This window comes from Streptomyces sp. NPDC015139, from assembly GCF_043079785.1.
In the GTDB taxonomy this organism is placed as follows: domain Bacteria; phylum Actinomycetota; class Actinomycetes; order Streptomycetales; family Streptomycetaceae; genus Streptomyces; species Streptomyces albidocamelliae.
Map to the genome: position 1 here is coordinate 1 of NZ_JBIBUW010000031.1, position 42,513 is coordinate 42,513.

Here is a 42,513-nt window from a genome sequence, read left to right on the forward strand (position 1 = left end):
TCAGCCACGTGATCATTCTGAATGTCTGGGGCCCGCCGGCGCAGCAACTGGGCGACACATCACGACAGGGCGAACGTTGCTTGATGCGGCACTAGCCATGGCCAACGCCGGCCCCGGCACCAACGGCTCCCAGTTCTTCATCACCCTCGCACCCACCGCCTGGCTCACCGGCAAGCACACCATCTTCGGCGAGGTAGCCGACACTGCCAGCCAGCAGGTCGTCGACACCATCGCCACCACGCAGACCAACCCCCGCAACGACCGCCCCGTACAGGACGTCGTCATCGAGAAGGCCATCATCGAAACCCGCTGAGGAGCGCCGCAGTCGGCGCTGCCCTGCCGTGAAACTTCAGTCGTGGGCTCGGGAACCCTCTGACCGCGGCCTCGGCCGTCGGCCGTTACGTCTCTGACGAGTAGGCGCGTAGCAGCCGGGGCCCGGTGGATGGACCGGGCCCCGGCTTCACGCGTGGGAAGTACGCCCCGGGCAGCTGCCGGCGTTTCCCGCGCTGTACGGGGGGTCCTACAGGTTGGACCTGACGTAGCCGAGTGCCGAGCGTGCGTCACGTTCGATCGCCGGCCGAGGCCGTGGGCATCCTCATGGGCTCACGCCGCCTCACCGAGCAGCAGTCGTCGACGTGCCGCGCCGCTACTCGCAGGAGAAGAACATCAAAGCCCAACGAGGGGCCCTGTGCGGACAGGGCGGCCTGTAGACGCCGCGGCGGGGCGGTCCCCCGGCACTCCCGGCACTGCCGGCTTTGAGGGGCCCTGGCCAGGAGGAGCACCACGGCGAGTGGCGCCGAGCCGGCCATAAGGCCAGTGGCGCCGCTCGCCGCCGACGACGGGCCGGAGGCGATGCTCTTGTGGAGGTGGCGGGCGGGGGCTGGGGCGATTCGGTGCCATTCGGGAGCAGTGGCCAGAGCTTGAGAGACTGGCCGGATGGATATCGTCCGCAGGAACAACGTCACTGTCGCCGGCAACCCGCAGGGGCGCCCGGTGGTGCTGGCCCATGGGTTTGGCTGTGACCAGAACATGTGGCGGTTGACGGTGCCTGCGCTGGCCGACGACTGCCGGGTAGTGCTGTTCGACTACGTGGGGGCCGGTCGCTCGGATGTGTCCGCGTTCTCACCCGATCGTTACGCCTCCCTGGACGGCTATGCCCGGGATGTGGTGGAGGTGTGCGAGGCACTCGACCTGCAGGATGCGGTTTTCGTCGGGCATTCGGTGAGCGCCATGATCGGCGTGCTCGCGGCCGAGGTCGCTCCCGAGCGGATCGGTGCGCTGGTGATGCTCGCGCCGTCGCCGCGGTACATCAACGACGACGGCTACCGGGGCGGGTTCACCGCCGAGGACATCGATGAACTGCTGGCTTCATTGGAGTCGAACTACCTGGGCTGGTCGGCGGCCATGGCCCCAGTGATCATGGGAAACGCCGAGCGGCCCGAGCTCGGTGAGGAACTGAAGAACAGCTTCTGTGCCACCGACCCGGACATGGCGCGCGTTTTCGCCCGGACCACCTTCCTGTCGGATTCCCGGGACGATCTGAAGCGGGTGACGGTGCCGACGCTGGTCCTGGAATGCACCCAGGACGTCATCGCCCCCCGCGAGGTGGGCGCCTTCGTCCACCAGGCGATCCCCGACTCCCAGCTGGTCACTCTTGATGCGACCGGGCACTGCCCGCACCTGTCCGCCCCCGAAGCCACCAACCAAGCGATCACAGCGTTCCTGGCGGACCTGCCGTAATGTGCCGCACCAGCCAGCAGCCCGAACCCCACGACGCCGGCGACCAAAAGAACCCCGGTGCGGCATTCGCCGCACTGCTGGAGGACAGCGCCGAGGACCTGTACGAGCGCGCGCCGTGCGGATACCTGTCCACGCTGATGGACGGCACTATCGCAAAGATCAACACCACGCTGCTGGACTGGCTCGGGCTGGAGCGCGCCGAGGTCGTGGGCCGAATACGATTCCCCGACCTGCTGACCGTCGGCGGCAAGCTGTACCACGAAACGCACTTCGCGCCGCTGCTGCGCATGCAGGGCGAGATCAACGGGGTCGCCCTGGAGATCAAGCAAGCGGGCGGTGGCCGCGTCCCGGTGCTGGTTTCCTCGGTGGTCAAGCACGGCAGCACCGGCGAGTCCCTGCTGATCCGGACCACCGTCTTCGACGCCCGGGAGCGCCGCGCCTACGAGGAGGAACTCCTGCGCGGCCGCAAAGCGGCCGAGGAGGCACGCAGACAGGCCGAGGCCGAGCGTGCCCGCCTGCAGGACGCCCTCGCTGTGCTGCAGCAGTCCCTGCTGCCTGACATCCTGCCGCCGGTCCCGGGCGTAGAGACGGCCTCCTACTACCACGCCGCCTCCCCCGACCGGCTCGGCGGCGACTTCTACGACGTCTTCCCCATCGACGGCAAACGCTTCGCGTTCTTCCTCGGCGACGTGTGCGGCAAGGGCCCCCAGGCCGCCGCGCTCACCTCACTGACCCGCTACACCCTGCGCGCCGCCGCTGTGCACGACCCCGACCCGGTCTCCGCCCTGACCACGCTGAACAGAGTGCTGCACGAGCGCTACGCCGGCAGCGGCGACCCCCGCTTCTGCACCGTCATCTTCGGCACCCTTGAACCGGATCCCGTCACCGGGCAGGTCACCGTCCAACTCGCCTCCGGCGGCCACCCGCCCGTGCTCGTCCTGCGCGCCGACGGAACAGCCGACTACCTGCCCACCCCCGGCGGCCTCCTCGTCGGCGTCCTGCCCGCCGCGCGCTTCGCCACCGCCGCCACCACCCTCGCGGCCGGCGACACCCTTCTGCTCTACACCGACGGTCTCACCGAAGCCCGTAACCGGCACCGACCGCACCGCCCTGTACGGCGACGACGGCCTGCTCGCCTTCGCCACCGAGCACGCGGGCAAGCCGCCGAACGCCCTCATGCAGGCCCTCACCGGCCTGCTCGACAGCATCGCCGACGGCCTCGACGACGACACCGCCCTGCTCGCACTCGGCGTCCCCGCCCCCGACTCCCGGATCAGAAACAGGCCATGACCCCGCTGCAGATCACCACCCGAGACGCCAGGACCGGTCCCGTTCTGGAGATCACCGGCGAACTCGACTACATCACCGCCCCCGATCTACAGGAACTGATCACCACGATCCAGCTCCGGCCAGGCCAGCGCCTCGTCCTGGACCTGGGCGGCATGGACTTCTGCGACTCCAGCGGCCTCAGCGCCCTCATCGCCGCTCACAACCACGCCCGCGCCGCCGAAGCCGACATCGCCCTCACAGCCGTACCCGCCCACACCCTGCGCGTCCTGCGCATCGTCGGCCTCGACCAGATCTTCTCCCTTCACCCCGAAAGCGGGACCGCCCGCAACGCCTGAAGCCTGGCCCAGCCCTGATGCGAACGACCCGGGCGCCGACACCCCTACATCCGTGGTCGGTAGGGCAGAGATCCCTCTGCACACCCTGCGCGCGCCTTTTCCCAGGCGTTTACCCATCTCACATAGAGCGGTCGGGATAAGACGGACGCGCGGTACCTATCACCGCTTCGGTGCGCTGCACCACTCCTTGCACTCGCGACTCCGGCCGCCCTGACGCACCGGCCGTCCGACGCGGAGCCTCGGCTGAGCGGGCCCCGGCCGCAGTACGCGACGGGCGCGCCATACCGCTCGGACCACCGCCGATGCCGCCGCCGTGCCGCTTTCCTCGCCCCGGCCGCCGGCAGCTGCCCCTGGACGGGGTGGACGTTCTCCGCAGCCGCCAGCTGCTGGACGGCGTCAACGTGGCACGCGATGCAGACGGCCGGTGGCGGCACCCCGCCCGCCTCCACCGCACCCGACCCGACCTCCAACCGAGCGACGTCCCACGATGGGCTGGCCCACAGAGCTGACGAAAACCGCAGAGCTCGCGCCATGGCCCGTTGGCCAAGTCAGGGGCCCGGTCGCCGCCGTGCACGCGGCAAAGCGGCTCGAGGCATGTCGGGACGACCGGTGAGGACGGGAGCCGAGGGCGCGCGCCCCGGGCACACGGGGTGCTGTGCACGCCGCGCGTTGTCTGGGGCTTGTCTGCTGCATGTGCTCTGACCTGCGGTGGAGTTGTCCGGTTGTCCTGCCGGACGTCTCGGACGCTGTATCGCGGGACGGGCGGCTGCCTGGGGCGGTAGTCATGGAGCGGCAAGTCCGCGCCGGCCGTTTCCGGCGAGTGCGGGGGAAATGTGACCGCAGGTCAATAGCACCTGCGGCCGGGGGCGTTGGGGAGGGCTGTCATGGTAGGACGCCGGGAGAAGCCGATCGGGCGGGGCGGGGGGCCGATCAAGGAGTTCGCCGAAGGGCTGCGGGCGCTGCGCAGCGAGGCGGGGGTCTCGTATGCGGCGATGGAGAAGCGAGTTCCGTTCAGCCGGGCGACGCTGAACGAGGCCGCGAGCGGCCGCAAACTGCCGGCGAGGGACCTGGCGCTGGCCTACGTACAGGCGTGCGGAGTTGATGAGCGCACGCTGGGCGAGTGGGCGCAGCGGTGGGAAGCCGCCAGGGCCGAAGTGGACCGGCTGGAGAAGCAGAAGACGCAGGCGGCGCAGCCGGGAACCGGCGACGGCGGCACCGGGCCGGCCTTTGGGACCCGGCAGGAGTCGGTGCGACAGCCCGGGCCCCACGACCCCCGTCAGATCGGTGGGTTCAGGGTGCTGGGGTTCCTGGGCTCGGGTGCCATGGGCCGGGTCTACCTGGGTGAGAGCACCGGCGGCCGGCGGGTGGCGATCAAGGTCATCGACGGTGCCCGGGCCGGCGACGCCGAGTTCCGTGCCCGGTTCCGGCACGAGATCGACGCGGCCCGCCGGGTGCACGGGATGTTCACCGCGGCGGTCGTGGCCGCCGACCCGGATGCGGCGGAGCCGTGGATGGCCACCGAGTACGTCGCCGGCCCGCCCCTGCAGGAGGTCGTCGCCTCGCAGGGCCCGCTCAAGGTCGAGACCGCGATCAAGCTGGCCGCGGGGGTGGCGGAGGCGCTGGCGGCCATCCACGGCGCGGGGGTGGTGCACCGGGACCTGAAGCCGGGCAACGTGCTCGTCGACCGGGACGGCCCGAAGGTGATCGACTTCGGGATCGCACGGACCCGGGACGCCACGGCGCTGACACGGACCCAGCTGGTGGTGGGGACGCCCGGCTATGTGGCGCCGGAGCGGCTGACCGCCGGTCAGGCGGGGCCGGCCAGCGATGTCTTCTCCTTGGGAGCGCTGCTGGCCTACGCGGTCTCGGGACGGTCGCCGTTCGGTACGGGCACCACGGAGATCAGCTACCGGATCGTGCACGCCGAGCCGGATCTGGAACCGGTGCCCGAAGTGCTGCGGGAGCTGGTGCGGTGGTGCCTGGCCAAAGATCCCGAGGGGCGGCCCGGCCCGCAGGACGTGGTCGACTGGTGCCGGCCGCACGCCGGGCAGGTGGGCCCGGGCTGGCTGCCCGCCCCGCTCGACGACCTGGTCCGCCGGCGCGCCGAGGAGGCCGCCGCGGTCTGTGTCCCCGAGGACAGGCCCACGGTGGCGGAGCCCGCGCCGCACGGCGGGCGGGTCATGCTCGCCGTGCTGGCCGTCGTCGCGGTCATCGCCGCGGTCGCGGGCCTGCTGGTCTGGCACCCCTTCGCGGAACAGCCGTTCGCCCAGGGCCCCTCCCCCACTGCCTCGTCCAGCGGGGCCGTCACCACCGGAACGACCGGCGGGCCGACGTCAGGAAGCACCGCCGGCTCGGGCAGCAGCGCCGGCGCCACCGCGGGAGCCGCGGGAAGCACCACCCAGGGCTCGGGCGGCGGGACGACCAGCGGACCCACCGCAGGCACCACCGGCGGCAACTCCGGAACGACCCAAGGCCCGACAGGCGGGACGACCGGCGGGCCCACCGGAGGGAACACCGGCGGCACGGGTGACCGGGGCAGCAGCAGCGGGCCGAGCGGCAGTGCCTCCAGCGGCAGCAGTCAGGGACCCGGTGGCGGCGGCTCTCACGACAACGACGACGACAAGAACGACAAGACCGGCCCCAGCCAGGACTCCTCGCAGCCGGTCCTCGGCGGAACAGGGGTCTCCGTTCAGCCGCGTTCGGGCACCGTGGACTGCAGCCAGCCCATCACCTTCACCTTTGCCGCCTCCGCGCAGCGGACCGGAACGATCGAGTACAGCTGGTTCCCCGACCAGTTCCTGATCGACCGCGGCTACGACCAGCGCTCGGCAAGCATGACCTTCACCACGCCCAACTCCCAGTACGACACCTACGTGGTCCACCTGCAGGGCACCCACCCCGGCGACACCGTGCAGGGCGCGATGGCCGTCCAGGTCACCTCCCCCACGGTCGACCGGCAGAAGGTCGGCGACCAGTTCGCCCTGACCTGCGCCTGATCCACCCTCAGGCGGGCAGGCCCGTGCGCCCACCTCCCGGGCCTGCCCGCTGAGCCCTCCGTAGCACTGTCTCCCCGGCTCGTGGCGCCGCGCGCCACGGCACGGCACCGCCATGCCTGAAACCAGACCGCGGCGCCCGCCCACCCACCTCACCGCTCCCGCTTCCCACGCGGCCGAGCGCTTCCTCACCCCATGGAGATGACGTGACGCGCACCGGATCCCTCCCCGCCTCAGCAGCCCGGCGAGTGAGTGCCATCGTGGCCCTGGCCCTGCTGGCCGCCCTGATCGCCTGGACCGTGGCGCAGCACCCCCACCCGGACGCGCAGCCGGCCGCCACCGCGGCCCACGTCACCGGCCCTGTCGGCAAGAAGGTGGTCCTGGCCCGCGGCGACACCCTGTGGTCGCTGGCCCGGCGTCACGGCACCACCGTCGCCGCCCTGCAGCAGGCCAACCACCTGGGCCGCTCCACGCTCATCTACGCCGGGCACCGCCTGGTCCTGCCGACCGGGCCGGGCGCCCACGCCCGAACGCCTTCCGCGCCCAGCACCGGCCGCCGCTCCGCCGCCGGCCCGGGACGCGCGGCGGTGGACTTCGCCCGCCGCCAGGTCGGCGTGCCCTACCGATGGGGCGGCACCGGCAGGGGCGGCTTCGACTGCTCCGGCCTGGTCCAGGCCGCCTGGCACACCGCCGGCATCGACCTGCCCCGCACCACGTTCACCCAGATCCACGCCGGCACCCGCATCTCGCGGGCCCGACTGCGTCCCGGCGACCTGGTCTTCACCCACGACGGCCGCCACGTCCAGCTCTACGCCGGCCACGGCCACGTCATCGAAGCCGCCCGGCCCGGCACCACGGTGGGCTACTCCCCCCTGCCACCCGCGCACGCCGTCGACGCCTACCTGCGCCCCGCCCCGACCGGACGCCGCTGACACCCCGCCCCGGGGCCCGTACGCGCCCCCCGAAGACACCGCCCGGGACCACCTGCCGGCGGTCAACACCGAAAGAGAGAAGGACACATCCGTGAGTCTGCCCCGCCCCGGCGCGGCCCGTAGTCTGGCCGCCACCCTCCTGATGGCCGTGATGGCCCTCCTCATCCAGCAAGTACCGGCTCACGCCGGCCCGGCGCCGGTACCGACCACCGCCATGACCCGCTGCACCCACGGCTTCGACCCGGACCAGGCCACCACCCTGCACCTGTCCGGCGGCCGCGGAAGCACCTTCCCCAGCGACAGCATCGTGCACCCCAGGGACGTCATCCGGATCGTCCCCCACGAGAGGGACGAGGTGTCCACCAGCGGCTGGTGGTGGCAGCCCGCCGACGGCTCCAACTGGGTCACCCCCGCCGGCCTCGACCCCCGCCAGAGCGCCGGCGACGGCTACCCCGCCCCCGGCCTGAACAAGTACAGCCTCATCGCCCGCCTCGCCGGCTTCCAGCCCTTCGAAGTCCTCAAGAAGCCCGGCTGCCGCATGGCCGGATCCGCCGGCACCCTGGACCTGCGCATCAACGACGCCCAGGACTGGGACAACTTCGGCGCCTGGAACGTCGACATCCAGCTCTACCGCGAACCCCTCCAGGACGGCGGCTTCGAACAGCAGCCCGCCTCCACCGTCCGCCGCCCCTGGCACACCGAAGGCCCCGACACCAAAGTCATCCTCACCGACGTCGGCCAGGCCAACCACGGCAACAAGTCCGCACTCCTCAGCTCCCCCGGCCCGCGCGTCTGGAACGCACTGACCCAGACCATCCCCGTACGCCCCCGCACCGACTACAGGATCACCGGGTTCTTCCGCACCTCCGACAACGTCAACACCGCCTTCTTCGGCGTCCGGCTCCCGGGCATCTGGCCCCCCGTCGAACGGCACTTCGGCCCCGCACCCGCCTACTGCCCGCCCCGTGACCCCGCCTGCTACAGCCAGATCACCGTCTCCTTCAACTCCGGCGACCACACCACCGTCACCGCCTTCGCCGGCTTCTGGGGAGTCGGCCGGCCCGCCACCCTGCAGATCGACGACATCCGCGTCCTGTCCTCCTGAACCCCAGCAGCACACCGGCGCCCCGGGACCTGACGGCCCCGGGGCGTCCGCAGCGCACGGACTCGTCTGCGGACCGCCCGTGACTCCAGTGCGGCTGTCACGCTCCTCAAGCAGCGGGCGGACCAAGATCAACATTGTGGGATACTGCGAACGACCATTCGAATTACCCACAGGGGGAACGGACCACATGGCTTTCACTCGTTTCAGAAGGACCGCCCTGGCCGCCGCGTCCGGCGCTCTCGCGCTCGTCGGCGTCGTAGCCGGTTCCGGCACCGCCGACGCCTCCCCGGGCCAGACGGCCTGCAGCATGTGGCGCAGCGGGATCGGCCAGATCTGCGTGACGGAGGACGCCAACGGCTACAACGCCCAGTTCGCCAGCACGATGTACGGCAAGGTCGACTTCAACCTCGTCATCAACACCAGCCAGCACGTGGGCGACAAGGGCGCGTTCAACGTGGTGTCGGGCAAGCCCTACACCTACTACTTCGCCACCGGCAGGCAGCACGACGCTGCCCTCTGCCTGTACTCGCGGGACGGCCAGTTCTCGCAGATGTGCACGTCGATCCTGTTCGGCTGACATCCGGCCGGCGGTCCGGATCCACGGTCGCCGCCCGATGACGGGGCGTCCGCAGCTTGGTACGGCTGCGGACGCCCCTGTCCATTGCCCCCAAACCCGTTCGTCTTGCCGGCAGTTACCGCAGCTCGGACGAGGACACCGACGGGCCCGCACGAGGGGGGCCGCCGGCGCAGCAGTCGGTGGTGGTCAGCTTCCAGACGGACTTGATGGAGCCGTGACCACAGGGGTCGAGCTGCTGATGCGCCAGGCGAGGGCTCCCGTGGAGCCCTCGGCTGCGACGACGTCGATGCGGACCGGTCCGTCGCCGTTGATGCGTTGCTGCACCACCGACCGGTCGCAAGGAACCGGCGCGTCGGAGCCCGACTTCTCGGGGAGGACGGTCAGGTGTGCGCTGCCACGACCGACGCAGGTGAGAACGAGCCGGTACGTCGTGCCCCGGTGAAGTACCGGGTGCGTGTGGATGCCGTCACCGACACGCTCCGACCCGCCTTCCAGTAGGGCATCCCCGGGCACACTTTCCACGACGGATGTCGCCTGCTTGATCAGGCGATCCTCAGACGCAGCACTCGGCGCCGGAGACCGGGAGTCGGCTTGGCGCGACGGCGTGGGCCGGGCGGCGCCGTGATCGCCGGAGTCCTGGCTGCATGAAGCGAGCAGCAGGACCGAGGCGGCCGCGGCGGCGCAGGCCGGAACAGTCCGCCGGATGATCGGCTGGCTCATGACGGCGTCTCCCATGACTTCCATCCCGTCTCGGACGTCGGCAGAACCGCGCTGCCGCTGCCGAGTTCCTTCGCCCCGCAGGAGCCGACGCGCTGGTACTTGGCCCACTTCACCTTGTATCCCCAGGAGCCGTACTGCAGGTGGCCGTACTCGTGACTGTGGACAGTACGCCCGGACCGACCTTGTAGGAGGTCCCGTGCCACCACGACGGCACGAAGTCGTTCTTCTTCGACGTGATGGCGTACCAGGTGTAGGGCCCGCACCGGCTTGAGGTCTCCGCGATCCGTCCGATCGCGTGACAGCCGGGATGGTCCTAGACTGAGAAAGGCTTTTGGCTAAATTCTGCGGCGCTCCGGCCACCCGGCAGACCCGCAGGCTTCTTCGCCGTCCTTCCTCCTGGATGGAAATCGGGGAGGCAAAGATGCGCCGCTCGCGTTCTTTCCCCGTCGTCGGAATCTCCCTGTATGCCGCCCCAACTCCTGCCGGAGGATCCCCCTTGGTCGGCGTGCATCTCCTACATGAAGTTGAACCAGCCCTATAGGCGAGGCTTCCGTGATGGTTACCGAGCGGGTGAGTGAGCGGGAACAGTGGCCGGCTGGAGCTGTTCCCGCAGAAACTTCCCGCTGTTGCCGTCAGGCACTCCGTACGCGGAGGGCACGCCGTCGGCTGCACAGTGGCTTACACGTACTACTACATAAAGTTCCGCAGTCTGAAGGCATGCGCGCTCCGGCACGGACAGGCTCCTCCCGGGCCGATCACCCGCTGAAAGCGGCTGCTGCACCACGCCCGGGCGGTCAGGGGCGTCCCGGACACTTCGTCGAGGGGCTGACCCTGCGACAGCAGGCCCGCCTCGACCTCCTGGCTCGCGGAAACGCACCGCCGTATCGCGGGAGGTGGAACCTTCATGAGCAGCCGAACTGCACTGACCGGAACCGCGGTGGGCCTGGTGGTGGCCGGAGCCCTCTCGACGACCCTTGTACCGGTCACCGCCTCGCCCGCCTGGGCCCAGCAGTGCGTAGCCACCGCTCGCACGCCGAGCCACAGTCATTCGCACCGAGCCGACCGCCGCAACCGTGAGGTGAGGGAAGCGGTCGTATGCCTCATCAACGCGCAGCGTGAGCAACGCGGTCTTCCCGCCCTGACCTACAACCAGAACCTGACGACGGCGGCTCACCAGCACGCCTTGGCCGCCGTGGAGCAGGAGTGGTGGGGGCCGGGCAAGGACTCGCACACCAACCCGCAGACGGGCTCGACACCGCAGAGCCGCATTCTGGGAGCAGGCTACTGCCCGAACCCGGTGTCCTGGCGGGTCGCCGAGATCACCTACAACGGCTGGGCCGGCGGAGGTACGCCGGACGCCGCCCTGAACTGGTGGATGAACTCCCCACCCCACCGGGCGAACATCCTCGACCCAGGGCTGCGTGAGATCGGACGCTGGGCGCAGGCTGGTGCGGCCGACCCGGCGGGAACAGGCGCGAGCGGAGCCGGAACGTACGTCGTCACCTTTGGAAGCTGTCAGCAGTGAGCCGCCCCGAAGTCCGCAAAGGCCCGGCCCCTGTGGTGGTCTCCACCTCGCGCGTCCGGATCGGTTGGCCACGCAGGGACTCATGAGTAGAGAGGCCCGGGACATGCCCTCCTCACCGGAGCGACATCCCCGGGTCTCGATCGTCCACCGCTTCCGTTGTCTGCCTGGGCTCGGTGCTCCCGGCCGGCGAACCGCTGGCCTACATCCGCGTCAGGTCACGGACAAGGCGGGTCAGCCGAGGCGAGGGAGCGACCTTCAATTCCAGCTGCAGCAGCCGCCGGTAGTCCTGGTACCGCTTGACCGCACAGGCCACGTTGCCCTCGGCAAGGTGCACCTCGACGGCGATCCGGTGCGGAGTCTCGCGAAACGGGTCGATGGAGACGGCGGCGTGCGAGGTCTGCAACGCGGACAGATGACGGCCCTCGCTCTGGAAGCGCTGGGCCAGTGCCTCCAGCGCGTACAGTCGTAGCTGATCCCAACGCTCCCGTTCGAGTACAAGCCATTCGTCGTCCCAGCCAGGGAGCAGCACTTGGCTGAGATCTGCCACCAGTTGGTCTTCATCGGGCACGCCTCTCACGCCCGAGGCAAGGCGGTGTGCTTCGTCGCACGCGTCGTGGAAGTCGACCGAGAGAGCGGGTGCGAGGGTGAGGATGTGGTCGACGCTGTCCATGGCCGGTACCGATCCGATTCTTCTGCCCTGGCAGAGCGCGGTCCGCAAATTGGCGGACGCGCGGCCGTGGTTGCAGGCGGGCCACAACTGCTCGGCGACTGTACGCCGATGCGCTCCCTCGCGGTGCAGCGCAAGAAAAGCCAGCAGTCGCTGAGCCCCGGCCGAGACGGTCATACGCCGCGCCCCGCAGGTGACTTGGAAAGGACGCAGTATTTCGAGACGGACTTCTTGTGACACGCCTTTCACTCTGCGCGACGCTTTTTGGGCTTGCAACTGGAGGACGAGGCGGAGCCCTTGCCCGTTCTGCCGCGCCGAGCACGCGCTGACACCGGATTCACGTCGCAGTAACGTTTCTGCAACGCGTGGCGCCACATTTTCTCAACGTCTCTGCGACAACCGCCGCACGTCCTTCACCGCACGCCGGAACGAACCCGGAACACCTGGGTGGGACACCTTTTCTCGTGCCAGGCGCGGCGTACGCGCCCGCCGGACCGCAGTAGACCGCATCGGTGCGCGGAGGCCCAGCATGGACACCCGGTCAGTGGTGCGCGGGGTTGCCGGGGACGGAGACCTCCTCGGTAGCCCCGAGGTGCGCGTTGCGGTCCTCGACGGCCCGGTGGACTCGGCGCATCCCTGCTTGTTCGGAGCGAACCTCACACGGCTGAACACCCTGGTGTCGGATCCAGCCGGCCCCGGCCCCATGTCGCTGCACGGGACACACGTCACGAGTCTGCTCTTCGGGCAGCCGGGTTCGCCGGTGCGCGGTCTCGTACCGCGCTGCACGGGCCTGCTGCTCCCGGTGTTCCGGGAGTCCCCGGCCGGCCGCGTCACGCGTGTGCCGCAGCTGGATCTGGCACGGAACAGGCCGTGGCACCGGTGACGTACCTCTTCACCTTCGACGTGAGCGATGAACTGCCGGTCAGCCTCGCTCCGGTGCACACCTTCATCGGCGGCGTCTGACCGCCGGACCACACCGAGGACCTCCCCATGGAAACGACCGGGGAGAGCGACGGCGTGTAGCGGGTGGCAGCCGCCGGGGCGGCGGAGCCACCCCTCACGGCTGGGCGCCTACCGTCGGCGCCGAAGTGCAGGCGAACGGGGCCCAGGCCGGGTCGACATGGCCCCCCCAGGGCCCACGCGGGCGTCAAATTCCCTACGTTGAAAATCATCTGACACACCACCAGGAGTCGCTCCTACGGTGGTGAGGGGGCGTGGGCTCCCGATTTGCAGGAGATTTAGGGCGGAGTAGCCTGTAATTGATTATTCCTACCCAATTTCGGAGGTAGGCCATGTTCATCCGCATACTGCATCGGCGTCGTAGGCCGCGCAGGCTTCTCCTTCTCGGTGGCGGCCGTCTGATTCGCGGCTTCAGCGGCGGCATGTACGACGGTCACGGATACCACGCCTGACGCCGTCCAGCGGCCGTTACGGGAGGATGCGCGGTGGCAGACCACACCGAAGCACTGGTGGCGGTGAGGCGGTTCCTGTCGCCGTCCTGCCGCGTCGTACAGATGTCCGGCGGAGCTCTGATCGCGGACTTCAGGCGTGCCCGCTTCCTCGGCATGACAACGGCAGACGTCCAGAAGTTCGTCGACGGAAGCGTCGAGGAACGCGCGGAGCTTGCCACCGCTCTCGTCCGTTCCGGGTGCGCGCCGGCCCACCGCAAAGAGTATGCGGACGCCGAGATCGGGCGCTGGCTCCGCGGAGTTCGCCTGCTGATCCGCACGGTGGGATTCGGGCGCGTCCTTCGGTTGCTCTCCTTGGCGGCCCCGGACTACGTCCGTGCGGAGCCCCCCGAGACCGAGGAGGTGGCGCGGCTCAAACGGGCGGTGCAGTCACTGGCCCACACCAGCTGGTTCGTCAACGACGACTGCAAGGCCGTGGCCGTGACGGCTTTCGTGCTGCTGCGGCGATCCGGTCTGCAGGCCGTGCTGCACGTCGGCATGCGCGAGCACCCGTTCGCCCTGCACGCCTGGACGTCGGCGGCCGGGTTGTGCATCCCGGACGCCGATCCGCGCGGGCATAGGTTCACACCGATTCTCTCCATCGACCGCGGAGGGCGGTGAGGTGGAAGCGGTCCGCCTCGATTGGGCCGCGGGTGCGCCAAGACTCCGGGCGGCCGAGGACATGGCGGAACAGGGGCTGGTGACGACGGTCTCCTCGCGGGCCGGCACCGCGACGGTCGTCGGCTGGGTCCACTCGTTCCGCGACCGCGTGGCGGGTGCGCACCGCCTCCTCGACGCCTTCGCCGGATCAGGAGCCGCACCACGTCCGCCGAGCGGCGACTACGCGGCCGTCCTCGTCTACCGCGAGCGCATCCTGCTGATGCGGGACGAGTCCGCACGCATCCCCTTGTTCTTCAGACAGTCCGGCGGCCGGGTGAGCGCGGTGAGCACCTCGGCGCGTCGCCTCGGCGACGCCGAAGAGCTGGAGCGGCGCTACTTCTGCCGCTACCTGACCGGGAACATGGCTCAGCCCCACACGGCACTCACCCCGTTCGCCGGGGTCCACCGGATCCTGGGCGGCGAGGTGGTGGAACTGTCCCCCACCGGGCGGCTGCACGGCCGCATTCGGCGATCCGCCCCCGCTTTGGGCGGACTCCTGCCGACGGCCGCGGGCGACGCCGGTCCCGGCACAGCGGCCAAGGACCTGCGCCGCGCGCTGGAGAACGCCGTCTCCCGCCGCATGGGCACGACGACGGCATGCCACGTCTCCGGCGGCCTGGACTCCACCAGCGTCGCCCTGCTCGCCGCGCGGACACTGGCCGGAGGCAGCCACGAAGGCAGCCGGCACGGGGAGCTCGTCCTGCTCTCCGGGCGCTTCGGCAGCGGAGAACTGGCCGCGGAGCAGGCGTACCTGGAGGAGGCGATGGAGGAGATCCGCCGCCAGGCGCCCGAAGCCCGCCCGGTGATCGTGGATGCCGGTGACGTGGCCGACTTCGACGACTTCCGGCACCATGCGGGAGACGCGGACGAACCGCATGCGCACGCCTTCCGGGCCCCGTTCTGGAGCAGGCTTCATGCCGCGGCGTCCGAGCTGGGCTGCGACATCCTCATGACCGGGTGCGGGGCCGATCCGATCGTCGACGCCAACCCGTTTCACCTGCACCGGCTGGCCCGCACGGGACGGCTGCACGGGCTGGCGCTGCAGGCACGCGCCTGGGCCCGGGGCAGCGAGCGGGGTGTGCGGGACATCGTCCAGGACTACGTGCTGCGGCCGGCTCTTCCTCTGGCGGCCGAACGGATCGGCATGCTCGCCCGCCGCGGAACGGTGCTCGGCGGTCTCGGCGCCTTCAGCCGTCCCCCATGGCTGCGATCCGGCTTCGCGCGGGCCCACGGCTACCGGGAGGCCGGCCTCGCGGAGACCGGGTTCGTCTTCGGACGCGCGCCGGAGCAGTCGCTCTACGACGCGGCCAACTACCTTGCCGCTCCCGACCTGCTGTCCTGGCAGCGCGCGCGGGAGGACGGATACTTCCTCTCCCACCCCTTCCTCGACCAGGAGGTCATCGCGCTGATGCGCGGCCTTCCCGCCGAGGCGACGTTCTGTCCGGGACGGCCGAAGGCGGTTCTGCGTGAGGCGATGGCGGATTTGCTGCCCGCCCGCATCCACGACCGGACGGTCAAAACCCCTTTCAACCAGCTGTACGTCCGCGGCTTGCAGGTACACGGCGACGACCTCATCGGCCTGTGCCGCTCCGCGAGGCATCCCCTGGTCCAGGAGATGTTCGACGTCGAGACGCTGTGCCGAGCCGTGCGGGAAGCGCGGCTCGGGGTGGGGGACGCGCACTCCTGGGATCGCGTGAACAGCTCCCTCGCCCTGGTGATGTGGCTGGAGGGGCTGGTTAGCGCCGGGCCTTGATCTCGTCCAGGGTCTCTTCTACCGGGCCCGCATAGACGTCGATCAGGCCGTAACGATTCACTACCTCACGGAACTTCTGCTCAGAGAGGGGACGGCTCTCCTCACCCTCCGGCACAATGTCCGGCACCACGGATACACCATGCTGACCAAAGGTCCAATACGTAGTGACGCGGCGCACTCTTCTCATATAATGATCGATTGCATTGTTTTCTCGCATATTGGACGATTGAATGATGGTGTCCTCCTTCTCCTTCTTATTCTTGTCCTTTGCCCAGGCAGGCAGCGCGAAGCCCTTCCAGGAGTAGTGAGGCTCGCCGAATTTCTCCACGACAAGCCGGTCTTTGCGTGCTAGGTTCAGGGTGGCGTAGAACGTCAGCTTGTCGAAATTCGTGTTGCTCGGAAGCTGAACAACGGTCCGCGTGAGTGACTCGTCGTTCGCCTTGATCCAATTCCCGGCGGGAATCCACGGCTGCGCCGCGACCAGCATGCCAGGCTGGTAGACCTCCCTGCGGGTGAGCGGGTGCTTCTCTCGAGACAAGGCCCATTTCTCGGCTTCCTCTCGCCACTTCGAGGGGGCCAGGTCCCTCGGGCTGACCGTCACGCCCTCTCCCATGGCATGGAACTCGGCGCCCAGCACGTAGAAACCGATATCGCTGTGATTTACAAGCTTGATTTCGACGGGTACGGCGAATGCGTTGCGGTCCGTACTGAGCACCGCCTTGCCCACGTTCAGCTGCACGAGAGGGGTGGCGTCGCGCCGGTACGGCTGGAAAAGGTACTGGTAGCCGAAATTGGCGACCGCCACGGCCGTGGAGATGACGAGTGCCGCGGCCACCCGCTTCGGGGCGGGGATTTCATCCAGCCTTCGCCATACCAGGACGACAGCGGATAGCGAGCATGCACTGAGCACAATGGACAGTACTTTGTAACGGACAATCTCGCCATCATTCCATGCCTGGAGGGCGAGCAAGACGTTCGTCAACAACGCCACGCCGGTACCGACCAGCGCGACCACTCTGAAGTTGGAGATCGGACCTCGGACCCAGCAGTCCACGACCGCGGCAATCCCCACGACCATGATGAGTGCCGCCAACATGAGGGCCGCTCCGGTAACGCACCCCGGGAAGGTAAGAGCCTCCCTGAAGTCCTTGAAGCCGCACCAGCCCACCGGCAGCGCGGTCAGGAGCAGGACCAGCACCACCCACGCCATTTCCGCCCGCGCGCATCGGGATCTCGTCATGCGTCGTCGTACCATCACGTACGAGCCGGAGCGGGCCCCTGAGTTAGGCCCGGGGGAAGTCGTCACATGATCACCTCCTGGCGACGTACCGGAATCCGATCACCACGTTCCGATGTGATCCACGCGATCACTACACACATTCCGCTGGAATCACCACATACATTCCGCCGGTCGGCCCACCCATCGTGCACTGAAGCCGTAACGGTCATACTCGCGAATTCCCCGATGCCATGTCGTCGCTTCCGGCAACGACATCCGGAATCGTTCGATTTTCACCCAACTCCGAGGGGGCATTTTTACGGTCTCGCCCGAGCTGCGATCCAGCACGACCCGGATATGCTGGTGTTGACCCCTTCTGTGAGCGCGCGAGACTCGTCATCGACGGTCAGTTGACGCCTGAACGAATGCCGTGGCGCATGCACGGAGGGTGATTCCCGTGGCGCGGTTCCGCGCCTCGCCTCGTGATGACGGATCAACCGCGCTTCCGTCTCCGACAGTGCGTCCGGACCCGTGAAGGCCAAGACGCTGCGGTGTCCGCCCTCTTGAACGCGGCCGGTACGTACCGCTCGCGAAGTTGTCGGGCTGCACGTCCAGTTGCTCGGTCCCCCTGCCGAGGAGTCATCGTGCCCATGCTGCTCATCAAGGGCTTTTACGAAGTCAAGGGAACGCAACCCGACGGTGACACTGTTCATTTCACGGCCGACGACCCCACCGAGTGGAGTCTTGTCGGCGGGGGCGCCGGACGTGCCGTTGAGCACAACGCCGTGGGGCGGGCGACGCTGCGTCTGGACGCGATCGACGCGCTCGAGACGCACTACGGCCCGAGTCGCGTCCACCAGCCCCTGCAGTTCGCGCACGCGGCGCGGGACGAGCTGCTGAGCCGGCTCGGTTTCACCGACGTCCAGCGCGGTTCGGGCGAGACGGTGACCGCCAGCACCCCGGAGACGGTTCCCGGATTCATCCTCACCCGCGGTGCCGACGTCCACGGCCGTTGCGTGGCGCTCGCCGGGCACGGTCCTCCGCCCGGCACCAGCGGCCTGGAGATCGACGTTGACGTCGCCGTGCTGCGGACGACCGTCAACCACCACCTAGCTGGCCGAGGGGCTGGCCTACCCGACCTTCTACCGCAGCCTGTTCACCAGTCTGCGGACCGAGATGGCCGCCGCGGCCGCGGAGGCGCGGCAGGCCCACCGGGGCCTGTGGCCCAGCGACGTGACCGCGACCGGGGTGAAGATCACCGGACTGGTCTCGCTGACCGACGAGGCGGTGATCCTGCCCAAACTGTTCCGCAGGCTGGTCGACTACCTCCGCCTCACCATGCCGCTGGCCTGCCTTCCGGCCTTCCTGGCCGGTGTCCAGGACCGCTTCTCCATCCTCTCCACGGGTGAGCGGCGGGCCGGTCTGCACCACATCGTGGAAGTCACCAACGATCACACGGTGCGGATGACCCACCCGCCCGAAGACCTCCTCTTCGACGACGCCTGACATCTCTCCTTCGGGTTCGCCCCGGCCCGGGGCGAACCCGAAGGAGAGATGCGGGAGATGCGATGCGGCTGACGCCGGCCGGCGGGCCTCGCGCGTCACTGCTGCGCGAAGTGCCTTTTGAGCCAGGTGAGCAAAGACGCGAACGCAGGGGTCATGGCGGCGTCCGACTGCTCAAGGACTGTCAGGCGGTCGCCGTCCTCCACCGTGATCGCGTAGCTCATCGCGTCCCTGGCACGGCCGGCCTGCTCTTGCGCCTGCTCCTCCAGGGGCCTCGCGACGGCCGCCGCCAGCAGGTCGGACAGTTCAGCCGCGGCGGTCTCGGGCAGGTCATCCGTGTCCAGCACCTTCGGCGGGCGGCGGAGATCGATCACCGCCGCCAGCCCGCCGTACGTCTCCAGGGTCACCTTCACCCGGTGCCCTTCAGTGCGGCCACATCCCTGGCCAGCCCCGCGACCTTGTCGTTCAGAGCCGCGATCTGCCCGGCGAGGGCCTCCAGGCCGTTCTCCCGGCCCGCGCCGCCGTTCCCGTTGGCCGCGAAGCTCCGCACCCGGGCGACTCCGGTGGGGACTCCCCGGAGCGGGACTTCCACCTCCTGCCACGCCGACAGCACGGCCGACTGCTCGGGGCTGCCGACACCGAACAGTTCCCCGGCCTTCTGGAAGGTGGTACCCGCGAACTCCTGGAACCCTTCCTCGGCACTGGAGGCCTTGAGCGATTCGTACCAGATGCTTCCGGCAGCCTCCCATGCGAATCCACCGATGCGCACAGCGGTCAGGTAGAACGCCTTGTTCGGAATACCGGAGTTGTAGTGCACCCCGCCGAAGTCACCTCGTTTGGTGTCCGGCAGGTGGATGAACTTGCTCATACGGTCGGGCTGGGGGTCCTTCCCGAACTGCGGGTTGTTGTAGGCCTGCCCCGGGTCCTTCATCGACCGCAGGGCGTCGCCACCGATTCCCGGGGTCCACACGTCACCCCCGATCAGCCAGTCCGCCTCCTCAGCCGTCTGCTTCTTGGACCACTGCTTCACCAGCGATCCGAAGACGTCCGACATCGACTCGTTCAGAGCCCCGGACTGGTTGTGGTACTCGAACTCCGCGGTGTTTTCGGTGACGCCGTGCGTCAGCTCGTGGGAGATCACTTCGAGGGACCCGGTGAGGTTGCTGAACTCCTTCCCGTCCCCGTCGCCGAAGAGCATCTGGCGTCCGTCCCAGAAGGCGTTGTTGACCTGGAAACCGAAGTGGACGTATCCGTCCAGGCGCATCCCCCGGCCGTCGATCGAATTGCGCTGGAACACCTCCTTGTAGAAGTCGCGCGTGAGACCGAGTGCTTCGAACGCCTGGTTGACGGCCGGATCCGCGGACTCCGGGCCGTCCTCCGGCCTCGCCAGGACGGCGTTTGTCAGGATCTCTGCCTGCTCGCAGTCGAAGACGGTGCGCCGGCCATCTCCGGGGGCGGCCGCGCCGGCGAAGGACGCCCGCACCGATCGCTCGCCCCGTAGACGAGCAGTGACCAGCATGGTGTCCAGGGCAGCCTGGCGTACCTCGCTGTCTTCGCTGTCCAGGAGCTTGTCGAGGATGTACGGGGGGATGATGCAGTTGATTGGGCGAGCCCTGCTCATGGGACACCTCCTGAGCGAGAGGACCGATGGCTGAGCATGCGTCACTTTGACGGCTGCTCAGCTGGTACCCGGATCACCGATCGTCGCGTTCAACCATCAACGCGAGGAGGGTTTCTACGTTCAGCACGGCCGGGCGTGGCCCATCCGCAGATGCTCGCCGGCGGACGAGACCAGACGGTTTGAGGTCATGCACGGCACTGAGGAGAGATATTTCGTTGCCCAAAGAATCTTTGATTGGCCTTCAGCTCCCCCTGGACAACATTACGCTCACGCAATAAGCCCTGCATCCTGGAAATGAGGTCATATTTTGAATTCAATTTTTGACGATAGAACGACGGGTTCCGGGCTGCGCCAAGGCCAACGCGCAGCGGCCACCTACTCTTTGACAGGCGAGTTCATCATCTTGCGGGCCCGAACGAATGCTCACGGCTGATCCTGGCAGTGAGCCGGCTGGCGCTCCTCCACGCCGTCGCTCTCGGCATCGCGGCCTCGACGGATCTGGGAGCTCCGCTCGGGCTGATCCTCCTTGTCGTGGTCGTGGTCGTGGGCCTCTGGCTCCGCCGAGAGCTTCACGCCGAGATCGTCCGGCTTCAGGCAACGCTCGACTACCGCCGACCCATCGACGTCTACGTGGCGGACGAGGTCGAGGGGAAAATGACCATCACCGCGCCGCTTCCTGTCCTCGAGCAGGCCTGCCGAGTGGCCCGCAGCCCCGTGTCGCGCTACTGGGAGGCGTGCCAGGCCGGTCCGCACATGGTGAACCGCTACGTTCGTCTCATCACCTATGCGGCAGCCGTGAACCCGGCAGAATTCGAAGGGTTCCGGGCTGACTTGACCGACAAGGGGCGACAACTCCTCAACGAACTGTTGATGCTGTCACCGCATCAGCATCATCGCTCCACCACGCGGACTCCCCGCCAGACGGCCGGCCGACCTGATCGAGGAACGCGTACAGGCGATTCGTGGGGTGACGAGCGCGTCGGCCTCCGGCTCGGAGATCGAAGGCGCCATGGAGAAGACGTCGTCGATGACGCATCGAGGTCGCGGGCGGACTCGGTACCAGGCCGGTGAGCTGCACTGACAGCGGATCTGCGCGATGGGGGCCGTCAGGAATAGCCTGGAAATGAGCGGCACCGGGGCGGAGCGAACCCTCTCGATGCATCCCCTCGGCCCTGGAGTGCCGCAAAACAGGGAGGCAGAGTCATGCCCTGGAATCTGAACGGCACATATCTGGAGAGCTGTAACTGTGACGTGGTGTGCCCCTGCACCACTTCGGGCCTCACCGCACCGGCCGACCACGAGCGCTGTCAGGTGACCTTCGCCTTTCACGTGGACAGCGGGAACGTGGACGACGTCGACGTCTCCGACCGCAGCGTGGCCGTCTTCATCGACGGGCCGCGGGTGATGGCCGAGGGCGGCTGGCAGGTGGCGCTGTACGTCGACGCTTCAGCCGATGACGGCCAGGCGGAGGCGCTGGGCAAGGTCTTCTCGGGCCAGGTGGGCGGGCCGATGGCAGGACTCGCTCCGCTCATCGGCGAGGTCCTCGGCGTGGAGCGCGTCCCCATCGACTACCGCGACGACGGTCGCCGCCACGCCGCGCGGGTGGGCGATGCCATCGACATCGAGATCGAGGACCAGATCGCCCCGCAGTTCGGCCAGGACGGCCCGGTGATGGGCCTGACGGGCATGTTCCACCCGGTGAACAGCACACTGACGATCGCCCGGTCCACCCGGGCGACAGGCGACGGCGTGTACGGCCGGTCCTGGGACTTCACGGGCGGCAACGGACACTCGGCGCCCTTCACGTGGTCCGGATGACCGGTGGGCCGGTTACCGTCGGCATCCGGGTGGCCCCCGCCGGGCTGCTGCTGGTCGTGGCGGCCGCCGCCTGGGTCTGGATGGTGACGCATTGGGGCGGCATGCCGGCCGTGCCCGGCACCATGGGCCTGAGCCTGGCCGCTTTCCTGGCCGTGTGGACGCTGATGATGACGGCGATGATGCTGCCCGCCACGGCACCCGTCGCCGCCTTGTACGCACGCACCATCACCGTGCACCGGGCACCGCGCATGGTCGTTTTCACGGTCGCCTACCTGCTCGTCTGGGCCGCGGCCGGGCTGCCGGCGTATGCGCTGGCTGTCGGCCTCGGCCGGGCGGCGCGCCTCACCCCTGCGGCGGGGACAGCGGTGGCCGCGGCTGTGTTCGCGGTCAGCGGCGTCTACCAGCTCACGTCTCTCAAAGACCGGTGTCTGGCGAGGTGCCGTTCGCCGATCGGCCTGATGCTGCGCTACGCCTCGTACCCGCGGGCCTCGCGCGATCTGCGTGCCGGAGCCCACCACGGGGCCTTCTGCCTGGGCTGCTGCTGGTCGCTGATGGTGCTGCTGGCGGCGTTCGGTGTGATGAACCTGTGGGCCATGGTGGTTTTGGCCGCCGTGATCACCACGGAGAAAATCGCTCCGTTCGGTCGCCTGGTGGCCCGTGCCGTGGGGATCGCCTCGATCGTCCTGGCCGTCGCCGTCTTCTGGGTCCCGGCGCTGGCTCCGGGTCTCACCGGCGGCGGTATGGCCGGGATGTGAGCACGGGCAGGGGCCGAGGAAGCGGCTGATCTGTTTCGACGCGCAGCATGACCGGCTCAGGCCCTGAAAGAGGTGACCAATCGGCGAGGGCCGATGAGGGCCGCGGAGATGCCGGCGGAGGCGCAGAAGTGCTTGGCCGGCCGGCCAGGAGACGGTCCGCTCGACGCCCCCTCGGTGGCAGTCCGACCGCTGCGAGGACTCATGCCCTGGTGGGCGATGCAGTGCCGAATCCTTCGGCCGCGGAGCCTACGCCGGGACCGCGAACTCGACCCACAGGGGGTAGTGGTCGGAGACGTGCCAGGACAGGTCGGTGAGCGTCTGCTCGCCCTGCAAGGGGGCGACGAAGTCGACGTGGCCGCCGGCAACGACGTCCAGCGCCAAGACCGGGCGGTGCTGCTGGCCTTTGGTGAACCAGGCGATCTGATCGTAGAAGTGCTCGGCGCCCGGCTTGTCGAAGATGGTGCGCGGCAGTCCGGCCAGCTGAGGCGCGGGGGTGAGTCCGGTGGAGGTGAAGGCTTCGAACAGGGGATCGCCAGCGCGGTCGATGTTGAAGTCGCCTAGGGCGATGAGGTTGTGGTCCCAGTCGAATTCCCGCTCGGCCCAGCCGGCAAGCCATTGGGCGATGGCGGTCAGTTCCGGTACTCGCCCGGCGGCGCTGGCGCCGTAGTTGACGTGGAGGGTGACCAGGGTGAAGGTCTGCCCGGAGGAGAGGAAGCTGACCGCGTAGGGCGTGCGGGCGAACTGCCGGTCCAGGTGATCGGCGCTCATGCCGGCCTCCTCTTGCAGCGGCACCAACAGCTCGCAGGCCAGCCCCGACGGCTTGACGCGGCGCGTGTCGAACAGGAACGCCAGACGTTCCCCGTTGCCGGCCTTGCCCTGAGTGACGTCAGTGAGGATGAAGGCCCAGTCCTGGCCCAGGATTTTCATGAGATGGCGCAGCCCGCGAAGGTTGCCGCGCACCTCCTGCACGGCGACCACGTCGAACCGGCGGATGACCGCGGCGATGGCCTGTACGTCGGCGAAATTCCGCTTCGGGGAGGCGTCCTCGGCGGACGTCCAGGCCTTTGTCAGGTCAGAGAACGCCCGCAGGTTCCACGTCGCGATCAGGAGGTTCGCCCCGTCCGCCTTCACCGGCACCACACCGTCGAGGACCTCTTGCCAGTGGGCCAGACGCGTAGCAACCGCTGGGGGCGGGGTGAGGATGTCGGCTTCGGCTGTCACACGGGCCTCCTCGGTGCAGGGCGGGCGTTTCGAGCGTGCTCGCTCGCGGACGCGGCCTGCAAGGACCATTGCGGTGACTTCGCGGACGTATGCGGTTCCAAGCCCGGCCTCGTCCAGCTCTTCGGCCGCGCTCCGCATCCCACCTGGTGGAGGTGAGGTCGCCTCGGCGGTCGTGCTGGTCCGTTCCGGCCCAGGCAGACGGCGGGCACCATGCTCGCAAGCCGGGTGTCCGCCGGTCACCTGGGTGTCGGGGCGGCTACGAGTGGCCGGGCGGGCGGGTCAGTCCTCGGGCCCCTCGTTCTCCCGGGGCCCGTCACCGATGGCAACCCGCAGGTCGTGCACGCCCTGCATGACGTCAATGAGGGCTTCTTCCGCCCCGCCCAGAGCCCGCCGGGTCCCCTCGACGTCCCCTCGATCGGCATGCAGCTGAGCACTGAGGGTGTACAACGCCGTCATGGCGGCAGCAAAAGACGCCTCCCGACCTGGCAGCGATTGTTCCCCCTCGGACTCAGAGACCTGCATCGCCGTGCGCTGCAGCCTGTTCGTCAGGACGTTCATGGCAAGGCCAGGGTCATCACCCAGCCGATCCGTCCACCCGAGCGACGTCTGAAGGACGTCCTCGATCTCCCCCTCATCAGACAGCCGCGTCGCAGCAGTGATCTCCCACTCTGCCGTGGCCAGCAGACGGCCCAGCAACCGCAGACGGTCCGCCTCCCTCGGCCCCTCGGACGGCACCTGCGGATCCACCACCGGTTCAGCCCCCAGAGCAGCCAACGCCGCCCAGACCTGCTCAGCACTCACCGGATGCTCACTTTTCATACCCACGCCCTCAGCTTCGCTCCCCGAAGCCGCCATCGCCCGCCCACACACCGGCAGGACACTTCCGGAGGCCGGCCCGTGCAGCACGTGCCTTACCCGGGATCGGCGGGAGCCAGTAGGCCACCCGGTCACGGTGCGCACCCTGTTTGCGCCCGGGCCAGCTGTCGACCGACTTCGTCCAGGACCTTGCTCCGGTCGGTGGGCCCGTAGACCCAGTACCCCCCGGTCGCCGGCTCGTAGGCCCTCACTTCGCTGTGCGGGCCAGCGCACATCAGGGCTCGGGCGATCTCCGACAGACGCAGGCCGAGGCCGTCGCATTGACGAGCGCGGATGAGCTGGAGCAGGTCCGCGGTCACTGCTTCCCAGTCGCCGATCTCCGGCCAGCGGGCGCCGCCGTCCAGTTCGTGGGTGAGCGTGGACAGCGGAACGATCTCGCCCTTCCGGCGGCCGCGGGTAAGGCAGTCGTGGATGCGTGCGCCGTCGGGTTGCCTCACCTGCGGATGGAGTAAGGACGCTGCGGCCACCAGCGACGTGTTGACCTCCTGCGCGGGGGCCGGGTAGTAGGCCTCGTGCGCGAAGAGCAGGTACACCTCGCGGGTGGGCTCGTGGGCGGCTGGGGTCACGGTCTGCTTCCTTCCAGGTGATCGGTGACAGCGGCGGTACAGGTCGTGCAGCGGCCGTCTCCGTCCGGACGGGCGCGTCGAGGGGTGGGGCCCGGACAGGTGCGACACAGCGGCCAGCCGAGGCAGGCCGGACAGAGGTCCGCGCCGGTGGCGGCCTGGGGGACGCCACAGCCGGCGCATTCGGGGAGGGCGCGGTAGGCCAGGGCCTCGCCAACCGTGCGCGCGGTGACCGGGCAGGCAGCCCGCGGCGGCCGGGCGGACGGGTCGTGGGGGCCGGCCGCGGCGGGTGGCGGGTAGGCCTGGGCGGCTCGCAGGCGGGCGGCGATAATCGCGCCGACCGTGGTCCGCAGCGGGTAGGGCAGGGGCCGGTCGGCGATGACATGGTGCAGGTACTCGCGGCTCCAGCCGGCCTCGAGCATCACGATGACGACGCGGCCTTGATCACTCAGCGCCTGCCCGGTCAGCAGCAGCTCGGGCCGCGCGGCTGCGAGGTCGAGGAGCAGCCGGATCCCCGGGTGCATCTCCTCCGCCGCCGGCGCAGCGGGCCGGTGCAGCGGCGTTGCAGACTGGTGCCTTCGTCCCGGTGTGCGCGCATCGTGGCTGCGGCGGTACGGACGGAAGGGGCTGGTGTTCTGCTTGTTGGTCTTCTTTCTGCTGGTGTTCTGAGGGCCAGGGCCAGCCGACGTAGGCTCAGCCAGCCCTGGATGATCCGACACGGGTTGCGGCCTGGGGTCTTGTCGGGCGGGCAGGTCCGTGATCCAGTACAGCGTCCGGCCGAGCGTGCCGCCCGCGTTCCGCTCGCGAGTGCGCTGGAGGAATCCCGCTCGCTCCAGCTCCCTTAGGCCCGCTCTGACCGCGTCGACGCCTTCGCGGCCATGGCGCACCAGTTCGGCGACGGTGACCTGCCAGCCGTTGCGGTGCGTGCTGACGTACCCGAAGATCCCCTTCGCTTTGAAGGACGACCGCGCATCCCGGAACAGGCCGTTGGCGATCTGGGTGAACTGATCGGCCGCCATCACCCCGCGCCGTATCCCTGCCCTGGCACCCACCTCACGGTCATCTTCGATGGCGAGGGCGGTGGCTGGCGGTGCAGCGCCGTCGAGGGCGGCGGGGCGGTCGGTGATCGTGTAGACGACCGGGCCGAGCGTCCCGTTCGGGCGGCGCAGGCGTTCGCGGAGGAGGTAGCCGTACCGCTCGAGTTCCTTCAGGCCGGCGCGGACCGCTTCTCGTCCGTCGGGGCCGACGGTGGCCAGGTGGGCGAGGGTGATCTGCCAGCCGTCCCGGTGCGTGCTGATACAGCCGAAGATCCCCTTGGCTTTGTAGGACAGGCGTACGTCCCTGAACAGGCTGTTGGCGATCTGGGTGAACCGGTCGGCTGCCATCGCCCCGCGTCGGATTGCTGCCCCGTTGCGGCTCACCGTCGTGGCCTTGCAGCGGGTCGGCCCCGTCGGCGCGCCGGGCCTGCCGCGGTGGGGCGGCCGGTGGTCTTGGGAGCGTGGGCGGGCGTGTGTTCCACGCCGTCAGCTCACCCGGCGGCCTTGACCAGGCTGTCGGCCACGAGCCCCGACCATCGGTCACAGTGCGGCGACAGCAGGCGGTCCAGCTGCCGTGGTCAGGCGGTGGTCGGGCCGACCACGACGCCTGCCCCCTGCTGCGGCGGTTACGCGCGCGACTGCGCAGGCGAGAAGAGGCGTCAGCTCATCGGCCTGCGCACTCGGCGCAGTTCCTTGTGCGGTTGGATGCGCAGGGCGGCTGCGCACGGCCGGCCACCGCGGGGTGAGCGTGCGTCTGCCGCTGGGGAGTGGACAGCTCACTGCGCAGGCTCATTGCGCAAACGGGGCCGGCTTGTGTCTCTCCATCGGGCGCGGTCGGCTGCGTGAGCCGCGCGTGAGTTGCTCGCACACCACGCCCCTGAGATCCGTGTACCGGGCGTGGTCGGGCCGACCATGACGGCGACCACGGCGTTTGTGTCTCCATCGTGACCGTGGTCGGCATCTGGTGGTAGGTGGTCGGGTCGGGGCCCGTGGGTTTTCTCAAGGTCAGCAACATCCGTTCTGACCTGGGAGATTGACCATGTCCCCTGGCATGCGGCCTTCACCGAGTGAGGCTGGTGCTCCGATGGCGGCCGGCGTCCGCCTGGAGTCGATGCGGCGCCGCGTGCGGCTGTCGCGGATAGCGGTCTGGACCGTCATCGCGGCAGGCCCTATCGCGCTGTGCATTGCCGTCACCTCCGCGCCGACCACGGTGAGGGCAACCACCGCCGCCCAGCCCACCACCGTGCACAGCGCAGCAGCCGCCGCCAATCCGGCCGGCTATGCGCAGCTGTTCATCAGCGCATGGTTGCGCAGCAGCAGCGACGAGGCGACGAGTGGGCCGGCGCGGCTTGCGCAGTCGATGGCGCCGGACGTCGACCTGCCTGACACGGACGCGGATGCGCAGGCGGAGCCTTGGGTGGTCACGGTGGTGCGCACGGCGCGGCGCGGGGGCGATGCGTGGTCGGTGGCGGTGGCTGCGCAGGATGCCGGCGGATCGGTGCGGTATTACACCGTGCCGGTGGCCGCCGACAGCCGGGGCGCCTCGTTCACGGTGACGGGTGCGCCCGGTGTGGTCGCAGCCCCGACCCGCGCGAAGGTGCCGAAGTCGCCCTACGGCGTGAGTGTCCCCGACGGTGATCTGTCCGGGGCGGTGAAGGAGTTCCTGGCCGCCTATCTGAGTGGGGCCGGGGAGGTTGACCGCTACCTGGCGCCGGGGCTGGCGCTGGCACCGGTCTCCCCCGCGCCGTATGCGGCGCTGTCGGTGCAGCAGGTGTTAGCCGTCGAGGGGGCCGCGGCCGGCGAGGGCGTGCCGGCAGGCGGCACCACGGTGCATGTGGTGGCCCGGGTGGAAGCCCGCGACGGTGACGGCCGGTGGCCGCTGGCGTATGAGCTCATCCTGAAGGCCCGCTCGGGCCGGTGGGAGGTCGCAGCCGTGGAGGCCGGGGCCGCCGCCCAGGGCGGGGATGTGCGGTGAATTCCGTGCACAGTCTGGTCCTGGCCGGGCAGCTGGACGACCTCGGCAACAGCTGGATCACCATGTTCAAGGACTGGGCGACTAAGGGCCTGCAGGCCGGTCTGGTCTGCCTGGTCGTGGTCATCATGATCCAGAAGTTCAGTCTCAAGGCGGGCATCGGCGCCCTGCTGCTGATGGTGATCGCGCTGGGGCTGTACAACTCGCGCAACGACCTGGCGACCATGTTCGAGGACGAGGTGAAGAACCCGTCCAAGGGTGCCCCCGCGTATCCCGGCATCGTGCAGTCCGACCTCCCCGGCTCTCATGTGGCGAGTGTGGGAGGGGTGCTGTGACCGCGACCGCGGCGCGGGTGGGCCGCTTCTACACCTCCGCCCGCCGTCACCCGTGGGTCCTGGGCAAGGTCGCCGACTGGCACATTCCCCTCGGCCCGTACACGCCTGCGCAGATTACGGTCGCTGTCGGCGGCGGCTTCCTCCTGGTCAAGACCATCAGCTGGTGGTCGTGGCTGGGACCCCTCCCCCTCGTCGGATGGGCTCTGGTCATCTGGGCGGTACGCCGGCCGACGATCCGCGGTCGTGCGCCGATGCAGGCCGCGTTCGGCTGGGCGCTGCTGGCCTGGCAGCCGAAAGGCGGCCGGATCGGCGGGCACGCCGCCCGCGACCCCGCGCCCCGCCCGCTGGTCGGCGGCTTCACCCTCGAAGACGCCCCCGCGGCGCATCCCGCAGCGATGGCGTCCCCGTCCCGTGCAGCTCGCCGGCATGGTCCCCCATCGCCGCGCCCGCAGCCGATCGCCGCCGGCCGCGCGTCGGCGCCGCAGCCGGCTGATCCTGCGCTGCCTGGGGGGCCGGTGTCGGGTGTGCAGCAGCTACTCGCGCTCCTGCAGCAGGACGGGGGTGCGCGGTGAGGGTGCCGATCCGTCACATCGCCGGGCACCTGGTGTGGTCGGCGCAGGGCAGTGTGTGGGCCGTCTACCGGCTGCATCCGGGCCCGGACGCACAGGGGCGGCGTGAGGAGAGTGTTCAGGGCACCTATGTGCCGGCCGCGGTCCGCGACGAACAGCTCGCCAAGATCACCCACTTGGTGCGGTCGCTGTCCGGGGCGCCGCGCTTGTTCGGTCTGTGCGCGCAGGTCGATCCCGGGGAGATCGCCCTGCGCATGATCGAAGGGATCGAGCCGGCCGAGCAGACACCCAACGCCGGCCGGCACCCGTGGGTGGAGAACGTCGAGGCGGGCCTGGATCTGCTGGACGGGCAGGAGATGCACCGCCGCACCCTGTGGCTGGCCGTGCCGGTGCACCGTGAGCAAGCCGGCCTGCAGCTGTCGGCGGCTTTCGGTGCGGCCTGGGCCGAGTTCGCGCCGCTGGTGGGCCTGCGTCCGGCGCCGGTGGCTCGGCGCGAGGTGGCCGCCTGCCGCGAGCAGGCCGCCCGGGTGGAGGCCGCACTCGCCGGCGGGATCGCGTTGCGTCCCGCCCGGCCGGCGGAGATCGTGTGGATGGTCCAGCACGCCCTGCACCGCGGCCGGCCGGCGGAACCGCTGCTGGCCGAGGCCGAGCGCAGCGCCTTGTACGGGGGGCAGATCCGCGCCGGTGTGCTGCGCTCCCCCAGCTACGCCGACCTCGGCCAGGTCCGGCTGCAGGAGGGCGGCATCGGCCCTGATGTCGGCGACGACGAGTTCACGAGCACGGGGCGGATCACGCGGTCGGGGGCCAAGGCCTGGTGGCGGGTGAACAGCGGCTCGCCGCTCGGGCGGCGCTGGCTGCAGGTCGAGTCCGAGACGGGGGTGGGCTACCAGGCGCAGCTGGCGCTGGCCGAGTGCCCGCCCGCGGTCAGCCAGGACGCCGCGGATCTCTTCGCCCAGCTGGAGACCCTCGACTTCCCCGTCGACTACACGGTCGATCTCACGCTGGTGCCGGCGGAGAAGGCACGGGATCAGGTGCGGCGCAAGAAGAACGAGCTCATCGACCAGGCCGACCAGTACGACGCCCGTCCCACCGGCATGCCCGCCTCGCTGACCGAGGCCGCCCGCGACCTGGGCGAGCTGGATGCCCGCCTGTCGCGTACCAGTGTGGAGGTCGAGGTGCAGTCGGTGACGGTGCTGACGGTGTGGGGGCCGACCGCGGCCGCCTGCGATGCCCGGGCCCGCGCCCTTTCGGCGCTGCTCGGCGGCGCCGACTACCGGGCCGTGCGCCCGGCCGGCCTGCAAGAAGCCCTGTTCGCCCTGGGTTTGCCCGGCACGGTGCGGCCGGGCGTGCTGCGGGAGTTCACCCAGCACCAGATCAGCGAGGACTGGGCGCTGTCCGGAGCCTTCACCGCCGCGGAGGTCGGCGATCCGCACGGCATGTTCCTCGGTATCGACCTGGACTGCGGCACCACCCGCCCCGTCATGATCAACGTGGCGGACGCGCCGAAGGTGGACGCCTCGGCCTCGATGGGGATCGTCGGGGATCTCGGCGCGGGCAAGAGCGTGCTGCAGAAGCTGATCGCGGAGGCGGTGTGGGCGCGCGGAGGCTGCGCGATCTGCATCGACCGCACCCCGGTGCGGGAGTGGGCCACCTTCGCCCGCACCGCCGCTGCGGGACGCGTGCAGATCATCGACGCCGCCCGGGCGGAGGTGTCCATCGACCCGCTGCGCCTGTTCGCCAGCCCCGAAGGCCGCCACTACGCCCTGTCCTACCTCACACTGCAGCTCGGGGTGGGCCCGATGAGCACCAACGGTGAGGTGCTGCACCACGCGGTCGAGGAGGCCGCCGCCGGCAGCGCCCCGTCCATGCACCGTGTCCTGGAGGTTCTCCAGGAGATGGCCGCAAGCGGGGTGGGCAAGCGGCAGGATGCGGCCGCCACACTCGCCGGCCTGGTCCGGGTCGTGGCCACCAACACGCTGGCCAGGATGGTGTTCGATCCGACGCTGGCGCCGGTGAGGTTGGACGCCTCCAGCACGTCCGACATGATCGTGATCACCACGACCGGGTTGAAGCTGCCGCCGAAGGCCGCGTTCGACAAACCCGACGTCCTGCAGCAGCAGCCGCTGGAGGCTCTGATCGGCCGCGCGGTGCTGTACCTGATCGCCGCGATCGCCCGGCAGACCGCGTTCGAAGACCCCGAACGGTTCACCGCGGTCGTCGCGGACGAGCTGTACTGGCTCACCTCGTCCGCCGAGGGCACGGCCCTGGTCCACGAGATCCTTCACGACGGCCGCAAGCACGGCGCCGGGCTGATCGCCGGCTCCCATGACGCCGAGGAACTCGGGCCCGACCGCGGGCTGATGGCCTACCGGGCGCTCGCCCGCACCACCGACCGTGAACGCGCCCGCCGCGGGCTGGAGTTCATCGGCCTCGACGCGCACGACAGCGAGCTGCTGCGGCTGGTGACCACGGGCCTGTCCCCGGTGGGACAGCGCGGCCGCGAGGGGGAGGTGCTGCTCACCTGCCCGCGGCAGAACACCGGCCGCGTCAAGGTCGTCATCCCGCGCATCGAGCGGATCTCCTCGTCCATCACCACCACTCCGGGAGGCCGCACCACCCCGCCCGTCTCCGCCCCGCTCACCCCTGCGGCAACGGGCCAGACGAAGGACCTGCGATGACCTCTTGCGCACCGAGCCGCTCACGCCGCCGCATCGCGGCCGCGAGCGCCTGTGCGGCGATCGCCCTCACCATGGGCGCGCTCGCCGTTTCGCTCAACGCCAGCCTGCTTCAGACCTGGTGGCCGCGCACCGGGCAGGCCTTCACCACCGGTGCGTCCCGCCAGGGCGGCCAGGCGTGCGCCTGGATCGCCGGCCCGGCCAAGACCTACTGCGAGCACGAGCACCGCCGCACGCGCACCACCCCCGTCTGCGGCGGTGGTGAGGCTGTCGCATGGATGCTGGTGCCGGCCGCCGTGGTGGGCGCGCTCGTGATCGGGCGGCACCGCGCGCCTAGGGCAGAGGGGCGGCGCTGAGATGTTCCGTCCCGACCGCGCAACGCTTCGCTCGGCCGGCTTCGTGGTGCTGCTCACCGGCGTGTTCGTCGTGGTGAACGCCCATGTCGTGTATGCGGCCGGCAGCAACGGTGAGAGCGGGGATCTGCTGGCGCCGCTGAACATCACCTCCTCCGAGGGGGTGCCGATCGACGGCTACGAGCTGAACGCTTCCGGTGGCTCCCTCGTCGCCTTCAAGACGCAGGCCCTGGCGTTCGCCCTGTCCGGGCTGTTCACGCTGATCCGGCTGCTGGTCGGATTGGCGGGGTGGGCGATCGAGCTCGCCTTCAGCTTTCCGCTGCTGAAGGTCCTCACCCGCCCGGCGCAGCGCGTCGCCGACACCTACAACAGCGTCGTCGTCGACACCCTCGGGCTGAAGGGCCTGCTGCTGGCGTGGGCGTTCGTCTTCGCTGGTTTCATGATCGTGCGCGGTCGCGTCGGCCGCGGCCTGGGCGAGGTCTTTTTGACCCTGCTCATCGCGGCGTTCGCCGCGTCCACCTTCGTCCGCCCCGACTACCTGCTCGCGGCCAACGGCCCGCTGGGCCAGGGCCAGCAGGTCGCCGCCGACGTGGCCCAGCAGTCCGTCAACTCCTACAACTGGGGCGGGAAGATCGCCAGCAGGGGACCGTGCGACGGCCTGTCGGGCAACGCCGAACTCAAGTGCCTCAAGCGGTTAGGCGAGGGCCCGGTCTCCGCACGCGAGGTGGCCCGCCCGATCCAGGACTCCATCAGCAACGCGCTCATCGTCAAGCCGTACATGCTGCTGCAGTACGGGCGCATCCTGGACCCGGCCAAGCCCGCCGACCGCAAGGCCTACGCCGTCCACCTCAAATGGGTCACCGGCGGATACAAGGCCTTCGACGGCGACACCAGCACCTGCGACGAGCTCACCGGAGGGACGAAGGCCGCCTGCGAACAGCGGAAGAAGAAAAAGGACGCCTGCAGTCTGATCAAAGGCGAGGCGAGGAAGTACTGCGAACGCGGTACCGGCCATGTGCCCGCCGACCGTGACGAGCTGCCGTCCCTGACGCCGGGCGGCCAGCTGCTGGACGCCTCCACGGCGATCGTCACGGACGAGGACCGGGAGTTCTACGCCTTCTTGCAGGACATGAAGCGGGCCGGGCCGGTCGGCAAGGCCTGCGCCGCCTATGCCGAAAAGCCCACCTGGTGGCGGCTCGGCGGGACGGCGCTGCTCCTCCTGGCGGCCTTGTTCGTCTGCGGGATGCTGCTGTCCAGCGCCGTCGTGCTGCTGGGCACCCAGTTCGTGTGCACTGCGGCCGCGGCCGCCGGCGGCGTGACGTTCATCGCCGGCATGCTGCCCGGCCCGGCCCGGCAATCGGTATGGAAGTGGCTGTCCTTGTGGGGGATCGCCCTGCTGTCCCTGGTCGGGGTCTGCGCCTTCGTGCCGTTCTTCGGTATCGCCGTGGACGCCACCCTCACCGATGGCCCCGACTTGATGATCGAGCGGATCCTGCTCATCGACGTCCTGGCCATCGCGGGCGCGGCCGGGCACCGCAAGCTGTTGACCTCGATCACCTCCTTCGGGCGGCGCATGGCCATGCGGATGCGCTATGCCAAGGTCGGCGGCACCCACCTGCCCGGTGACAGCTCCGAGCTCGGCGCCGCCCTGGCCATGAACTCCCCCGCCGCCGTGGGCGGATTCGGTGGCGGGCTGCGTGCCTTCTCCGGCGGCGGCCGGTTCGGGATGCTCGGCACCCGGCAGAAGCTCATGGGGGCGCTCACCTCGCTGGTCGACGGTGCGGGCATGCCCATCGACACCTCCGGCGTGCTGGCGGACGCCACGGCGGAAGCCGGACGTGGTCTGGCCCCGCTCACCGCGGCGACCGCGGTGGGCTCGGCGGGGGCCCGGCTGGGCGTGAAGGGCGCGCACTGGCTGCTGATCGGGCGCCGCCCGGATGATGACAAGCTGGCCACGTGGCGCAAGCCCACCGCCGACAGCGACCCCCGCGACGGCCGGCCGGCAGACGGCGGACCGGAGCAGGACGGGCCGGGAGGTTCAAACGGTGGCGGGCCGCGCAGGGTCCGAGGACCGCAGGACCGCTACCGCACCGACGACGGCCGGATCGTCGACCGCCACACGGGCCAGGTGCTGCACGACCAGAACACCGACCGCACCCTGCTGTCCACGCGTGCCCACAACCGGCTGGTCCGCCTGCGCAGCTATCGCATCCTTCGCCGCGGCGCCCGCACCGCCTACGGGACCACCGTGGGTCTGCCGGCGGGCGTGCGCCGGGCGCGCGAGGGCGGATCCCGCTACGTCCAGGACGCCCGCCAGCAGGTGCGGGTGTGGGGCAACAGCATCCGCGAGGACGGCCAGGCCTGGGCGGACATCGCACGGCACGCCTCCCGTGCGCTGAACGAAGCACGCACCGACGACCGCGGCGGACCCGGCCCCTTCACCCGCCGCCTACACCCCCGCACGCCACCGGCTGCAGACATCCACGCCGCCCCTGAGCGGTCCGCCGCTCCTTCGGGCCCCGCCCCGGCCGAGGCGACCGCATCCGAGGCACACCCACCCGCCGCGGCCGCCGCACCATCCGGCAGTCGGCACACCGCGCCGTCCACCGAGGAGGAGGCGGCGCGCTGGCCGCTGCCCGGGCACCGCAGCGCGCGACTGCCGGGCGGCCGAAGGGCCCGCGCAACGGCACGCGAGGAAGCGCGCGAGCGGATGCAGGAGCTGATGCGCCGCACGTCGCCCGAGGCCGAGCGGCTGCGCCAGCAGCGGGCACGCCGTGACGAGGACGGGGGCGTCGAGTGAGGCCGGCCCGGCGCCGCATCGCACGCTTAGGGGGCCTCGCTGTGCTGCTGCTGTTCGCCGCGGTGTGCTGCGCTGCCCCCCTCTCCAACGCGATCAGCGCCTATGTCGCCCTGACCACCGGCGCCCAGGCCGAGGACGGGCAGATCGCCGAGGGCGGCACGGCCGCGGACATCCCGCCGCGCATGCTCAGCGCCTACAAGAAGGCGGCCCGGCTGGTCGGAACCTCTGCGCCCATGTGCCGGGGCATGCGCTGGCCGATCCTGGCCGGCATCGCCAAGGTCGAGTCCAACCACGCCACCGGCCGGAACATCACCGTCGGCGGGGACATCCGCCCCAAGATCTACGGGGTGCTCCTGAACGGCTTGGGCACAGGCGGCAACACCACCGCCCTGCCGGACACCGACGGCGGCAAGTGGGACGGCACCGCGTCCGGGGAGCGTGCCGTCGGCCCGTTCCAGTTCCTGCCCTCCACCTGGGAGTCGATCGGCAAGGACGCGAACGCAGACAAGAAGGCCGACCCGCACAACGCCGACGACGCTGCCCTGGGCGCGGCCCTCTACCTGTGTGGCAACGGCCGCGACCTCAACCAGCGCGCGCAGCTGAAGGCCGCCATCTTCCAGTACAACCACTCCGGCCAGTACGTGGCCGACGTGACGGGCTGGATCGACCAGTACACGGCGGCCGCGCAAGACCCCGATCTGACGGACCTGTCCGGCACGGCCCGCACCGTCGTCGAGGCAGCGCTCGCGCAGCGGGGTGTCCCCTACTCGTGGGGCGGCGGCAGCGCGAGCGGCCCCTCCTACGGGATCTGCTGCTCCCCCAGCGGCAAGAGCGGCGCCGGTGTCAAAGGCTTCGACTGCTCGGGTCTGACCCAGTACGCCTACGCCAGGGCCCGCATCCGGTTGCCGCGGACAGCGGCCGCGCAGGCCGGCGTCGGCCGGCGGATCCCCGCGCGCCTCGGGATTAGCGCCCTCAAGGCCGGCGACCTCGTCTTCTACGCCTACGCCCCCGGCCGCGACGCCACGATCTACCACGTCGGGATCTATGTCGGGGGCGGACAGATGATCAACGCTGCGCGTCCGGGGACCGTTGTACGCCTCGACGCGGTGGGGGCGATGTCCGGCTACGCGGGAGGAGCCCGGCTGCCATGACCCCCTCATCGCCCCGCCCACCGCGGCTGTCACTGCGGCTGATCACCGCCGTCCTCCTGACCGTGGCCGGGATCTGGCTGCTCACCCTGCCGGCCCCCTTGAGGGCCTCCCCCTCTTCGACACCACCACCCACTCCGGCCGTCTCCGCGGGCCTGCCCTCCTTCCCCGCACGCGCTGGGCCCGACGCCCCGGCCGCCGGCCCCACATCAGTAGAGCGCAGCGCGGCCGCGAGCAGCAGTGCTCCGGCACCGCACGTCTCCCCACGCACCCCGTCGGCCCCCCTCGTGCGGCTGCCGCCGCATGGGGAGGGGCCGGCCGGTGACCGGGCGATCCAGCGGGTGCTGGAGGCGGCGTGGCCGGCCGACCTCACGGTCGGCGACGAGCGGCAGTTGCTGGCGGCCGGGCGTGACCTGCTGCGCGCGGATGCCACGGGGATCGGCCGTGCACGGTGGCCGGCTGTCTTCGGCCCCCGTGGCCGCGCTGTCGCACCGGCGTTCGCTGCCGTCGGCTTCCGTGTGCAGGCAGCCGTCGCCCGCCGTGACGGCGCCCCTGGCCGGGCCGTCGTGCACCTGGTGTGGGCGGGCACCGACCGAGGCGGCACCTTCACCGACGGCCGCGTCACCGACCTGCACTTCACCCGCACCACGACGAAGGGAGTACCCACGTGGACTGCCAAGCCCTCTGTCTGACCGGCCATGCCAACCCGTCGGCGGCCGGCTCGCTCTTCGGCCTGTCCACCCACCTGGTGCACACCGCCGGCTGGGTGATCGCCTACTGGTACGTGCCCGCCGCGATCACCGTCCTGGTGTGGGCGGCTGGCGAGTGGGTGGTGCGGCGTCTGGCGGTCAAGGCATCGGCCGAACGGATGGCGCTGGAGCTCGTCCCGTCACGGCACTTCGACCCCCAACTGGAGGAGATCTTCCGCCGTGGCGTCCAGCTCGCCCGCGCATCGACGAGCATGCCGTGGTGGGCGCCGCGCCGCACCAAGGCGGTGCAGATCCGGTTGCGTGCGGACGGCATCACGCCGCTGCGCTACCGGATCGAGGGCCCCGCCGGCGGCGAACGCCTGCTGTCGATCACCCCTTTCGGGCCGGCCGTCACGGTCACCCGGGCTCGTCCCCTCATCGACAAGCCGCGTCGGCATGTGGTGCGGGCGGAGTTCATCCTGCGGGGCAAACCCACGGCTCCGCTGCGTGAAGTTCCCCTGGAACCCGACCCGTTGCAGCCGCTCATCGACGCCGTTTGCGACCTGCGCGCCGAGCTGGGTGACCTGGCCGAGATCCGGCTGGACATTCAGCGCGCACCCAAGTGGGCCCTGCGGGCACGGCGAGTGCAGCTGTTGAACACTGCGCGCCTAGCGGAGCGGCGCGAAGCACAGCGTGCCGTGCGCTGGCTGCGCCAGGACGCAGGGGGTGTCGAGGACTCCCTGGCCTGGCAGCTGCAGCAGCTGCTGAGCGGCAGGCCCGCACCCGCAGCCGGTCGACGGCTGGTGATGCCGCCGGTGCCGCGCCGCATCGAGCCGGCCGAGGCGCTGGGCAAGCTCACCGACGACGACCACCTCGCCCGGGTGCAACTGCTGGTGATGTGCGCCTCCAACACCCAAGGTCGCGCCGAGGCCAGGCTCGCCCAACTGCAGGCAGGGCTGGACGTGTTCGGTGGCCGCTCCCGCTGGGCGATGCGCGGCTGGCGGCTGGGGCCGTGGCGCCTGGGGGCCGACCACTGGCCCACCCGGCGCGGCTTCGAGCGTCGCTGGCGGCTGGGGCACTGCCAGCCGCCGCGCGCGAACTGGGTCCGGTTGGAGGAGCTGACCGGGCTGCTCAAGCCCCCCACCAGGCACTGCCGTCTGCCGCTGGCCGCAGCTGATCTGCCGACCTTCGAGTGCAGCAACCCCGCGCTGCTGCTGCAGGGGATCCACCGCAGCCCCGACGGCCGCAGCCGCCTGGTCGCCACCTACGCACACGAGACGCTGTTCGAAGTCGGGGTGGGCAGAGCGGGCGGCGGCAAGACCGAACGTGCGCTGGCGCAGGCGATCGGCTGGGCGCACGCCGGCGGCGGCCTGCTGTTCCTCGACCCGCACCGCGACTCCTGGCCGCGTGCCCTGCCGTTCCTGGCGCACGAGGACCTCATGCGGCGGATCGCGCTGATCGACCTCAACGGCCTCGGCCCGCACCCGCGGATCAGTTCCTGGAATCCGCTGGGCATGCACCAGGGCCAACGGGCGCACGAGGTCGTCGAGGCCGTCACCGACGCCTACGCCTCCGCGCTGGGCTGGGACGACGCGAACGCACCACGGGCCATCACTCTTCTGACCGCCGCTCTGGCCGTCCTCCTCGCCATCAACGAGCAGGCCTGCGCCGCGGGCCGGCCCGAGGACCAGGCCACCCTCTTCCACGTGCGGGCGGTGCTCAGTGATGCCGTCTTCCGCCGCACCGCGCTCGCCGCCATCGGCCAGCATCTGGACGAGGAGATGCGCTCCTGGTGGCAGGTCGTCTTCCCCACCCTGACACCCGATGCGTTCGCCGTCGTCCTCAACCCCCTGGCCCGGCTCGCCGCCAACCCCGTGACCCGCGCGTTCCTCGGCCAGGGCGCCGGCATCTACAACATCCGCGCCGCCATGGACCAGCGGATGATCGTGTGGGTGTGCCCGGGCGCAGGCGGGCCCACCGACCGGCTGCTGACCGCCCTGCTCGCCCGTGACCTGCTGCGGGCGGTGCGCTCGCGCCGTGACACTCCCGAAGCCCGACGGGTGCCGTTCCGCCCGTACTTCGACGAGCTGATCACCCTGACCGGCGCGGCACCGGAGACCATCGCCGCCATGTTCGAGGACTTCCGCAAATACCGGTGCCAGGTCCACGGCATGACACAGCTCCTGGCCCGCCTGCCCCTCCCGGTGCGGCTGTCCCTGGTGCAGAACGCCTCCACGCTGGCCACCACCGCCGGGTCGAAGTCCGCGATCGCGCCGATCACCGCCGAATGGGGCGATGACCCCAGCCCCGACCGCGTCGCCACCCTGGACCGCTTCGAGCACTACGTGTCCCTGACCGTCCACGGCCGCCGCATCGGCCCCGTTCAGCTGCGCGGTTGCCACCTCGAAGAGGTCTTCGCCGCCCATGCCCGTCCCCGGCAGGTCCCCGAACTGCAACGCCGCGCAGACGCCAACGCCGGAGCCCTCCCGCTGGGCCGGCTCCACGAGCGCGCCACCCACCAGCTCGGCCGGGTCACGGCCTTCCTCGCCGAGCACGCCCGCTCCCATGCCGCCTCCGCCGGGCCAGGAAAGGAATACGAATGAGCCACGACCCGCGCCCCGAAGACCGGCATCCGCGTGCAGGCTTCGTGGCCAGCCTCATCGAACCACTGGCCCACGAGCTTCTTCTCGCGCTGGCCCAGCACCACCTGGCCTGCACCCAGCAACTGCAGCTTGTGCTGGGGCCCGACCGAACCCGCGAGGCGGTCGCCGACCGGTTGGACAAGCTGCGCCGCGAGCAGCTGGTCGACTGCGTCGTGCGCGCCCCCTCCCGCCGCACCGACGTGTGGTTCCTGACGTCGAAGGGGGCGCGCATCACCCAGGGCTGGCCCGCGCTGCGCGGCCGCCCGCCGTACCCGATCACCTCGGCCACCACCGCCCGCCGGAAGGCTCCGCACAGCCTCACCGTGCTCCGCGCCTACCTTGCTTTCACGGCCGACGCACGCCGCCGCGGTAACGCACATGCTCACTTCGGCTGGACGCCCCAGGTGCCCCACGCGATCGGCGACCGGGGCAAGCTCGTCGCCGACGCGGTCCTGCATGCCACGCCGGCCGACGTCCAACGGCAGTGCACCTTGCGGGCGTTCGTCGAGGTCGACCGATCCCCCGGGGGCGGCGAGCGGCTGGCGGCCAAGATGATTGCCTACGCCCGGCTGTGGGCGTACCAACCGCCCGCAGGTGGGCAGCGCCGGCAGGTCGCCGGACCGCTCTGGCGGCGGTGGTACCCCGTCTTCCCCCGCCTGCTGCTCATCCTGACCGGAGCTCCCCAGCAGACCCTGCGCAGTCGGATCGGTGAGCTGCAGGACATGGCCGTCCATCATCCGCTCGTCGCCGCCCTAGCAGGTGAAGTCCCCCTCGGTGCCGTCACCTTGGACGACCTCGAAGCACACGGCGCCACCTCCCCTGTGTGGGTGCCGCTCGTCGGCACGCAGCCGTGCTCGTGGACCGAGCTGTGAACCCACCGCCCGGCAACGCGCGCAGCACCGGCGAACCCCGCTCCCCCTTCAGACGGGAGGAGCGTCCTGCCCCGGCGGCTTCCCGGCGTCGCCGCAGGAGGTGGCCGCGCAGCGCTGCGTCAGGTCAGCCGACGCCAAGGCACCCTGCTGGCCCGGTGAATCCGCGCGCTGCGCGAAAGCGGCATGCCGGGGTGTGACGGCGGTCTGCCGCTGCCCGCGCAGAACTCCCCAAAACCCCTTGATATTTGCGAACGCTAATATCTAGTGTTGGTCTCGTAGCCGCTGAATTACTTCAAGTGTGCCCAGAATCAGGAACGAATGGAGTGACACATGCAGCATCTCCCCGAAGAAGTTCGCTTACCGCAAGAGTTAACGGATGCCCTGTGGCCGGCTGCGACCCACAAGGTCGCCGCCATCGGAGACGCCTGGGTCGCCACCACCGTAGGCGACTTCGTCATCGACGACTTCCACCTCGTACGCCGCCAGTTCCCCGGTCGCCACGTCACCCTGGACGGCGACGTCATCACCGTCTGGCCGCGCACCCCAGCCCTGCGATGACCGCCCGAACCGGCCCCCGCCGAGCCCCGGCCCATCCCCGCGATGCGGACACCGCGCTGCCGCACCCTCACCGGGCGCCGGCCTCGCGCCCGACTGCTGCCGCCACTGCGCTCCACGGCTTGTCCTGCTCGCCGCTGGGGCCGACCCTGCGCAGAAAGGAATCGCGATGACCGCCCGCCCCCATGCCGTGCCCGCCCTGCGGCTGACCGCGGCCGCCCTTGCGGCAGGACTGGCTGTGGCGACAGCCGTTGGCTGTGCCCCCGACACCACCCCCACCGCCACGGCTCACGCCACGTCGCCGTCCGCCTCACCGACTGCCTCCACCTCACCGGCCCCCGGCGGCCGACCCGCAAAGCCCCTAGCCGTCCTCACCGGCCAGCACCACCTCACCCTGACCCTCCTGTCCGCCCGCCGCTTACCTCACGGCGCCGTCACCGTCCGAGGCCTGTTGAAGAACACCGGCAAGGACCTGGTGGTCGTCCCGGCCGAACTACGCGGCAACGAAACCGCCGTGCTGAAGAACGGCCCCTCCCTGGCAGGTGCCACCCTGGTGGACTTCACCGGCGGCAAGCGCTACTACGTCCTGCGCGACACCGACGCCCGGCCCCTGACCACCACCGGCCTCTCCCAGCTGCAGGGCGGCGAAAGCGTTCCCATCTTCGCCCAGTTCCCCGCGCCACCGGCCGGCACCAGCCGCGTCGACTTCGAACTGCCCCTGTTCGACTCCGCAACCATCACCCTGTCGAAGTGAGAGGCGGCATGCCCACCGTTTCCCGGCCCCGCACGGCCTGGCTCCTGCTGTCGCTGCCCCTCCTCCTACAGCTGCCCACCGCGAGCACCGTTCGCCCCCACGCCGCCTCCGGGTGCGGGTGCCCACTCCGCCCTGCCAGCGGCGTCGCGGCCTTCGCTGCCGAGGGCACCGACAGCCTCGCCCTGCGCCCCGGAGCCCACCTCGCCGCCCCGAAAGTCCACCCGCTCCTGGCCCCCACCCCCGCCCTGCAGCAAGCCGTGCAAGGCCTCCCCTCTCACGCACGCCACTCCCCGTCCTCGCGGCCCTCCGCCGGCCGGCCCACCCATGCGCCTGCCACCGGCACCGAACACGGTCATCCCTCGCCCGGCAACAGCACACCATCCGCGCAGCCCACCACCAGCGCCTTCACCCCACCCTCCGCCACCGCTGCCGCCTCACCCGCAGCCGACCCCGGCCCGACAAAAGACCACAGGCCGACCGCGCAGCCCCCGGCGAACAGCCCCTGGGCTTTCCGGTTCGCCGGCGCCCTCGCGCTGGTGGCCGCCTTGTTCACTGGCGTCCTCGCCCTGCGCCGCCGACAGCGCACCCGACAGCACGAGACCACCGGCCCCGAAGCCACAACAACGACAGGCCCGTTGAGCGGCTCCCGACGCGACGGCCTCCAGCGCCTCGATGAAGCCCTGCGGACCATGGCCCCTGTTGGGCGACGCTGAAATTGCCGACGGATGCGGCGTTGAAGATGCCGATGAGTGAGGACGCGGACGCCCCGCTGAGGTGGTCCCAGCGGGGCG

General features: G+C 70.4%; 33 protein-coding genes and 3 pseudogenes. 27 read left to right on the top strand and 9 right to left on the bottom strand.

What is annotated here, in order from left to right; translation table 11 throughout:
- Positions 1 to 91 precede the first annotated feature (91 nt).
- From ACF08B_RS39320 to ACF08B_RS39355, 8 genes and pseudogenes are all read left to right on the top strand, one after another.
- A pseudogene (locus ACF08B_RS39320) lies at positions 92 to 313 on the top strand (peptidylprolyl isomerase); the annotation flags it as partial.
- 623 nt (positions 314 to 936) lie between these two features.
- Complete coding sequence (locus tag ACF08B_RS39325; protein ID WP_392321840.1) at positions 937 to 1,740, top strand: alpha/beta fold hydrolase; 804 nt, start codon at positions 937 to 939, stop codon at positions 1,738 to 1,740.
- Positions 1,740 to 3,030, top strand: a pseudogene (locus ACF08B_RS39330) (PP2C family protein-serine/threonine phosphatase). Before ACF08B_RS39325 ends, ACF08B_RS39330 begins: the two are co-directional and overlap by 1 nt.
- Positions 3,027 to 3,365 carry an STAS domain-containing protein gene (locus ACF08B_RS39335; protein ID WP_392321841.1) on the top strand — a complete coding sequence of 113 codons (339 nt, stop codon included), beginning with the start codon at positions 3,027 to 3,029 and terminating at the stop codon, positions 3,363 to 3,365. Before ACF08B_RS39330 ends, ACF08B_RS39335 begins: the two are co-directional and overlap by 4 nt.
- 884 nt (positions 3,366 to 4,249) lie before the next feature.
- Positions 4,250 to 6,361 (top strand): protein kinase, encoded by a 2,112-nt coding sequence (locus ACF08B_RS39340; protein ID WP_392321842.1) that lies wholly within the window; start codon positions 4,250 to 4,252, stop codon positions 6,359 to 6,361.
- 203 nt (positions 6,362 to 6,564) lie between these two features.
- Positions 6,565 to 7,290, top strand: coding sequence for a C40 family peptidase (locus ACF08B_RS39345; RefSeq protein ID WP_392321843.1), 726 nt, complete (start codon positions 6,565 to 6,567; stop codon positions 7,288 to 7,290).
- Between the two features lie 91 nt (positions 7,291 to 7,381).
- Positions 7,382 to 8,395: a hypothetical protein gene (locus ACF08B_RS39350; protein ID WP_392321844.1), complete on the top strand. Its 1,014-nt coding sequence runs from the start codon at positions 7,382 to 7,384 to the stop codon at positions 8,393 to 8,395.
- A 187-nt stretch (positions 8,396 to 8,582) separates the two neighbouring features.
- Positions 8,583 to 8,972 (top strand): hypothetical protein, encoded by a 390-nt coding sequence (locus ACF08B_RS39355; protein ID WP_392321845.1) that lies wholly within the window; start codon positions 8,583 to 8,585, stop codon positions 8,970 to 8,972.
- A 186-nt stretch (positions 8,973 to 9,158) separates the two neighbouring features.
- Here the strand turns inward: ACF08B_RS39355 and ACF08B_RS39360 are convergent, their stop codons facing one another.
- Complete coding sequence (locus tag ACF08B_RS39360; RefSeq protein ID WP_392321846.1) at positions 9,159 to 9,692, bottom strand: hypothetical protein; 534 nt, start codon at positions 9,690 to 9,692, stop codon at positions 9,159 to 9,161.
- Positions 9,693 to 10,596: 904 nt separating this feature from the next.
- Here ACF08B_RS39360 and ACF08B_RS39365 point away from each other — a divergent pair.
- Entirely contained in the window at positions 10,597 to 11,217 is a 621-nt protein-coding gene (locus ACF08B_RS39365) for a CAP domain-containing protein (protein ID WP_392321847.1), read from the top strand.
- 199 nt (positions 11,218 to 11,416) lie between these two features.
- Here the strand turns inward: ACF08B_RS39365 and ACF08B_RS39370 are convergent, their stop codons facing one another.
- Positions 11,417 to 11,887, bottom strand: coding sequence for a BTAD domain-containing putative transcriptional regulator (locus ACF08B_RS39370; RefSeq protein ID WP_392321848.1), 471 nt, complete (start codon positions 11,885 to 11,887; stop codon positions 11,417 to 11,419).
- Positions 11,888 to 13,329: 1,442 nt separating this feature from the next.
- Between ACF08B_RS39370 and ACF08B_RS39375 the strand changes: the two genes are divergently transcribed.
- Together ACF08B_RS39375 and ACF08B_RS39380 are read left to right on the top strand one after the other, a co-directional pair.
- Positions 13,330 to 13,953: a lasso peptide biosynthesis B2 protein gene (locus ACF08B_RS39375; RefSeq protein WP_392321849.1), complete on the top strand. Its 624-nt coding sequence runs from the start codon at positions 13,330 to 13,332 to the stop codon at positions 13,951 to 13,953.
- Between the two features lie 61 nt (positions 13,954 to 14,014).
- Positions 14,015 to 15,745 carry an asparagine synthase-related protein gene (locus ACF08B_RS39380; protein ID WP_392321850.1) on the top strand — a complete coding sequence of 577 codons (1,731 nt, stop codon included), beginning with the start codon at positions 14,015 to 14,017 and terminating at the stop codon, positions 15,743 to 15,745.
- On the opposite strand, the gene ACF08B_RS39385 is transcribed toward ACF08B_RS39380, so the two are convergent.
- Entirely contained in the window at positions 15,729 to 16,946 is a 1,218-nt protein-coding gene (locus ACF08B_RS39385) for a hypothetical protein (RefSeq protein ID WP_392321851.1), read from the bottom strand. The genes ACF08B_RS39380 and ACF08B_RS39385 overlap by 17 nt on opposite strands.
- Before the next feature lie 662 nt (positions 16,947 to 17,608).
- On the opposite strand from ACF08B_RS39385, the pseudogene ACF08B_RS39390 reads away from it, so the two are divergent.
- Positions 17,609 to 18,470 (top strand): annotated as a pseudogene (locus tag ACF08B_RS39390) (thermonuclease family protein).
- A gap of 95 nt (positions 18,471 to 18,565) precedes the next feature.
- On the opposite strand, the gene ACF08B_RS39395 reads toward ACF08B_RS39390, so the two are convergent.
- Both ACF08B_RS39395 and ACF08B_RS39400 read right to left on the bottom strand, forming a co-directional pair.
- Positions 18,566 to 18,880, bottom strand: a complete 315-nt coding sequence (locus ACF08B_RS39395) for a protealysin inhibitor emfourin (RefSeq protein ID WP_392321852.1) — start codon at positions 18,878 to 18,880, stop codon at positions 18,566 to 18,568.
- On the bottom strand, positions 18,877 to 20,088 hold the full coding sequence (locus ACF08B_RS39400) for a M4 family metallopeptidase (protein WP_392321853.1): 1,212 nt from the start codon (positions 20,086 to 20,088) through the stop codon (positions 18,877 to 18,879). The genes ACF08B_RS39395 and ACF08B_RS39400 overlap by 4 nt, the downstream gene beginning before the upstream one ends.
- A 441-nt stretch (positions 20,089 to 20,529) precedes the next feature.
- Here ACF08B_RS39400 and ACF08B_RS39405 point away from each other — a divergent pair, with 441 nt between their 5' ends.
- The 3 genes from ACF08B_RS39405 (at position 20,530) to ACF08B_RS39415 (ending at position 22,661) form a co-directional block, all read left to right on the top strand.
- Entirely contained in the window at positions 20,530 to 21,159 is a 630-nt protein-coding gene (locus ACF08B_RS39405) for a hypothetical protein (protein ID WP_392321854.1), read from the top strand.
- 132 nt (positions 21,160 to 21,291) lie between these two features.
- Positions 21,292 to 21,906 (top strand): DUF1326 domain-containing protein, encoded by a 615-nt coding sequence (locus ACF08B_RS39410; protein WP_392321855.1) that lies wholly within the window; start codon positions 21,292 to 21,294, stop codon positions 21,904 to 21,906.
- Positions 21,903 to 22,661, top strand: a complete 759-nt coding sequence (locus ACF08B_RS39415; protein WP_392321856.1) for a DUF2182 domain-containing protein — start codon at positions 21,903 to 21,905, stop codon at positions 22,659 to 22,661. Before ACF08B_RS39410 ends, ACF08B_RS39415 begins: the two co-directional genes overlap by 4 nt.
- 246 nt (positions 22,662 to 22,907) lie before the next feature.
- Here the strand turns inward: ACF08B_RS39415 and ACF08B_RS39420 are convergent, their stop codons facing one another.
- The 4 genes from ACF08B_RS39420 to ACF08B_RS39435 all read right to left on the bottom strand — a co-directional run bounded on the left by ACF08B_RS39420 (position 22,908) and on the right by ACF08B_RS39435 (position 26,706).
- Complete coding sequence (locus ACF08B_RS39420) at positions 22,908 to 24,020, bottom strand: endonuclease/exonuclease/phosphatase family protein (protein WP_392321857.1); 1,113 nt, start codon at positions 24,018 to 24,020, stop codon at positions 22,908 to 22,910.
- A gap of 141 nt (positions 24,021 to 24,161) precedes the next feature.
- Positions 24,162 to 24,683, bottom strand: a complete 522-nt coding sequence (locus tag ACF08B_RS39425) for a hypothetical protein (protein WP_392321858.1) — start codon at positions 24,681 to 24,683, stop codon at positions 24,162 to 24,164.
- A gap of 146 nt (positions 24,684 to 24,829) precedes the next feature.
- Positions 24,830 to 25,324, bottom strand: coding sequence for a hypothetical protein (locus ACF08B_RS39430; protein WP_392321859.1), 495 nt, complete (start codon positions 25,322 to 25,324; stop codon positions 24,830 to 24,832).
- Positions 25,321 to 26,706: a hypothetical protein gene (locus ACF08B_RS39435; protein WP_392321860.1), complete on the bottom strand. Its 1,386-nt coding sequence runs from the start codon at positions 26,704 to 26,706 to the stop codon at positions 25,321 to 25,323. The genes ACF08B_RS39430 and ACF08B_RS39435 overlap by 4 nt, the downstream gene beginning before the upstream one ends.
- Positions 26,707 to 27,442: 736 nt before the next feature.
- Here ACF08B_RS39435 and ACF08B_RS39440 point away from each other — a divergent pair.
- The 12 genes from ACF08B_RS39440 (at position 27,443) to ACF08B_RS39495 (ending at position 41,722) form a co-directional block, all read left to right on the top strand.
- Positions 27,443 to 28,333, top strand: coding sequence for a conjugal transfer protein (locus ACF08B_RS39440; RefSeq protein WP_392321861.1), 891 nt, complete (start codon positions 27,443 to 27,445; stop codon positions 28,331 to 28,333).
- On the top strand, positions 28,330 to 28,665 hold the full coding sequence (locus ACF08B_RS39445) for a hypothetical protein (RefSeq protein ID WP_392321862.1): 336 nt from the start codon (positions 28,330 to 28,332) through the stop codon (positions 28,663 to 28,665). The genes ACF08B_RS39440 and ACF08B_RS39445 overlap by 4 nt, the downstream gene beginning before the upstream one ends.
- Positions 28,662 to 29,237: a hypothetical protein gene (locus ACF08B_RS39450; RefSeq protein ID WP_392321863.1), complete on the top strand. Its 576-nt coding sequence runs from the start codon at positions 28,662 to 28,664 to the stop codon at positions 29,235 to 29,237. The genes ACF08B_RS39445 and ACF08B_RS39450 overlap by 4 nt, the downstream gene beginning before the upstream one ends.
- Complete coding sequence (locus ACF08B_RS39455) at positions 29,234 to 31,912, top strand: ATP-binding protein (RefSeq protein WP_392321864.1); 2,679 nt, start codon at positions 29,234 to 29,236, stop codon at positions 31,910 to 31,912. Before ACF08B_RS39450 ends, ACF08B_RS39455 begins: the two co-directional genes overlap by 4 nt.
- Positions 31,909 to 32,265 carry a hypothetical protein gene (locus ACF08B_RS39460; RefSeq protein ID WP_392321865.1) on the top strand — a complete coding sequence of 119 codons (357 nt, stop codon included), beginning with the start codon at positions 31,909 to 31,911 and terminating at the stop codon, positions 32,263 to 32,265. The genes ACF08B_RS39455 and ACF08B_RS39460 overlap by 4 nt, the downstream gene beginning before the upstream one ends.
- Position 32,266: 1 nt before the next feature.
- Positions 32,267 to 35,062 (top strand): hypothetical protein, encoded by a 2,796-nt coding sequence (locus ACF08B_RS39465; RefSeq protein ID WP_392321866.1) that lies wholly within the window; start codon positions 32,267 to 32,269, stop codon positions 35,060 to 35,062.
- Between the two features lie 41 nt (positions 35,063 to 35,103).
- A complete protein-coding gene (locus ACF08B_RS39470) occupies positions 35,104 to 36,213 on the top strand; it encodes a C40 family peptidase (protein ID WP_392321867.1) in 1,110 nt (369 codons plus the stop codon).
- Positions 36,210 to 36,902, top strand: coding sequence for a hypothetical protein (locus ACF08B_RS39475; RefSeq protein ID WP_392321868.1), 693 nt, complete (start codon positions 36,210 to 36,212; stop codon positions 36,900 to 36,902). The genes ACF08B_RS39470 and ACF08B_RS39475 overlap by 4 nt, the downstream gene beginning before the upstream one ends.
- Positions 36,878 to 39,502, top strand: coding sequence for an ATP/GTP-binding protein (locus ACF08B_RS39480; RefSeq protein ID WP_392321869.1), 2,625 nt, complete (start codon positions 36,878 to 36,880; stop codon positions 39,500 to 39,502). The genes ACF08B_RS39475 and ACF08B_RS39480 overlap by 25 nt, the downstream gene beginning before the upstream one ends.
- Positions 39,499 to 40,413 (top strand): replication-relaxation family protein, encoded by a 915-nt coding sequence (locus tag ACF08B_RS39485; RefSeq protein WP_392321870.1) that lies wholly within the window; start codon positions 39,499 to 39,501, stop codon positions 40,411 to 40,413. Before ACF08B_RS39480 ends, ACF08B_RS39485 begins: the two co-directional genes overlap by 4 nt.
- 330 nt (positions 40,414 to 40,743) lie before the next feature.
- The gene (locus tag ACF08B_RS39490; protein ID WP_392321871.1) at positions 40,744 to 40,971 is read left to right on the top strand and encodes a hypothetical protein; all 228 of its coding nucleotides are present in this window, start codon (positions 40,744 to 40,746) and stop codon (positions 40,969 to 40,971) included.
- A gap of 166 nt (positions 40,972 to 41,137) precedes the next feature.
- Complete coding sequence (locus ACF08B_RS39495; protein ID WP_392321872.1) at positions 41,138 to 41,722, top strand: hypothetical protein; 585 nt, start codon at positions 41,138 to 41,140, stop codon at positions 41,720 to 41,722.
- Positions 41,723 to 42,513 lie beyond the last annotated feature (791 nt).

Coding starts and splice junctions, on each gene's coding strand:
- ACF08B_RS39370 (WP_392321848.1), bottom strand. CDS start 11,887: ATGGACAGCGTCGACCACATCCTCACCCTCGCACCCGCTCTCTCGGTC.
- ACF08B_RS39475 (WP_392321868.1), top strand. CDS start 36,210: ATGACCCCCTCATCGCCCCGCCCACCGCGGCTGTCACTGCGGCTGATC.
- ACF08B_RS39380 (WP_392321850.1), top strand. CDS start 14,015: ATGGCGGAACAGGGGCTGGTGACGACGGTCTCCTCGCGGGCCGGCACC.
- ACF08B_RS39465 (WP_392321866.1), top strand. CDS start 32,267: ATGTTCCGTCCCGACCGCGCAACGCTTCGCTCGGCCGGCTTCGTGGTG.
- ACF08B_RS39495 (WP_392321872.1), top strand. CDS start 41,138: ATGACCGCCCGCCCCCATGCCGTGCCCGCCCTGCGGCTGACCGCGGCC.
- ACF08B_RS39435 (WP_392321860.1), bottom strand. CDS start 26,706: ATGGCAGCCGACCGGTTCACCCAGATCGCCAACAGCCTGTTCAGGGAC.
- ACF08B_RS39460 (WP_392321865.1), top strand. CDS start 31,909: ATGACCTCTTGCGCACCGAGCCGCTCACGCCGCCGCATCGCGGCCGCG.
- ACF08B_RS39415 (WP_392321856.1), top strand. CDS start 21,903: ATGACCGGTGGGCCGGTTACCGTCGGCATCCGGGTGGCCCCCGCCGGG.
- ACF08B_RS39365 (WP_392321847.1), top strand. CDS start 10,597: ATGAGCAGCCGAACTGCACTGACCGGAACCGCGGTGGGCCTGGTGGTG.
- ACF08B_RS39400 (WP_392321853.1), bottom strand. CDS start 20,088: ATGAGCAGGGCTCGCCCAATCAACTGCATCATCCCCCCGTACATCCTC.
- ACF08B_RS39485 (WP_392321870.1), top strand. CDS start 39,499: ATGAGCCACGACCCGCGCCCCGAAGACCGGCATCCGCGTGCAGGCTTC.
- ACF08B_RS39410 (WP_392321855.1), top strand. CDS start 21,292: ATGCCCTGGAATCTGAACGGCACATATCTGGAGAGCTGTAACTGTGAC.
- ACF08B_RS39340 (WP_392321842.1), top strand. CDS start 4,250: ATGGTAGGACGCCGGGAGAAGCCGATCGGGCGGGGCGGGGGGCCGATC.
- ACF08B_RS39420 (WP_392321857.1), bottom strand. CDS start 24,020: ATGCGGAGCGCGGCCGAAGAGCTGGACGAGGCCGGGCTTGGAACCGCA.
- ACF08B_RS39325 (WP_392321840.1), top strand. CDS start 937: ATGGATATCGTCCGCAGGAACAACGTCACTGTCGCCGGCAACCCGCAG.
- ACF08B_RS39440 (WP_392321861.1), top strand. CDS start 27,443: ATGGCGGCCGGCGTCCGCCTGGAGTCGATGCGGCGCCGCGTGCGGCTG.
- ACF08B_RS39355 (WP_392321845.1), top strand. CDS start 8,583: ATGGCTTTCACTCGTTTCAGAAGGACCGCCCTGGCCGCCGCGTCCGGC.
- ACF08B_RS39360 (WP_392321846.1), bottom strand. CDS start 9,692: ATGAGCCAGCCGATCATCCGGCGGACTGTTCCGGCCTGCGCCGCCGCG.
- ACF08B_RS39490 (WP_392321871.1), top strand. CDS start 40,744: ATGCAGCATCTCCCCGAAGAAGTTCGCTTACCGCAAGAGTTAACGGAT.
- ACF08B_RS39335 (WP_392321841.1), top strand. CDS start 3,027: ATGACCCCGCTGCAGATCACCACCCGAGACGCCAGGACCGGTCCCGTT.